The 57,671-nt window shown below is 39.9% G+C and carries 49 protein-coding genes and 2 pseudogenes (1 of these 51 running past the window's edge); 34 read left to right on the top strand and 17 right to left on the bottom strand.

Features of this window, described 5'->3' with window-relative positions; genetic code table 11:
• Positions 1-698 carry the 3' portion of an NCS2 family permease gene (locus QMA00_RS09375; protein ID WP_008113045.1) on the top strand. Its footprint begins 595 nt before the window's first position, so the window shows 698 of its 1,293 coding nt (coding positions 596-1,293); the start codon falls outside the window, past its left edge; its stop codon occupies positions 696-698.
• Positions 699-812: 114 nt separating this feature from the next.
• On the opposite strand, the gene QMA00_RS09370 is transcribed toward QMA00_RS09375, so the two are convergent.
• Positions 813-1,568: a hypothetical protein gene (locus tag QMA00_RS09370; RefSeq protein WP_290156927.1), complete on the bottom strand. Its 756-nt coding sequence runs from the start codon at positions 1,566-1,568 to the stop codon at positions 813-815.
• Positions 1,569-1,863: 295 nt separating this feature from the next.
• Here QMA00_RS09370 and cysB point away from each other — a divergent pair, with 295 nt between their 5' ends.
• Entirely contained in the window at positions 1,864-2,841 is a 978-nt protein-coding gene (cysB, locus tag QMA00_RS09365) for an HTH-type transcriptional regulator CysB (RefSeq protein ID WP_008112782.1), read from the top strand.
• Positions 2,842-3,106: 265 nt separating this feature from the next.
• Here the strand turns inward: cysB and QMA00_RS09360 are convergent, their stop codons facing one another.
• From QMA00_RS09360 to pabB, 3 genes are all read right to left on the bottom strand, one after another.
• The gene (locus QMA00_RS09360) at positions 3,107-4,483 is read right to left on the bottom strand and encodes an L-serine ammonia-lyase (RefSeq protein WP_008112780.1); all 1,377 of its coding nucleotides are present in this window, start codon (positions 4,481-4,483) and stop codon (positions 3,107-3,109) included.
• A gap of 101 nt (positions 4,484-4,584) precedes the next feature.
• Positions 4,585-5,160 carry a CoA pyrophosphatase gene (locus QMA00_RS09355; protein ID WP_262976472.1) on the bottom strand — a complete coding sequence of 192 codons (576 nt, stop codon included), beginning with the start codon at positions 5,158-5,160 and terminating at the stop codon, positions 4,585-4,587.
• Positions 5,153-6,511, bottom strand: coding sequence for an aminodeoxychorismate synthase component I (pabB, locus tag QMA00_RS09350; RefSeq protein WP_262976471.1), 1,359 nt, complete (start codon positions 6,509-6,511; stop codon positions 5,153-5,155). Before pabB ends, QMA00_RS09355 begins: the two co-directional genes overlap by 8 nt.
• A gap of 166 nt (positions 6,512-6,677) precedes the next feature.
• On the opposite strand from pabB, the gene QMA00_RS09345 reads away from it, so the two are divergent.
• The 6 genes from QMA00_RS09345 to QMA00_RS09320 all read left to right on the top strand — a co-directional run bounded on the left by QMA00_RS09345 (position 6,678) and on the right by QMA00_RS09320 (position 17,677).
• Positions 6,678-8,204, top strand: coding sequence for a fumarate hydratase (locus QMA00_RS09345; RefSeq protein ID WP_008112774.1), 1,527 nt, complete (start codon positions 6,678-6,680; stop codon positions 8,202-8,204).
• A 433-nt stretch (positions 8,205-8,637) separates the two neighbouring features.
• The gene (locus tag QMA00_RS09340; protein WP_008112772.1) at positions 8,638-9,678 is read left to right on the top strand and encodes a Glu/Leu/Phe/Val dehydrogenase; all 1,041 of its coding nucleotides are present in this window, start codon (positions 8,638-8,640) and stop codon (positions 9,676-9,678) included.
• Positions 9,679-9,829: 151 nt separating this feature from the next.
• Positions 9,830-10,492 carry a CatA-like O-acetyltransferase gene (locus QMA00_RS09335; RefSeq protein ID WP_248532085.1) on the top strand — a complete coding sequence of 221 codons (663 nt, stop codon included), beginning with the start codon at positions 9,830-9,832 and terminating at the stop codon, positions 10,490-10,492.
• A gap of 110 nt (positions 10,493-10,602) precedes the next feature.
• The gene (locus QMA00_RS09330; protein WP_069439636.1) at positions 10,603-13,485 is read left to right on the top strand and encodes a ligand-binding sensor domain-containing diguanylate cyclase; all 2,883 of its coding nucleotides are present in this window, start codon (positions 10,603-10,605) and stop codon (positions 13,483-13,485) included.
• Positions 13,486-13,579: 94 nt separating this feature from the next.
• On the top strand, positions 13,580-14,404 hold the full coding sequence (locus QMA00_RS09325) for a M90 family metallopeptidase (RefSeq protein WP_008114265.1): 825 nt from the start codon (positions 13,580-13,582) through the stop codon (positions 14,402-14,404).
• 99 nt (positions 14,405-14,503) lie between these two features.
• Positions 14,504-17,677 (top strand): amidohydrolase family protein, encoded by a 3,174-nt coding sequence (locus QMA00_RS09320; RefSeq protein ID WP_262976470.1) that lies wholly within the window; start codon positions 14,504-14,506, stop codon positions 17,675-17,677.
• A gap of 63 nt (positions 17,678-17,740) precedes the next feature.
• Here the strand turns inward: QMA00_RS09320 and QMA00_RS09315 are convergent, their stop codons facing one another.
• Positions 17,741-18,316 (bottom strand): TetR/AcrR family transcriptional regulator, encoded by a 576-nt coding sequence (locus tag QMA00_RS09315; RefSeq protein WP_076922526.1) that lies wholly within the window; start codon positions 18,314-18,316, stop codon positions 17,741-17,743.
• Positions 18,317-18,417: 101 nt separating this feature from the next.
• On the opposite strand from QMA00_RS09315, the gene QMA00_RS09310 reads away from it, so the two are divergent.
• Positions 18,418-18,894 (top strand): HPP family protein, encoded by a 477-nt coding sequence (locus QMA00_RS09310; RefSeq protein WP_076922527.1) that lies wholly within the window; start codon positions 18,418-18,420, stop codon positions 18,892-18,894.
• 32 nt (positions 18,895-18,926) lie between these two features.
• On the opposite strand, the gene QMA00_RS09305 is transcribed toward QMA00_RS09310, so the two are convergent.
• Entirely contained in the window at positions 18,927-19,289 is a 363-nt protein-coding gene (locus QMA00_RS09305) for a hypothetical protein (protein WP_008114254.1), read from the bottom strand.
• A 150-nt stretch (positions 19,290-19,439) separates the two neighbouring features.
• Here QMA00_RS09305 and QMA00_RS09300 point away from each other — a divergent pair, with 150 nt between their 5' ends.
• Positions 19,440-20,192, top strand: coding sequence for a Nif3-like dinuclear metal center hexameric protein (locus QMA00_RS09300; RefSeq protein WP_008114252.1), 753 nt, complete (start codon positions 19,440-19,442; stop codon positions 20,190-20,192).
• A gap of 344 nt (positions 20,193-20,536) precedes the next feature.
• Complete coding sequence (locus QMA00_RS09295) at positions 20,537-21,106, top strand: VTT domain-containing protein (RefSeq protein ID WP_076922529.1); 570 nt, start codon at positions 20,537-20,539, stop codon at positions 21,104-21,106.
• A 128-nt stretch (positions 21,107-21,234) separates the two neighbouring features.
• Here the strand turns inward: QMA00_RS09295 and QMA00_RS09290 are convergent, their stop codons facing one another.
• The 3 genes from QMA00_RS09290 to QMA00_RS09280 all read right to left on the bottom strand — a co-directional run bounded on the left by QMA00_RS09290 (position 21,235) and on the right by QMA00_RS09280 (position 26,270).
• Positions 21,235-21,999, bottom strand: coding sequence for a YdcF family protein (locus QMA00_RS09290; RefSeq protein ID WP_076922534.1), 765 nt, complete (start codon positions 21,997-21,999; stop codon positions 21,235-21,237).
• Positions 22,000-22,053: 54 nt separating this feature from the next.
• The gene (locus QMA00_RS09285; RefSeq protein WP_008114241.1) at positions 22,054-22,941 is read right to left on the bottom strand and encodes a LysR family transcriptional regulator; all 888 of its coding nucleotides are present in this window, start codon (positions 22,939-22,941) and stop codon (positions 22,054-22,056) included.
• Positions 22,942-23,900: 959 nt separating this feature from the next.
• Positions 23,901-26,270, bottom strand: a complete 2,370-nt coding sequence (locus QMA00_RS09280; RefSeq protein WP_076922530.1) for an EAL domain-containing protein — start codon at positions 26,268-26,270, stop codon at positions 23,901-23,903.
• A gap of 203 nt (positions 26,271-26,473) precedes the next feature.
• Here QMA00_RS09280 and pyrC point away from each other — a divergent pair, with 203 nt between their 5' ends.
• The 9 genes from pyrC to QMA00_RS09235 all read left to right on the top strand — a co-directional run bounded on the left by pyrC (position 26,474) and on the right by QMA00_RS09235 (position 35,066).
• Entirely contained in the window at positions 26,474-27,514 is a 1,041-nt protein-coding gene (gene pyrC, locus QMA00_RS09275) for a dihydroorotase (protein ID WP_013465206.1), read from the top strand.
• A 419-nt stretch (positions 27,515-27,933) separates the two neighbouring features.
• A complete protein-coding gene (locus QMA00_RS09270) occupies positions 27,934-28,137 on the top strand; it encodes a cold-shock protein (protein WP_004588138.1) in 204 nt (67 codons plus the stop codon).
• Positions 28,138-28,991: 854 nt separating this feature from the next.
• Positions 28,992-29,762, top strand: a complete 771-nt coding sequence (locus QMA00_RS09265) for a DUF3450 domain-containing protein (RefSeq protein ID WP_013465204.1) — start codon at positions 28,992-28,994, stop codon at positions 29,760-29,762.
• A gap of 6 nt (positions 29,763-29,768) precedes the next feature.
• Positions 29,769-31,133 carry a MotA/TolQ/ExbB proton channel family protein gene (locus QMA00_RS09260; RefSeq protein ID WP_013465203.1) on the top strand — a complete coding sequence of 455 codons (1,365 nt, stop codon included), beginning with the start codon at positions 29,769-29,771 and terminating at the stop codon, positions 31,131-31,133.
• Positions 31,133-31,657, top strand: coding sequence for a MotA/TolQ/ExbB proton channel family protein (locus QMA00_RS09255; RefSeq protein WP_008109346.1), 525 nt, complete (start codon positions 31,133-31,135; stop codon positions 31,655-31,657). The genes QMA00_RS09260 and QMA00_RS09255 overlap by 1 nt, the downstream gene beginning before the upstream one ends.
• A gap of 14 nt (positions 31,658-31,671) precedes the next feature.
• Complete coding sequence (locus QMA00_RS09250) at positions 31,672-32,076, top strand: biopolymer transporter ExbD (RefSeq protein ID WP_006792384.1); 405 nt, start codon at positions 31,672-31,674, stop codon at positions 32,074-32,076.
• Entirely contained in the window at positions 32,076-32,690 is a 615-nt protein-coding gene (locus QMA00_RS09245; RefSeq protein WP_036982309.1) for an energy transducer TonB, read from the top strand. Before QMA00_RS09250 ends, QMA00_RS09245 begins: the two co-directional genes overlap by 1 nt.
• 11 nt (positions 32,691-32,701) lie before the next feature.
• The gene (locus QMA00_RS09240) at positions 32,702-33,961 is read left to right on the top strand and encodes a tetratricopeptide repeat protein (protein WP_069439632.1); all 1,260 of its coding nucleotides are present in this window, start codon (positions 32,702-32,704) and stop codon (positions 33,959-33,961) included.
• Positions 33,962-34,022: 61 nt separating this feature from the next.
• Positions 34,023-35,066 (top strand): hypothetical protein, encoded by a 1,044-nt coding sequence (locus tag QMA00_RS09235; RefSeq protein WP_076922531.1) that lies wholly within the window; start codon positions 34,023-34,025, stop codon positions 35,064-35,066.
• Positions 35,067-35,282: 216 nt separating this feature from the next.
• Here QMA00_RS09235 and QMA00_RS09230 read toward each other — a convergent pair whose 3' ends face one another.
• Both QMA00_RS09230 and QMA00_RS09225 read right to left on the bottom strand, forming a co-directional pair.
• Positions 35,283-35,609 carry a TraR/DksA C4-type zinc finger protein gene (locus QMA00_RS09230; protein ID WP_036982316.1) on the bottom strand — a complete coding sequence of 109 codons (327 nt, stop codon included), beginning with the start codon at positions 35,607-35,609 and terminating at the stop codon, positions 35,283-35,285.
• Between the two features lie 59 nt (positions 35,610-35,668).
• Positions 35,669-36,649: a tRNA-dihydrouridine synthase gene (locus tag QMA00_RS09225; protein ID WP_290156909.1), complete on the bottom strand. Its 981-nt coding sequence runs from the start codon at positions 36,647-36,649 to the stop codon at positions 35,669-35,671.
• A gap of 189 nt (positions 36,650-36,838) precedes the next feature.
• Here QMA00_RS09225 and QMA00_RS09220 point away from each other — a divergent pair, with 189 nt between their 5' ends.
• The 11 genes and pseudogenes from QMA00_RS09220 (at position 36,839) to adk (ending at position 47,152) form a co-directional block, all read left to right on the top strand.
• A complete protein-coding gene (locus QMA00_RS09220; protein WP_290156908.1) occupies positions 36,839-37,321 on the top strand; it encodes a hypothetical protein in 483 nt (160 codons plus the stop codon).
• A 64-nt stretch (positions 37,322-37,385) separates the two neighbouring features.
• Positions 37,386-38,243, top strand: coding sequence for a DUF692 domain-containing protein (locus tag QMA00_RS09215; protein ID WP_290156906.1), 858 nt, complete (start codon positions 37,386-37,388; stop codon positions 38,241-38,243).
• 54 nt (positions 38,244-38,297) lie between these two features.
• The gene (locus tag QMA00_RS09210; RefSeq protein WP_290156903.1) at positions 38,298-39,050 is read left to right on the top strand and encodes a putative DNA-binding domain-containing protein; all 753 of its coding nucleotides are present in this window, start codon (positions 38,298-38,300) and stop codon (positions 39,048-39,050) included.
• 72 nt (positions 39,051-39,122) lie between these two features.
• Positions 39,123-39,245: a hypothetical protein gene (locus QMA00_RS09205; protein ID WP_255314607.1), complete on the top strand. Its 123-nt coding sequence runs from the start codon at positions 39,123-39,125 to the stop codon at positions 39,243-39,245.
• 161 nt (positions 39,246-39,406) lie between these two features.
• Positions 39,407-39,952, top strand: a complete 546-nt coding sequence (gene apt, locus QMA00_RS09200; RefSeq protein ID WP_076922460.1) for an adenine phosphoribosyltransferase — start codon at positions 39,407-39,409, stop codon at positions 39,950-39,952.
• 3 nt (positions 39,953-39,955) lie between these two features.
• Positions 39,956-42,289, top strand: coding sequence for a DNA polymerase III subunit gamma/tau (gene dnaX, locus QMA00_RS09195; RefSeq protein WP_076922461.1), 2,334 nt, complete (start codon positions 39,956-39,958; stop codon positions 42,287-42,289).
• Between the two features lie 60 nt (positions 42,290-42,349).
• Positions 42,350-42,676, top strand: a complete 327-nt coding sequence (locus QMA00_RS09190) for a YbaB/EbfC family nucleoid-associated protein (RefSeq protein ID WP_013465191.1) — start codon at positions 42,350-42,352, stop codon at positions 42,674-42,676.
• 6 nt (positions 42,677-42,682) lie between these two features.
• The gene (recR, locus tag QMA00_RS09185; protein ID WP_013465190.1) at positions 42,683-43,291 is read left to right on the top strand and encodes a recombination mediator RecR; all 609 of its coding nucleotides are present in this window, start codon (positions 42,683-42,685) and stop codon (positions 43,289-43,291) included.
• A gap of 201 nt (positions 43,292-43,492) precedes the next feature.
• Positions 43,493-44,110, top strand: a pseudogene (locus tag QMA00_RS09180) (RluA family pseudouridine synthase).
• 122 nt (positions 44,111-44,232) lie between these two features.
• The gene (gene htpG / locus QMA00_RS09175) at positions 44,233-46,146 is read left to right on the top strand and encodes a molecular chaperone HtpG (protein WP_036982337.1); all 1,914 of its coding nucleotides are present in this window, start codon (positions 44,233-44,235) and stop codon (positions 46,144-46,146) included.
• Positions 46,147-46,507: 361 nt separating this feature from the next.
• Positions 46,508-47,152 carry an adenylate kinase gene (gene adk, locus QMA00_RS09170; RefSeq protein WP_036982340.1) on the top strand — a complete coding sequence of 215 codons (645 nt, stop codon included), beginning with the start codon at positions 46,508-46,510 and terminating at the stop codon, positions 47,150-47,152.
• A gap of 73 nt (positions 47,153-47,225) precedes the next feature.
• Here adk and tpx read toward each other — a convergent pair whose 3' ends face one another.
• Positions 47,226-47,807, bottom strand: coding sequence for a thiol peroxidase (gene tpx, locus QMA00_RS09165; RefSeq protein WP_036982343.1), 582 nt, complete (start codon positions 47,805-47,807; stop codon positions 47,226-47,228).
• A 221-nt stretch (positions 47,808-48,028) separates the two neighbouring features.
• Here tpx and QMA00_RS09160 point away from each other — a divergent pair, with 221 nt between their 5' ends.
• Both QMA00_RS09160 and QMA00_RS09155 read left to right on the top strand, forming a co-directional pair.
• Positions 48,029-49,033, top strand: coding sequence for a response regulator (locus QMA00_RS09160; protein WP_290156897.1), 1,005 nt, complete (start codon positions 48,029-48,031; stop codon positions 49,031-49,033).
• 6 nt (positions 49,034-49,039) lie between these two features.
• On the top strand, positions 49,040-50,011 hold the full coding sequence (locus tag QMA00_RS09155) for a diguanylate cyclase (protein WP_290156895.1): 972 nt from the start codon (positions 49,040-49,042) through the stop codon (positions 50,009-50,011).
• Between the two features lie 10 nt (positions 50,012-50,021).
• Here QMA00_RS09155 and QMA00_RS09150 read toward each other — a convergent pair whose 3' ends face one another.
• The 5 genes and pseudogenes from QMA00_RS09150 to QMA00_RS09130 form a co-directional block, all read right to left on the bottom strand.
• Positions 50,022-50,903 (bottom strand): universal stress protein, encoded by an 882-nt coding sequence (locus QMA00_RS09150; protein WP_290156893.1) that lies wholly within the window; start codon positions 50,901-50,903, stop codon positions 50,022-50,024.
• 5 nt (positions 50,904-50,908) lie between these two features.
• Entirely contained in the window at positions 50,909-52,423 is a 1,515-nt protein-coding gene (locus tag QMA00_RS09145; RefSeq protein WP_290156891.1) for a SpoVR family protein, read from the bottom strand.
• Between the two features lie 18 nt (positions 52,424-52,441).
• Complete coding sequence (locus QMA00_RS09140) at positions 52,442-53,725, bottom strand: YeaH/YhbH family protein (RefSeq protein WP_033103618.1); 1,284 nt, start codon at positions 53,723-53,725, stop codon at positions 52,442-52,444.
• A gap of 31 nt (positions 53,726-53,756) precedes the next feature.
• Positions 53,757-55,679 (bottom strand): annotated as a pseudogene (locus QMA00_RS09135) (PrkA family serine protein kinase).
• 208 nt (positions 55,680-55,887) lie between these two features.
• A complete protein-coding gene (locus tag QMA00_RS09130; RefSeq protein WP_010388603.1) occupies positions 55,888-56,469 on the bottom strand; it encodes a Fe-Mn family superoxide dismutase in 582 nt (193 codons plus the stop codon).
• A 264-nt stretch (positions 56,470-56,733) separates the two neighbouring features.
• On the opposite strand from QMA00_RS09130, the gene QMA00_RS09125 reads away from it, so the two are divergent.
• Positions 56,734-57,072, top strand: a complete 339-nt coding sequence (locus QMA00_RS09125) for a Grx4 family monothiol glutaredoxin (RefSeq protein WP_008113155.1) — start codon at positions 56,734-56,736, stop codon at positions 57,070-57,072.
• The last annotated feature ends 599 nt before the right edge of the window (positions 57,073-57,671 follow it).

Raw genomic sequence — 57,671 nt, 5'->3', positions numbered from 1 at the left:
TACTAGTCACCGCGATTGCTGTGTCTATGGGGTTAGTGGAGTATCATGGTGTTATTGCAATGCCACCTTCTATCATGCCGACCTTTATGCAGCTGGACTTTAGTGCCGCGTTTGAACTGTCGATGTTGAGTGTTATTTTTGCGTTTTTATTCGTTGATTTGTTTGATACCTCAGGCACGTTAGTTGCGGTAACTCAGAAAGCTGGTTTAGCAGATAAAAACGGTAATATGCCGCGTTTAGGTCGTGCATTAAGCGCTGACAGCACAGCTACCATTGCAGGTGCAATGCTCGGTACTTCAACAACCACGTCATACATTGAGTCTGTTGCAGGTGTATCTGTTGGTGGTCGAACTGGTTTGACCGCTGTGGTTGTGGGTTGCTGCTTTTTACTGATGATGTTTTTTGCGCCTTTAGCTCAAATGGTGCCTGCATACGCAACCGCGGGAGCTATTTTATATGTATCTGTATTGATGCTACAAAACTTAAAGTTTGTAAATTGGGACGACATGACTGATGCAATTCCGGTGAGTGTTGTATTATTAATGACACCGCTGACGTTCTCAATTGCACACGGTATTGCACTTGGTTTTATTTCTTATACGGCGGTAAAAGTGCTGTGTGGCAAAAAAGATCAGGTAAGCATTAGTGTTTGGATTTTAACTGCCTTGTTTATTGTTAAGTTCGCATTTTTATCTTAATGCAGGCAGCTTGTTAGAATATGTATATGTCCTAGTATGTAAACACAAAGTGGGGCAAAATCCTATTCAAAAAAAGCCCATGCAACTGCATGGGCTTTTTTATTTAGAAAGGAGTTACCATTTCTTTTTAGGTGCAAATAATACGTCTAAATCATCTTGCTCTTGTTCGTTCTTTTTCTTCAATGATGTAGCATTTGATGCCTTGAGTTCATTACTTATCGTTTCAAGGTAGCCTTCAACTTCAGCTCGTTTTGCCGTAATGTAATCGTCATTAAATGAAACACTGTTAAGTGTGGCAGCTGCTTTTTCAAAGTACTGCCTAGCAGAGCCTATCATTCCAGCTGTTTGCGCTGATAACCCTCGTTTTATTTGGCTTTCAATGTTGATTCTTAAGTGTAGCTTTTCAAGGCTTTTGTCTTCTGCAATAAATACCTGGCTGTCTACTTTGCCTTTATTATGCTCAGAACGAATAATAGTGCGTAACTTTTTAATGCCTTGTATCAGCGATATCAGTTGTTTGTCGTTACCTGGTAATACAAAGCCATCTGAACCGTCTTGAATTGGGTTTTGTAGTCGCTCTTTTGCTTCTTTTAAGCGGTTTTTTAGTCCACTACCTCCGCTTGAAATAGACACCATTTGACTGAGCGCATCATGAATTCGTCGTTGTAATATTCGCTGAGTTGCCTCTGAAAGTGGAATGTTGGCGCTATTCATTAATGCTTCTTCGGTTTCTTCAATGATTGCTTTTTGTTTTGTTAACTCTTTGCGTCGTTCAGCTTCTTGTTTTTCTTTGTGTTGCTGAACAGCACTAACCGATAGTGCAATGACTATAAGTGCAACAATTAATACAATTATAATGGAAACTATCATGTTATAATTCTCAAATTCTTAACCTTATTATCTAATCTTACATTAAATATATAAAAGGTGGGAAACTTTGCTCAGATTAACTGAAAAAAGCGTCACCATAAAGCGTTTAAATCTTAATATGTTATGTTTCGATTGCTGATAATCATTGCTACCTCAAGTTTATTTATTGTGTTAACCTGAAATTTCAACAAATTAATTGTTATATTATGTAACATTAATCAGCCTTTTATATAGCTACCTATAGTTAGGGTGCGCTTTTATCTGTCAATGTGAATTATAACGAAACTACATAGCCATGAAATTACAACAACTTAGATATATCGTAGAAGTTCAAAATCATAAATTAAATGTTTCAGCTACGGCTGAGAGTTTATTTACCTCCCAGCCTGGTATTTCTAAGCAAGTACGTATGTTAGAAGATGAGCTCGGTGTACAAATTTTTGGCCGCAGTGGTAAGCATTTAACTCATGTTACAGGCGCTGGCGAGGAAATCATTAACATATCACGCGAAATACTCTCAAAAGTTGAGGGTATTAAAGCGGTTGCGAATGAACATACTTTACCGGATCAAGGCAAACTTAATATTGCTACCACGCATACACAAGCACGGTATGCGTTACCGAGTGTAATTAAAGGCTTTACTCAAAAATACCCTGCGGTATCACTGCATATGCATCAAGGTACACCACAGCAAATTTCTGATGCAGCCGCTCGCGGTGATGCTGACTTTGCCATTGCCACAGAAGCGCTTCATTTATATTCAGATTTAGTAATGCTGCCTTGCTACCATTGGAATCGTAGTATTGTGGTTGCTAAAGATCATCCCCTTGCGAAAAAAGTGGATAATTTAACAGTGGCTGATATAGCCCAATACCCACTCATTACTTACGTATTTGGCTTTACAGGTCGTTCGGAGCTCGACAAAGCATTTAATGCTTACGGATTAGAGCCACATATTGTATTTACTGCCACCGATGCCGATGTCATTAAAACGTATGTGCGTTTAGGGCTAGGTGTGGGTGTGGTTGCATCTATGGCAATTGATCAGGTAAACGACAGCGACTTAGTGTGCATTGATGCTAGCCATTTATTTGAGGCGAGCACGACTAAAATTGGTTTTAGAAAGGGCAGCTTTTTACGCACCTACATGTATGACTTTATCGAACGTTTTGCACCGCATTTAACTAAAGAGCGAGTAGAGCGTGCGAGTTTACTGCGAAATCAAGAAGATGTTGATAAGTTATTTACTGATATTGAATTGCCGGTTAAGTAACCGCCATAAACAGCAATGAGAAGCCGCTTAGTTTTGCAACTAAGCGGCTTTTTTTGTGCTATGTAATTAACCTGAACTGTGGATAATAAATCCATCTTAAGCAGCTATTTTCAGCGTTAACTGCGTTGAATTTACTTGCAATAGGCTAGCTATTGACGCGTAATTTCGCCTTGTTTTCACTAAAAATCTCTAGCTTGAGAAAATAAACATAAATATCATTTTGATTCAATATGTTAGTAAATCTCTTAACCAGAGTTCAGGTTAATTAGCACTCGATAATATTAACGGCCAGTCCACCGCGAGCGGTTTCTTTGTATTTTGTTTTCATATCGTTACCCGTATCGAGCATGGTTTTTATTACTTTATCCAGCGATACTTTTTGCTCACCACTACCGCGTATAGCAAGGCGCGACGCATTAATTGCTTTAATAGCGCCCATTGCATTACGTTCAATACAGGGGACTTGCACTAAGCCGCCAACAGGGTCACAGGTTAACCCTAAGTTATGTTCCATACCAATTTCAGCGGCATTTTCTACGTGTACAACGTTACCACCAACAATTTCAGTAAGTGCGCCTGCGGCCATTGAACAAGCAACACCGACTTCGCCTTGGCAACCCACTTCAGCACCAGAAATAGAGGCATTCTTTTTATATAAAATGCCTATTGCAGCGGCAGTTAATAAGTAGCGGGTAGCAATATCACGGTCTACTTCTTTAATAAAAGTATGATAATACATTAATACTGCAGGTAAAATTCCGGCTGCGCCATTTGTGGGGGCAGTTACTACACGTCCTCCGGCTGCATTTTCTTCGTTTACAGCTAATGCGAATAAATCAACCCAGTCCATGGCGCGCAGTGGATCGTTACTGACTTCTACATTAAGCTTTAAATATAAGCTTGGCGCACGGCGTTTTACTTTTAATCCGCCAGGTAAAATACCTTCGGTGCGCATACCTCGCTCAATACAGGCTTTCATTACTTGCCAAATATTAAATAGCTCATCTTTAATGGCTTCTTCACTGCGTAACGTTTTTTCGTTTTTCATCATTAACGTTGATACGCTGTAACCCGACTCTTTACACATTTCGAGTAATTCTTTAGCCGAGCCAAACGGGAACGGGGCTGGGTTTTCTTCACGGATATCTAAAGCGGCTTGTTTTTCTTTTTCAAACTCTTCATCCGTAACAATAAATCCGCCACCAATAGAGTAGTAAACTTTGCTATATACTTTTTCGCCATTGTTATAGGCAATAATTTCCATTGCGTTGGAATGTTTAGGGAGTGTCTTTCTGCGATGAAAAACAATCGCGCCCTGCTTAGGGAATTTAGCTTTGTGAGTTTGGTTTAGGTAAATAACCTGTTCTTTTTCAATTTTAGCGAGTATGTCATCCACTAAATCGGCATCAATGGTTTCAGGATCATAACCGGCTAAGCCAAGTATTACTGCTTTTCCCGAACCGTGGCCAACACCTGTTTGGCCCAGTGAGCCGTAAAGCTCTACTTTTACATCGGTCACATTTGCTAATAGTTGTTGCTCGTTTAGGTCATTAACAAATAAGCGTGATGCACGCATTGGGCCAACGGTATGTGACGATGAAGGGCCAATACCAATGCTAAACATATCAAATGCACTGATCATAATGTGTGTCTCTACTTAGTTTTCTCAGCATTAAGCTGTTCTTTGAACGGTCGACTATAATAACGTGGAAACGCAGGTGTGTAACCCTTATTAGTAAAGATTTAAACTGGTATGGCGAGTTGTTTTGTAAAGTTTTTAATAATGCTGGCTGTGGCTCCCCACAAAAGCCCATGTGGGGTGATAAAGCCATTTAAGGTAATGATTTTTCCACCTCGTTCAAATGGCAAAGGTTGCCAGTTAGCCGCGTTATTCAGCGCTTTTATAGAGAGTAAAAAGCTAGCTTGCACTTCGTTGTGGTCGTTTTCCCACACTGTTTCTTTTTTAATTAAGCCTACAAAGGGGCGTATAGTAAATCCGGTCAGGGTTGAATATTCAGGTAACTGACCTAACACATGGATATTTTGCGGGGCAATGTTTAGCTCCTCGTGTAATTCACGCAGTGCCGTGGTCCGCAGGTTAACATCATTAATTTCAAATTTACCACCTGGTAAACAAATCTCCCCAGGGTGGTGATGTAAATAGGTTGGCCGCTTACACAATAAAACATGTGCTTCATTATCAATATCAATCAAAGGTAGCATCACTGCACTGGCGCGCTTTTTTTTATTATCTTTGAGCTGATCCACAGCTAAACTGCGGTTTAATTGAAAACGAGCCGAAATGGTTTCACTATTCAAAGCGACCCTCATTTAATATAGGGAGTATTTTATTTACTTTATCGTAAGTTTCTTGATATTCCAATTCGACTTTTGAATCAGCAACAATGCCACCGCCAGCCCAGCAGTGTATTTTTTGTTGATGTGTAACTAAAGTTCTAATAGTAATACTGGTATCCATATTACCGCAGGCGCTAATATAGCCAATAGAACCACAATAAATGCTGCGTCTGTGCGGCTCCAGCTCTTCTATTATTTCCATTGCGCGCACTTTTGGTGCGCCTGTAATTGAACCACCGGGAAATGCAGCTTCAAGTTGATCGACTGCTGTTTTTCCTTCATCAAGGATGGATGTAACTGTACTTACCAAATGGTGTACTGCCGGAAAGCTTTCAATAGCAAATAAAGAAGGTACAACAACAGAGCCCGATTTTGCGACTTTACCTAAATCATTTCGTAGCAGGTCTACTATCATTACATTTTCAGCGCGGTCTTTACTTGAATTTGCCAGTAAGGTTGCTTGTTTTGCATCCTCAAGGGCATCTTCTTTGCGAGGTAAAGTCCCTTTAATGGGTTTTGTTTCTACTTTATTGTCGTGTACTGCAATAAAACGCTCGGGTGAGATTGATAAAATAGCGCCCTGAGGATGATTAATAAAACTAGAAAAAGGCGCTTTATTAGCCTGAGTTAATTTAACATAGGCGCTCCAAGGCGAGCCTTGGTAATGTGCGCTAAAACGCTGCGCTAAGTTAATTTGATAGCAGTCACCACTTTTTAGGTATTCTTCAATCGCGGCAAACTTTTCGCTATAGCTAGTCTGACTCATATTTGACTGCCACGGTGATGTAAGCGAAAAGCTCTCGTGTTTAGGTGGTTGCGCTAAATATTGCTGATATAGCCAAAGGCGGTCTGCATTGGGCTGCGAAACATAAAACCACGTGCGCAGTTGTTTATCGTAAATCAGTGCATCAAGGTAAAGTCCAACCGCCATTTGCGGTAAATTTATGTCGTGTAAAGCGCTGCTTGGTAGTTGCTCTATAGTACGGCCTAAGTCATAGCCAAAATAACCCAGCCAGCCACCATTAAAAGGTAAGTTGTTGGCGGCTTTAGTGCTGTCTAACTTTGCCAGTTCATTATTCATTATTTCAAAGCAGCTTTTTATGTTTGGCTGGTTATTAAAAACGCTTTGATTATTTTCGACTTCAAGGGTGCTCTGGGGGGCAATCGCAATAATGTCAAAACGACTGTTTATGTGATCACTATCACCCGAATCTAATAAAATGGCGTAAGGCAAATGAGCAAAATGCGAAAATACCTCAATACAATTTTGTGATATGGCTAATTCAACACAATTTTTTTTATTGTTTAGCATTTACTACCCCTATAAGAACTGGCTCCAAACGGGCTGGGAGGGTATCATAAGTCAAATTTATTTGGCAGCGTTTAGTGAGCGCTGTAGTTGAAAACAGTTCGAATCACCGTCACGGGTTTGATATCGCTTACGTGCTGCGTGAGTAACAACAACTTAAGGAACCACTATGAGTACAATTCGTCAGCAAGACTTTATTGATAGCATTGAAGATGCCTTGCAATATATCTCGTTTTACCATCCTCTTGATTTTGTTCAAGCACTAGAAAAAGCGTATAACAAAGAACAAAGTAAAGCCGCTAAAGATGCGATTGCGCAAATTTTAATTAACTCGCGTATGTCGGCAGAAGGTAAGCGCCCACTGTGTCAAGATACCGGGATCATTACTTGTTTCGTAAAAGTAGGGATGGATGTTAATTGGGATAAAACCGACTTAACAGTACAACAAATGGTTGATGAGGGAACGCGTCGTGCGTACTTAAATCCAGATAACCCTTTACGTGCATCGATTGTTGCAGATCCTGCGGGAACACGTAAAAACACTAAAGATAATACGCCATCAGTGGTTCACATTGACTTAGTTGCAGGCGATAAAGTCGAAGTGATGGTCGCTGCTAAGGGCGGCGGCTCAGAAAACAAAAGTAAAATGGTGATGTTAAACCCATCTGACGATGTGGCTGAGTGGGTAGAAAAAACGCTACCAACAATGGGGGCGGGTTGGTGTCCACCTGGCATGCTAGGTATAGGTATTGGTGGCACGGCAGAAAAAGCAGCGGTAATGGCCAAAGAGTCATTAATGGATCCGGTTGATATTCATGAACTAATTGAGCGCGGCGCAGAAACAACAGAAGAAAAGCTGCGTTTAGAAATTTTTGAACGTGCGAATAAATTAGGTATTGGTGCGCAAGGCCTTGGCGGTTTAACCACGGTTGTTGATATTAAAATTAAAACAGCGCCTACTCACGCAGCTTCAAAGCCAGTGGTTATGATCCCAAATTGTGCTGCTACGCGCCACGTTCACTTTACCCTTGATGGTTCAGGCCCTGCGAATTTAAAAGCACCTAAATTAGAAGATTGGCCAGAAGTGACTTTCGAAGTGGGTGAGGGTACACGCCGTGTTAATTTAGATACTCTTACTAAAGAAGACACTAAAGAATGGAAAATGGGTGAAACCGTTTTACTCTCAGGTACTATTTTAACGGGTCGAGATGCTGCTCATAAACGTCTTCAGGATATGATCAACTCAGGGGAAGGTTTACCTGAAGGTGTTGATTTTGATAACAAGTTTATTTACTACGTTGGTCCTGTGGATGCAGTAGGCGATGAAGCAGTAGGTCCAGCGGGTCCTACAACGGCAACACGTATGGATAAATTTACCGATATGATGTTAGAAAAAACCGGCATCGTGGGTATGATTGGTAAAGCTGAACGAGGCCCAGCAACGGTTGAGTCTATTAAAAAGCACCAGTCAGTGTATTTGATGGCGGTAGGCGGTGCGGCTTACTTAGTATCTAAAGCAATCAAAAAAGCACGTGTTGTTGCCTTTGAAGATTTAGGTATGGAAGCTATCTACGAATTTGAAGTAGAAGATATGCCAGTAACAGTTGCCGTAGACAGTGAAGGAGCAAATGCACACACCCAAGGCCCTGCTATTTGGAAGGCAAAAATTGAAGAGCTAGACAGCAAAATGAAGTAAATTTTTACTTAAAAAGCAATCATATAAGCGAGCACTGTGTGCTCGCTTTTTTATTTACTTTTATATTTGCAAAGACTTATACACCTCAGACCAGTTTATGCTGCATAGGCAATTAGTGTATAAGTCACTGTATTTTAAGATGTAGTGTACTTTTTTAGGGTGTATGATTAAGTTTACAAATAACTGCAGTGTGACGTTCACGTAAGCGTAAACTTTAATTGCAATGGTGTTTTTAACTTTAATACTTAATCAGATGGTTATTTTTGGATTTTTTATGCTTACTTTTAACGATAAGTCGTTTTATATTTCACTTTGACGCGCTTTATCTGGTTTATTTACTCATGGTATGGCGAACCATTAACTGAAGTGATAAAGTCTCGGCAATTTGTAGCGTGCTTGCCCAAAAGGGCTCATTATTTTCGGAGTATTTAAAGTGGTTGTATTTAATCAAGTTGAATTTGATAACCATGAACAAGTGGTTTTTTGTTCAGACAAAGCGTCTGGTTTGAAAGCCATTATTGCGGTACATAACACAAACTTAGGCCCTGCGGTAGGCGGTTGTAGAATGTGGGATTATGTTAACGATGAAGATGCAGTATATGATGTGCTGCGTTTATCAAAAGGGATGACCTATAAAAATGCCGTAGCACGCTTGCCATTTGGTGGTGGTAAATCGGTTATTATTGGTAATGCCAAAGAAATCAAATCTGAGCAGTTATTTCGCGCATTTGGTCGCCAGTTAGAGCGACTAAATGGTAGCTACTACTCAGCAGAAGATGTAAACATTACCTGTGATGATGTGGCGTTAATGAACAAAGAAACAAATTACGTGCTAGGTCTTGAAGGAAAAAGTGGTAACCCTTCGCCGTTTACAGCCTATGGTACGTTTTTGGGCATGAAAGCAGCGCTTAACCATCAACGCGGTATTCAAGACTTTTCTGGTATTAAAGTTGCGGTGCAAGGTTTAGGTGCAGTAGCTTATGGATTATGTAAACATTTGTTTGAAGCTGGTGCTGAGTTATTTGTTACCGATATTAATCAAGCTGCAGTAGAACGCGTAGTAAATGATTTTGGCGCAACTGCAGTTGGTATTGATGAAATATACGACCTAGATGTGGATGTTTATGCACCCTGTGCATTAGGTGCCACTATTAATGACACAACAATCCCACGCTTAAAAGCAACGATAGTAGCAGGCTGTGCAAACAATCAACTTGCTGAATCACGCCATGGTGAAATTTTACGTGAAAAAGGTATTTTATATGCGCCTGATTATGTAATAAATGCAGGTGGTATTATTAACGTTTATTACGAAACTGCACCAGAGGGTTACAGTAAAGAGGCTTCTAATAAACACGTAGAAAGAATTTACGATACACTGAGTGAAATTTTTACCCGTAGTGAAAAAGAGCAAAAATCAACCCATTTAATTGCCGATGAACTGGCACAAGAAATTATTGAAAACGGACTTTAAGTTTCCACTCGATTTAAAATAGGAGCGAAATACGCTCCTTTTTTATACCTTATGTAAGACTTTAGTATAACTACACCCAAAGCGTCATTTTAGTTAATGCGAATATAGATAAAGCACGGTAAAATTTAGTTTTACACTTTATCTATATTTTATGTCCTCTACTGATTTTTCTATTACCCCTCTTGATTTTGAGCAATGGCCTCGAAAGCAACACTTTGAGTTATTTCAGCAGTTCACTCAGCCTTATTTTAATGTGTGCGTACAACTGAATGCGGAAAAGTTATATATCGCCTGTAAACAAGCTAATATTGCTTTTTTTCATGGTTATATTTATTGCTTATTAAAAGTTTGTCATAAGTATGAGCCGATGATGCTGCGCATTATTAACCAAAAACCTTGTTACTTAAGTGCTACGCGGGCAAGTGTAGTCGAGCTTGCCGATGACGAGTCGTTTCGCTTTAGTTATTTTAAATTATACGAGTCGTTAAATGAATTTGCCCGTGAGGCGAAAGCTATTAGCAATGCCACAAAATTAAACCCACTGTTTTCTGATGCGTTTGCAGCAACTGAAGGGCAAGCAGATTTAATTCATGTTTCTGTATTACCTTGGTTAAACTTTAGCAGCTTTTCACATGCATTTACCCACGGTCAAAGTAATGGTATTCCTAAATTTGTGTTTGGCCAATACAATACTGAGACAGGTAAAATGCCGCTCGCTATTGATGTTCATCATGCGTTGTTGGATGGGCTTCATGTCGCTAAATTTATAAAGCAATTGCAGTATACATTTAATAATTTAAGTAATAATAATTAATTAAAAAGTTGTAAGTTTTATGTTATTATTTACCAGCAGTGCTTTTAACTTAAATTGTCGCTCTAAACTTACCCAAATATAAAAATTAATAATTATAAAGGCAATATCTGATGAATCGCTTAGTGATTTTATGTATTTTATTGGTGATTTTTTCTGTTGACGCACAACAGCAGACTCGTTTGCCGTTACGTGATTATTTTTTTGAAACCTGGAATACACGTACGGGTCTTCCTCACAATAGCATTAATAGCCTTGCACAAACACAAGATGGGTATCTATGGGTGGGTACTTGGGAAGGACTTGCCCGCTTCAATGGCCAAGAGTTTAAGTTATTTACTCGCTCCGAAATTACTGACTTGCCTGACTCAGGCGTACGTGCGCTAACCCCTACATCTGATGGCGGTTTACTTATTGCAGGAGCGCGTGGCGGTATTAGCCTATATCAACATCGCCAATGGGACACGCAACCACCTGCCCAAGCGATGGTTAATCATATATTTAAAAGTAAAAATGATAACTTGTGGCTAGCGCTTGAGAATGATGGTGTGTTTTATCGTTCAGCTAGTAGCACTCAAGACATCCCAATAATACAAAATGTCAGTGCGTATCGAATCATTGAAGACCCCAAGGGGGTTATATGGGCGGCGACCAGTGATGGCCTGTATAAAATAGTCAACTACAAACCCACTTTGATGACGCCACAACAAGGGGTTCCAGATGCTCCCGTATATACCTTATTAATCACCCGTGATGGTCGACTCATTATAGGAAGTGAAAGAGGGGCACGAATCCTTAATGGTGGGCTATTTGAATCGCCTCACCCACAACTCGAGGCGGAACCTATTTCCAGTTTGTTAGAAGATGATCATGGGGATCTGTGGTTTGGCACCATTAATAAAGGTGTTTTTAGGCTTAGCGTCGATGGTTTAGAGCAATTAGATGCTAAAAATGCTTTACCCGCTAACCGTATTCTTTCTTTGTTACAAGACAGAGAAAATAGTATTTGGGTAGGCACCAATGCTGGTGTATTTAGGTTAAGAGAAGCGCCGTTTTCATCGTGGGGCAAAAAGCGAGGCTTATCTAGCGATTATGTGCGTACGGTATTGTCACATTCTGATGGCAGTTTATGGATAGGCGGAAGCACGGGTTTAGATCGGCTGCACAATAATCAGATCAGCCATATTAAAGGCACTAAACAAGGCTCGCCATATTCAATACTAAGCTTACTAGAGCAAAACCAAGGTGATGTCTGGGTAGGCACATACACCTCGGGTGTTTTAAAAGTGGTTAATAACGAACTCGTACCTTATTTAAACCGTGATAATGGCTTAGGTAGTAATGAAGTAAGATCTTTACTTTTTGATTCAAAAAATCGCTTATGGATAGGCTCGGCCATGGGGCTGACACGCGTTAATACCGACGGTAGCTTAAACCAATTTACTAATGAAAAAGAGCTGCCGAGTGGGTTTATTTTAGCCTTGAGTGAAGACAACTCAGCTAATATTTGGGTAGGAACCGGTAATGGGGTCGTGGTTTATGACACTCAAACTGACGTGTTTAATCCTGTTGAGTTTCCTGCTGAATTTGCCGCCCAATATGCGTTTGGCTTTTACATTGATGATAAATACACGTGGATGGCTACCGATCGTGGCTTAGTTCGTTATCAGCATTCAAACGCAAAGATGACTATTTTAGGGCGTGAATTAGGTTTACCCGTTGATAAGCTTTTTCAAATTGTGCCGTTTAAAGACTCACTTTGGCTATCAAGTAACCGTGGCATTATTGAAGTCAATTATAAGCAGGTAAATGAGCTGCTTGATTCAAAATCTAACAATAGAGGTACGCTCGCCTTTCAATTATACGATGAGGCTGATGGCATGCACAGTGCACAAGCAAATGGCGGTTCAACCCCCTCTGCAACCGCTCATTCAGATGGCACAATTTGGTTTGCTACCGCAAAAGGGGTGAGTACAGTAAAACTGGAACGCTTAAAAGAAGCCACTAAAATAGCGTTACCAACGATTGTTGAAAGCTTTTCTGTTGATGGTAAACCAACGTCGTTACCTATAGACGGTGAAACTATTATTTTACCACCAGGGGTGACGCGCTTGTCATTTCAATACGCGGGACTGAGCTTTATTATGCCGCAGCGATTAAACTTTCAAACAAAATTGGAAGGCTTTAATAACGAATGGGTCAACCGTCAAAACATAGCGACTGCTGAATACACTAACTTACCTGCGGGCAAGTATTCTTTTGCTGTACGTGCAGCCTATCCAAATACTGATTGGCAACAAAATCACAAAGTCGTTAACTTTGAAATTCAATCGCACTTTTGGCAAAAAACAAGCTTTAAGTTGTTTATGTTTTTTCTTTTTGTGGTGGTGATATATAGCGCTTATCGCTACCGCTTATATCGTTATAAACAAGTTGAAAAGGAATTAACGAGTCGAGTGGTGAAGCAAACGCAAGCACTGCAAGAGCAAGCCAGTGCCTTTGCGTATCAAGCCACACACGATCAGCTTACTGATTTACCGAATCGCCGCGCATTTGATGGCTGGCTGGCGGATAACTTTTCAGACTTTAAAGCATGTAAAAAATCACTTGCTATCGCTATTATGGATATTGATCACTTTAAACGGATTAACGATGGTTGGTCACACCTCATAGGTGATCAGGTTATATGTGAAATAGCTAACATTCTTAAAGCGCACTGCGAAGGTGAGCAAGAGGTAGCTCGCTGGGGTGGCGAAGAGTTTACTTTTGTGTTTCCCGATACGAGTGCAGTGCAGGCCCAAGAAATGTGCGAGAAGTTACGCAAATGTATTGAAAATAAAAACTTTTCAAATATCGCAGAAGGCCTCAGCGTAACCGTGAGTTTTGGTGTTTCTGACTCTGGTGATGTTGATGATTATGACCGATTATTATCACGGGCCGACCAAGCTTTGTATAAGGCAAAAAACAATGGTCGAAATCGAACTGAAGTGATGTGATTGAAAAACAGCCTCACTGCACCCATTACTATTTTAATAATACGGGCGCAGCATTTTAGCGTTAAAGCTAAATGGTTTGATTTAGGACGACCCAATGATAAATGGGCTATTAATTTTTGTTTTAATTGTATTTATTATAATGTTTTGGCGCTGGCCTGATATTCAAAATGCCGTGTGGCACCGTAAATACAGTGGTTTATTATTAAGCGAGCAACAACATACGTTGTTACTGCGTGCTATGCCCATATACAACAAAATGACCGATGCAGAGCGAGCAAAGTTAGCATCCCATATTGTGTGGTTTTTAAATGAAAAGCGTTTTGTTGGCTGCGATGGGTTGCAACTAACGGAGGCAATGAAACTCATTATTGCCGCCGATGCCTGCTTGCTGGTGCTTAACAAGCCTTGGCCTTTGTATAAAAACGTAAAAGAAATTTTACTTTACCCCAGCGCGTATTACGCGCCCCAATCAAGCCGCGATAACGCAGGCCTTGTCAGTTTTCATAATACAGTAAGGCAAGGTGAATCGTGGCCGGGGGGAACATTGGTGCTTAGCTGGCATGATGTGCTTGAGGGCAACCGCTTACCCAGTGATGGGCATAACTTAGTGTTTCATGAATTTGCACATCAACTTGATCAAGAAACCGGTAAAACCACCGGCACGCCACTACTTGCATCACAGGCAAAATACCAACAATGGGGCAGAGTATTTAGCCGAGCGTTTTCGCAGTTAAAAACCCATGTTGCTTATAGTATGCCGCATGTAATACATAGCTATGGAGCCACCAATGAGGCTGAGTTTTTTGCGGTGATCACCGAAACATTTTTAGAAAAGCCTGCCGATTTACGCCGTGAAGACCCTGAAATTTACCATTTGCTAGTGGATTTTTATCAATTTGATCCTATTGTTTGGCACTGATTTTATGCACTTCATCCTATTACGCTGGTAACTTGCTGGCGTTTTTGTTGCAATCATGTAATAGATCAACACACAGCAACAATAATAAGTGAGATAAGCATGAAAAAAATGCTGCAAACAGCACTCGCGCTATCAGTTTCATTGGCATTAGGCCACGCACACGCAGAGCAAACGGATGAAAAAAAATGGCAAGTTGATTCACCTAAAGGGCAATTTGTTGATGCATCTATTAGTGTAGAGCAAGGCACATGGATGAATGTCGATATAAGTCCTGACGGAGAAACCTTAGTATTTGATTTACTGGGCGATATTTACACCATGCCAATGAGTGGTGGTAAAGCGACTAAAATAACCTCAGACATTGCATGGCAAATGCAGCCGCGCTTTAGCCCAGATGGCAAGCACATTGCTTTTACATCAGATCAAGGCGGTGGTGACAATATTTGGATAATGGATGTTAACGGCGAAAACCAAACCGCCGTCACTGACGAAACATTTAGATTACTCAATAGCCCTGCGTGGAGCCCTGATGGTGATTATTTAGTTGCACGTAAGCATTTTACCGCCAGTCGCTCGCTAGGTGCGGGTGAAGTTTGGCTTTATCACAAAGCCGGCGGTAAAGGGGTGCAACTGACTAAACGTGAAAACGATCAAAAAGACTTAGGTGAACCCATGTTTTCACCGGATGGTCGGTATGTTTATTTTTCTCACGATGCAACCCCAGGTAAAACTTTTCATTATTCAAAAGACTCTGTTGCCGGTATTTATAAAATTAAGCGTTATGACCGTGAAACAGGCGACATAGAAACCATTATAAGTGGCATGGGCGGGGCAATAAGACCGACGCCGTCGCCAGATGGTAAAAAACTAGCGTACATAAAGCGTGATGACTTTCAAACCAGCCTGTACTTATATGATTTAACCAGTGGTGAGCATACTAAGCTATACGACAAGCTAGAGCGCGATATGCAAGAAACGTGGGCGATTCATGGCGTATATCCGACTATTGCGTGGACCCCAGATAACGAAGAGCTGGTATTTTGGGCTGGTGGCACCCTTCATAAATTTAATGTAGATAATAAATCAGTCAGCGATATTGCATTTAAAGTAGACACTACGAAAAAAATTCAAAAAGCAGTGCGTTTTACTCAAAATATCGACACTGATGAGTTTGATGTAAAAATGCTGCGTAATGTGCAAATTAGCCCTGACGGTGAAACCGCACTTTTTGAAGCATTGGGCTATATTTACATGCGCGACTTAGAATCAGGAAAAATAAAGCGCTTAACTAAGCAAACCGATCATTATGAGTTATTCCCGCAGTATTCTCGTGATGGCAAAAACATTGTCTACACCACGTGGGATGATAATGAACAAGGCACCGTGCGTGTCGTCTCTGCACGCAGTGGTCGGGGCGACACTATTACACAAGAGCCGGGAAAATACGTAGAGCCAACATTTAGTCCAGACGGCAAAACCGTGGTGTATCGTAAAGCCAGCGGCGGCAACATTTTAAACCCTAAGTGGTCACTGCATCCTGGGGTATACAGTGTTAGTGCTAAAGGCGGAAAAAGTGAGCTCATTTCTAAAAGTGGCTATCAACCTCAGTTTGGCAGTGCCAACGATCGTGTTTATATTATGAGCCCATGGCCTAAGCCGACATTAAGTGTGGTAGAGCTTGAAAGTAAAAAAGTACGTAAACTGTATGAATCAGAGCACGCCACTGAATTTAGAGTCTCTCCTGATGGTGAGTATTTAGCTTTTGCTGAGCGCTTTAAAGTACTTGTTACTCCATTTGTAGAGCGCGGCAAAACGATAAATATTGGGCCCAAAGACAGTCAATTTCCAATTGAGCAGCTATCTGTACGCGCCGGTGAAAACATTAGCTGGAGTGCAAACAGCAATAAACTGTATTGGACACTGGGGCCTGAGCTTTACCATGCCAGTTTAGAGGGGATGTTTGCGATTAATAAAGCGGATGATAAAGACGTTAAAGTAAAAAGCGGGACTAACATCGGCTTTAGTAAAAAAATGGCTGAACCGCAGGGCATGATTGCATTAACTGGCGCTAAAATTATTACCATGGAGGGTGAAAAGGTCATTGAAAATGGCGTTATTGTTACCGATGGCAAACATATCAAAGCCATTGGCACTGCTGCTGATGTGAGCATTCCTAAGGGAGCAAAGGTCATTGATGTAACAGGTAAAACAATTATGCCAGGCATTGTAGATGCCCATGCTCATGGCTCACAAGCCAGTGATGAAATTATCCCGCAGCAAAATTGGAAAAACTTAGCAGGTCTTGCGCTGGGTGTTACTACTATTCACGACCCATCAAACGATACCACTGAAATATTTACCGCGAGTGAAATGCAAAAAGCGGGGATGATCGTTGGTCCGCGTATTTTCTCTACCGGTACTATTTTATACGGTGCGAATATGCCTGGGTATACCTCGCATATTGACTCATTAGATGATGCTAAATTTCATTTAGAGCGTCTTAAAAAAGTGGGTGCGTTTAGTGTTAAATCCTATAACCAACCGCGCAGAGAGCAGCGTCAGCAAGTTATAGAAGCAGGGCGAATGCTTGAAATGATGGTAGTCCCTGAAGGGGGGTCATTATTACAACATAACTTGAGCATGGTAGTCGATGGTCATACAGGTATTGAACATTCAATTCCTGTTGAACATATTTATGACGATATTAAGCAGCTATGGTCACAAAGTGATGTAGGTTACACACCTACATTGGTGGTTGCCTATGGCGGTATTTGGGGTGAAAACTACTGGTATGATAAAACGGACGTATGGAATCATCCACGTTTAAGTAAATTTGTGCCTAAAAACCAATTATTACCGCGCTCAATGCGCCGAGTTAAAGCACCCGATCATCACTATAATCACTTTAACAATGCTCGCGTAGCGGCTGAGTTACAAGATTTAGGTGTACTTGTTAATTTGGGTGCGCATGGCCAACGTGAGGGGTTAGGTGCGCATTGGGAAATGTGGATGTTTGCCCAAGGCGGCATGACGTCACTGGAAGCAATTAGAGCATCTACACTCGATCCGGCAAAATATTTAGGCCTAGATAAAAATGTGGGTTCATTAGAGGTCGGTAAACTGGCAGATTTAATGGTTATTGATGGCGACCCACTGAAAAACATTCGTGATTCAGACAAAATTGATTACACCATGATCAACGGCCGTTTGTTCGACGCAGCTACCATGAACGAAGTAGGCAAAAAACAGCGTGAACCATTATTTTTTGAATAATGCAGCTATTTTTTAGTTAATAAGCGGCTATTTAGCCGCTTTTTTAATACTGTATTTACCTATTTAACCAACCGCTACTATCGCTTTTAAAATATTATCACTAGGTGGAGTCACTGTTACATCATGCATCACCCTTGCTCTACATATATAACCTTCCTTTAGAATAAGTAAGTGTTGCGTGGCTTCAATTGCTTTTTCTCTATTGTGAGCAAATTCAGGCGTTTCTAAAAGAGCTGATAGTATGATCTCAAAGTTCGCTTGCTTGTGCTGTTTGCAAAGTTTGGCAATAGGGTCGTTCTCTACAGGGTACTCAGCTGCAGTATTAATAAAAAAACAGCCATTAAAACACCCTAACTCTGAAACCTCATTATTAATCCACTTTTTCAGTCCGGCAAAAATTGCCTGTGCGACTAACATAGCACTTGGTTGTATACATATTTTTTTAAGCCAAGCGTTAAAGCAGATGTCACGTGCGACTAAACAAGCACAAATAAGCGCGTCTTTGCTTTCAAAGTGCTTATATAAGGTTTTTTTTGCAATGCCCGATACAGCTAAAATTTCATTAATACCAACAGCGTGTATACCCTTTTTATAAAAAAGACTCAGTGCCGTACTGATTATTTGTTGTTTTTTATCCATGATATTCCAAATTTGAGCAGTAAAAACACAGCTTGACATAGGTAGACCGACTTGTCTATATTGCAGGTGTAGACAGATCGGTCTACTTTTGAGGAGGTAATATGCATAGTGAGCAAATAAAGTCGGCATTAATCGCAGGTTTTTTTTCTACTTTTGTTTTGGGTTTTTTGGCGTGGCTAAATTATTTGGGTGATTACGGTATTTGGTTAATGGCGCTATTCGGCGCAGCAGCTGTACTTGTTTTTGGCGTATCGCAGAGCCCGTTAGCTATGCCAAAAAACGTAATAGGGGGGCATATGCTGACCGCAATGATTGGGGTTGTTTTTAGCTACTATAGTGCTGATAGTGCGATTATGATTGGGCTGGCTGTGGGTATTGCTATAACATTAATGATAATCACAAAAACTATTCACCCTGCTGCCGGCGCAAACCCTATCTTAATTATTGAGTCTGGCCAAAGTTGGGATTTTTTAATAATGCCAGTACTGGCAGGAACTGTATTTATAGTTTTGTCTGGCTTTGTTGCGAGGTGGTTTATTCAATACTTGATGGATAATAAATATAAAAAAACCGCTTAACGCGGTTTCTTTTATACAAAGCACTCAGCTGATCAAACAACACCGCGAGGTAGGCGGCAATCGTGATCTTTGCGAGCAAGCTCAACTATCCAAAGCTCTTCTGCTGTGTAGCCTTCTTCGTTTTGTGTGATCACGGTGAAAGGCGCTTTTTTCTGTGCTTTTACAGGAGCAGCTTTTTTAGTTTTTTTAGCAGGTGCTTTTACTGCAGCTTTTTTTGTAGACTTACCAGAGCTTAATTCTTTAGTCAGCTCTGCTACATCAGCTAGGCGCATGTTCTTGCCGCCATCAATGCTATACCAGCCAGGTTTAGTTGTTATTTCAGGTTTTTTACCGTTGGCAGCTTCATATGCAGCTTCAAAGGCAGATAACACTTCTGTTTTGTCTAGTTTGCTCATCAGAGACCCTATACGTTGTTTACACAGATAAAGAAGAGATATTTATACCTATTTTAGAACTGTTTTTCAATTTTTTGCGATTTTCCTTTCATTTTTAGCGCATAACCGCCAAAATTTGTACAAAATTCAGTGCAAAGTAAGGTAAGTAGTATGCAACGTAGAGAATTTAATCAATTATTAAACACCCTGTTAAAGCCAGAAACCATTAACGATTTTTGTCCAAACGGGCTTCAGGTAGAAGGTAAAGATGAGATACGCACCATAGTAACGGGTGTAACGGCAAGCCAAGCACTTATTGATGCCGCGATTGAAAATAATGCCGATGCCATTTTGGTACACCATGGCTATTTTTGGAAAGGCGAGTCACAACCTATCACTGGCATGAAAAAACGTCGTGTGGCTGCGCTTTTAGCTAAAGACATCAATTTATTTGCCTATCATTTGCCATTAGATATTCACCCTGAAATGGGTAATAACGCACAGCTGGCGCAATTGCTCGATATTGAAATTGAAGCAGGCCTTGAGCCAACTAACATCAGTGTAGCGATGAAAGGACGTTTAAAAACACCGTTAACGGGCAGTGAATTTGCTAAAAAAATAAGCCAAGTGCTTAAGCGCGAGCCACTAACGAGTTTAGTACGTACTGATAAAATTGAAACCATCGCTTTGTGTACAGGTGGCGGGCAAGGGTATATCGACTTAGCAGCCGAGCAAGGTATTGATGCTTACTTAACTGGTGAGGCATCAGAGCAAACCATTCACAGCTCACGCGAGCAAAATATCGACTTTTTTGCCGCAGGCCATCACGCCACCGAGCGCTACGGTATAAAAGCATTAGGCGAATATCTTGCTAAGCAACATGGCTTTGACGTGACATTTATTGACATAGACAATCCTGTGTAAACACCTAGCTTAAAAGTAATTTTATAAATAACCTACTTGTAACGTATTTAGGGTAGGTTATTTAAAATATAGCGTTCTAAATAGCTAATTTATCAAACTATGGTAAGTCAGTATGTTGATTTTTTATATACCCGCATACCCTTTTATCCTTTTTGTGAGTTAATTATTTTTGGCTTTATACATCCAAAAAATTGAATAAACGTAATAGGTATCAACTTACGCTCAAAGCCACGATTACATCCATTCTTATATTGCAAAAAACACAGATCTTTCGCTGTACTTACCTCGTTTAAATTACAATGTTACTTTGCTTGCTACTAAGGTAGTTACTTTAAAGGAATGAAATGGAAGGGGTATTAGCTTTAATTGAGCAGTACGGGTTGTTGGTTTATCTGTTATTTTTTGGTTATTGTGCGTTAAAAAGTGGTTGGCTACCTTTGTTCGCAGGCTATGCTGCACATACTGGCGCACTAGATGTTGGTTTTGTTGCTTTGGCTGCTTTTATGGGTGGCTACTTGGGCGATGAATTACGCTTTGCTATAGCAAGAGCGTATGGCGCGGCATCGCTTGAAAAACCAGGCCGCCTTGGTCGATTATTTAAAACACCCAGTGAGCTTGCTGAACGCCATGGCACAGCCTACATTTTTTTATATCGTTATCCTAAAGGATTACGCACGATTGGTGCCCTTCCCGTAGGGCTTAAAGCAATTAGTTGGCGCCGTTTTAGTGTGTTAAATGGATGCTCTGCACTGCTATGGGTTATTGTTTTAGTCGGTGGAGGCTACATTTTCGGTGCTACTTTTGATGCTTTAAGTGTTGAGAATTTAACAGCACTAAGTCTGCTACTTCTTTGCGTATTTTTAGTGACACTGTACCGGCTTTGGAATAAAACAGCTGAGGTTAAAACCCTCTAAAAATAACAAAACACCCAACGCTACTATAAACGAATATTCAGTTTGATTTTTTCATAACCCCCTGTGTAAACGCAAATAATTGCGGTTTTTTAGGGGGAGTTTATGCAGCGTAATAAGCGTTAACTTAATTAAAGTGCTTCAGGGTTAATTGTACGGCGTACATTTATCCACGCATTGCCAATAACTTCATGAGCATACTGGGTGACTACTAGTAGTGCTTTTGCATTGGGTATGAGTTGTTTATACCAAGGGAAAGTGGCAAAGTTGTGGTAATCGGTTGCGGCAGGGATAACGTTAATGCCTTGCGCATTAAATAAATTTTTTGCTCTGGGCATATGGCTTACTGAGGTGACTAAAGCGACCTTGTAATCAACGAGTTTTGAGGCTAAAAGTTTTGCCTCTTGGGCGGTATCCATTGCGTTTGGATTTTGCACAATACGATTTTTATTAATACCTAAGCTAATTGCGGTTTTATACATTAACGCGCTGTTGGTGACTTTTTCATACCCCCCACCTGAAACAATTAGCTGCGCATGGGGATAAATGTTAGCAAGTCTTATTCCTTCCACCAAACGAGTTAACGCACAATTACCTAACTGGCTGTTAGCACTCAATGCAGGGTTGGGGTTTATGTCACAGCCAAGCACCACAATTTTATCTATATTGGGGTGTTTAAGATAATTAAATGCAAATGAGGTTGGTTGGCTATTTTTAATCAGTAAGTTGGCCACCAAAGGGGTGCTGGCAAGTAGCAAAGTTACAAGGCTCATTAAAGATAAAGCGATTGCGACCTTTCGTTGTTTGAGCGCAAAAATAAGTAATATTAGGCTTACTAAACCCAACAAAGGTAACGGCATGAGCAAGCCGCCTAGTATTTTTTTTAGTTCAAACATAATGAGCAACATGGTTAAGTATATTTATTAGCATGTTACTCATAAGTTTAAGGTTTATCGACCGTTATTTAATTTACAGGTGTTTAAAAAGTGACGATAAACTGGATTATCTTTCATATCTTTTTTCATCGCTAAGTACATTGGACGCGTTAAACCAAGCGCGCCCAGTGGAATTGACTTAATTAACCCTTGGCTTTCATACGGGGTTACTAACCAATCGGGTAAGGCGGCCACACCCATACCTGCACTGACTAATTGAAATATAAGTAAACCTTGATCAACCGTTTTTAGCGTGCCGTCAAAACGCGCATTTTGGATGAAATGCTTAAATATATCCTGGCGCTCACGCGGAATAGGGTAAGAAATAATAGTTTCGCTTTTCAAATCAAGCGCAGTTACATAGGCTTTTTTCGCTAAGTCGTGATCTGGTGCCACAATCAGTTTCAGCTTAAAGTCAAACAAATGGGCGTATTCAAGTTTGTCAGGGTCGCGAATATCTGATGTAAGCACGAGATCTAATTCATCATTTAATAAGTCTGGGATAGCGTCGTAACTAAAGCCACGCTCGTAATCAATTTTTATATCAGGCCAAAAGTTATTAAATTCTTTAATGGTAGGCAATAACCAATGAAAACAGGCATGACATTCAACACTTAAACGCAGCTGCGAAATAGGCTGGTTTAGACTTTCTTTGAGTCGGCACTTGGTGGCTTCTAATTTAGGTAATATTTCGTGTGCTAATTCAAGTAATAACATACCTTGAGGTGTAAATCGGACTGGTTGAGTTTTACGCTCAAACAACTGGCAGTCTAATTTGTTTTCTAAATCTTTGATTTGATGTGATAAAGCTGACTGAGTTAAAAATAGTTCGCGAGCTGTATTGACGAGAGAGCCCGTTTCCTTAAGGGTAGCAATTGTTTTTAAGTGTTTAATGTCAATCATCTTTAATAAATCTCATAGATATGGTGAGTATAGCTCAGATTCATTACATACTACGCCTTTACAAAAACCGTTTCAACGTCTGGACGGCTATAAAATTGCACTTTAGTGTGTTTTTTACTGTGAATATTAAGTTTTTTAACTTTGCTGAGTAAAATAGTGTTTAATTTTTTATATGTTGTTGAATTTGTCTCATGTTTATTTGAGTTTTTTATTAATGATTATTGTCCTGGTAACAGATAACTTTATTGTTATGTAACTCTCTAAAATAAGTAGGTTATAGCGCGACATTAATATTTAACCTGAACTCTGGATAATAAATCTATCTCAAGCAGCTATTTACAGCGCTAACTACGTTGAATTTACTTGCAATAGGCGAGCTATTGACGCGTAATTTCGCCTTGTTTTCACTGGAAATCTCTGGCTAGAGAAAATAAATATAAATATCAATTTTGATTCAATACGTTAGTAAATCTCTTAACCAAAGTTCAGGTTATTTAGATGTTTCATAGCGAGGTTAAAATGTTAATTAAAATTTACGGCGAAGGGTTTGGCAGGCAAAAGCTCAGTAAACGCAACTCGGATTCAAAGGATACACGATTGAAAAAAGCAGCGAATGCAGGGATTTAATGATTAGCCGCTACTCATTGGCGCACATTAATACTAATTCGTATACGTCTTTAAATAATATAACGTATTAAAGCATTCTCTAATGGCGTTAAAGATTTTACTGAGAACAATGTGACATAAAACTAATTATAAGGTTTTCTACTGGTTAAATAGACCCTTACTTAAGTAAGTAGTTATAAGGCAGAGTGTAAAAAGCTGTAAAGTGACGTCGCATGAGTTAGTGTTGGCAAAATAAGTCATATAGCATTCAACAGAACAGCCAGCTAATGGGCTGGCAAAAGCGTGTAAGAAATTACTGTGATTTTTAAAAGCCAGCAACCCTGGCTTATTAATTAAAGAGGGCTATGTATTAGTAAAATAGCTTCTTTTGCTGTAACAGGTTTAGACTTTAAAAAGCCTTGGCCATAATCACATTGGGTTTTTTGCAAAATAGCGAGTTGTTCAGGGCTTTCTATCCCTTCTGCTATAACAATAAGATCTAATGAAATGGCTAAGGTTAAAATAGCATCAATCAATGGATTGGCCGTGGTTTTTAAATTATCGATAAAGCTTTTATCAATTTTAAGGACATGAATAGGCAGTTGATGCAAGTAACCAAGGGCAGAGTAACCGGTGCCAAAGTCATCTAAACAGAGCAATACTTTTAAAGGCGACAATCCTTGAATAATTTGTGTTGCTAACTCTAAGTTTTCAATCAATCCCGATTCGGTTATTTCTAGACATAATGAGCCTAAAGGTAGTTGATGTTTTTTGTAGATCGCGTGAAGCTGATCTACAAACTCTAAACTTGCGAAGTGGCGAGATGAAACATTAACCGTAACGCGTAAAAAACGATGCCCTTGTTGTTGCCATAAAGCGATATGCTGTGCTGCAAGGTCGAGCAAATGCAAATCTAAATTAATAATCTGCCCCGTTTTTTCTGCAATGGGGATAAAGTCACCTGGCGATACAAACCCTTTTCGTGGGTGATGCCAACGTACTAAAGCTTCAAACCCCATAACGTCACTGCTAGTAATGTTAAAAATAGGCTGAAAATACAGTTCAAACTCATTATGCTCAATACCGTGTTGTAAATCATTTTCAAGGTCGGCATGTGTTTTTAACTTGTTACGCATGACATTATTAAAAAACTTAACTTGGCCACGCCCTGATGATTTTGCTTCGTACATAGCCGCGTCTGATTGCTGTAATAAAACAAATGCTTCATCGTTTACATTATCGCTAAATGCAATGCCAATACTGGTAGAGGGTTGCAGTAAATGACCATCAATATCAATGGGATCTGACAGGGCGGTTTTTATTCGAGCGAGGGCATCGTTTACTTGGTCATGATGACTGAGATTTTCCATAAAAATAGCAAACTCATCGCCACCTAAGCGAGAAAAGGTATCAGTATTGCGAATGGTTTGAGTAATCAATTTACAAATAGCAATTAAAAAATAGTCACCTACTTCATGGCCTAACGAATCATTAATACTTTTGAAGCGATCGAAATCAAGGTAGAGCAGAGCATGAAAAGTACCTTTTTTTGCACGATTCAAGCGTAAAATTGCATGCTTCATTCTTTCTATTAGTAACGAACGATTGGCAAGCCCTGTTAGTTCATCATGCAGTGCTTTGTGCTCGAGTTCTTGGCGGGCTAAATGCCTGTCTATAACCATACTTATTTGTCGGCTCACATACGTCAACAGCGAGCTATCATGTTCGTTGTAGTAATGTTGCTTGTCATAGCTTTGTACGACAATAACGCCACTCATGCGCTCATTAACTTTATATGGCACACCAAGCCAAGAGTCTGCTAGTTCACCGACCAATTTAAAGTGGCCTTGCTCTATATAGTGTCGGTATTGCTCTTTATTAAGCAGTAAAGGGCGCTCGTTAATTAATAAATAGTAAGAGGCTGTTTCTTTTAACTGATCTTTTGAAATAATTTTATGTGTGTTTGTTTGTACACCGCCTTCAACGGTATAGACAAAATCTAGAACATCTTCTTTTTTATCATACAAAGCAATAAAAAAGTTACTTGCATTAAGAAGGCTATCAATAATCACATGCAGCGATTTAAAAAAGGTATCTAAATTTTGTGCTTTATAGGTTAAGTTAGCTATTTGCAGTAGGCTACTTTCTAATTTTTGCGCATTATTAAGTTGCCGAACGGTATCTTGCAAGCTGTTGACGGTATTCACTTGATTTATTTTTGCGCTTAGTAAGTGGGCAACGGTAGTTAAAATTTCTAAATGTGAACTGGTAAAGTAATTTTTTATTGGGTGTTCACAGTCAATTACGCCGAGTACTTTATCTTTATATATTAAAGGCACACACAGCTCTGATTGTGCAGGGCGCTCATCAGCAATGTAGCGGCTGTCTTTAGTTACATCGCCTATTATTAACGCTTGCCCAGTTGATGCAGCATAGCCCGTTATCCCCTCATTAAAGCGGATTAACTTTCGTTCTGACTGGTAACTAGTGTGTTCGTTTTCAATACCCATAGACGCCACTTGATTTAGCGTAGATTGGCTGTCATCGGCTAAATAAATCACGCAGTCGACAAATCCAAGTCGATTAACAACTTGTGTGGTGACATAACTAAAAAGCGCTTCTAACGTATTCAGTTGCAATAAACTTGAGGAGAACTGATTGATTATACTCAATTGTTCCGTTTTAGTTTCGAGCGCTTTAGTAGTATCGATAGTGTTCGACATAGGCAACGAAGGTAGGCCTTATAATTATTAAAGGTACATACGTTAACCTAATATTAACCTTTCTACAAAATAAAACGATAAATGAGAAGCGTGAAGTGTAAAGTTTACTTTATATATAGTATCTAAGGATTATTTTTAATAAGGTCTTTACTCGAAAACCCCATATGCCTATGATCAGTTAACTTAAGCATTAGGATTTTACGATGACGAGCAAAATGACAACTTTAACGATTACTAGACCCGATGATTGGCATGTACATTTACGCGACGGGGATCAGCTAAAAGATACAGTACGTGATATCAGTCGTTATATGGGCCGCGCGATCATTATGCCAAACCTAGTACCGCCAGCCACGTGTACTGAAACCGCATTATCGTACCGAGAGCGCATTATGGCAGCGAAACCTCAAGGGCAGTTTGAGCCACTAATGGTACTTTATCTTACTGATAAAACGACACCAGAAGAGATAAAAAAGGCAAAAGCAACGGGTAAAATATTTGCAGCTAAATTGTACCCAGCGGGTGCAACCACAAATTCAGATTCTGGTGTAACATCGGTTAAAAATATTTATCCGGTGTTAAAAGCTATGCAAGAAGTTGGCATGCTGTTACTCGTCCATGGTGAAGTAACCGACTCGTCTATTGATATATTTGATCGTGAAAAAGTGTTTTTAGAGACTATTCTAGGCGATGTTGTCGCTGACTTCCCTGAGCTTAAAATTGTTCTTGAACACATAACAACGAAAGATGCGGTAGAATTTGTAGAAAGTGCCTCTGATAACGTAGCCGCTACAATTACTGCGCATCATTTACTATACAACCGTAACCATATGTTAGCAGGGGGCATTCGCCCACATTATTATTGCTTACCTATATTAAAGCGAAACATTCATCAGCAAGCACTTATGGCGGCGGCAACGAGTGGCAATAAAAAATTCTTTTTAGGCACTGATTCAGCGCCACATTATAAAGATAAAAAAGAAGCTGCATGCGGTTGTGCAGGTGCTTACACTGCACATGCTGCTATTGAACTTTATGCTGAAGCTTTTGAAGAGGCTGGTGCGCTTGATAAGTTGGAGGGCTTTGCAAGCCATTTTGGTCCAGATTTTTATGGCTTAGCACGTAACACCGACACTATTACCTTAGAAAAATCGCCTTGGACAGTGCCGGCAAGCTACTCGTTAGGTGACTCTGAAGTAGTACCAATCAAAGCTGAGAGCGTTATTGACTGGCAAGTTAAATAGTAATATTTAAACACTAAACTTTAAACCACCTTAAATTCAAGGTGGTTTTTTATTTTAAGTGGCTAAAAAACATACTGATAAAAACTATTTTAAAGCAATTGTAATCTGTTTATAAAAAATACAATGTTTTGCTTGTTATTTTCTATAAAAATTAAAAGGTTACACCGTAGTTAGTAAAACAATGAAACTTCAAAAATAAATCCTAATTAATAGAGCTAAAAAAATTTTAATGTGTTAATCTTAATTGGCTTTGAGTTTTTGCGTATTGAATTACGGTATTGTGCTGCGTTTAAGGTTACCGGTTTGGTTATTACTTCTTCCTGTACTATCACCTCCAGTTTTTTGGGCATTGACTCAGGGAGGATATTGCCATAATTATATGGCTGAATTTTAATTATTGACTTACAGGAAAATTTAGTATGTCGGTTACTGGTAAAGTAAAATTTTTCAACGAAGCTAAAGGCTTTGGTTTCATTGAACAAGAAAATGGTCCTGACGTGTTTGTACATTTCAGCGCAATCACTGGTTCTGGTTTTCGCACTCTTAGCGAAGGTCAAGCAGTGACTTTCAGCATCAAGCAAGGTCAAAAAGGCCCTGAAGCTGAGAACGTAGAAGTAGCATAATTTATTATGTGAACCTAAGTTCATCTTGGTGAAGCAGTTTTCTGTTTCACCATAATTCTTAAATAATTATCAACTCTATTTTTAATCTCTCTGTATTGCCTTTGATTTCTGATATCCGTTATTCATATTTTTAACTCCGATATACCAAATTAAACTTAAACCTTTATGGCTAGTCCGTTGTTGGCCAATGATCGCCTAGCGATTTAAATTTAGTCTACTGCTTGATGTAAGTTTAATTATATTGAGTTCATTAAAGTGCGTAAGATTGATATTTCTCCATGGAAAAATATAAAAAATCGGCAGGATATTAATGATCAGTAGAAACAAAAAACACAGGTGTTAATAAAAATGATTCTTTGTAATCTATTTCCCCTCCTTTGTATTGCTTTTTAGATAATCGGCACGTCCTTATTGCTATGCGACGAATGCGCGAATAATAACGATTAGCTGTATTTTTAGCTTAAAAAGTCTCAAAAACCACTAAAAAAGAATATTCGGGACAGAAAATAAGCTTATTTTTAATTTTTTTTCAGCCACGATTAAGTTAATTTTAAATGTTATATTTTTGTTTACTTTAACTAGGTGGTTTATCAGTATTCTTACTATATCTGGCTTTGCTGAAATTGCATTTGTCACGTTAGTTACGATAATGTTAATTTTTTTGTGTGAGCCCTTTAAATATCTTACAAACAAGCTGATTTATTTATAGGTTATGCGAAACATGAAGTTGACATGACTTAATGCATTTAGCATTATTGGTAAGTTGATATCTATTAAAAGATATCAGGGTTGTCTTCCCCTTGCGGGTTGATAATTAAATTATAAAAGTAACATTACTTAATTGGTTGGGAACTATGTCTGTTAAAATCAGAAAGAGTCTTGTAGCAACTGCGTTGGTTGGCGCTTTTGCATTTGCAAGCAGCAATGTGATTGCAGATCCTTTGAATGACGTGCAAAAAGCAGGTCAAACAATTCAAAAGGCTGCGGTTAAGTCTCAAACTAAAATTGACAATGTATATGGTCAAACTCAGGAGCTAATCGCTGAGTACCGTAGCATCGTTGATGAGACTGAACTTATGAAAGTGTACAACGATCACGTAGCACGTTTGGTCGCTGACCAAAATGCGTCTATCGCATCGTTCGATCGTCAAATCGCGACTATCGATAACACTAAACAAAACGTTGTGCCTTTGATGTATCGCATGATCGATACGCTTGAGCAATTCATCAAAGCGGACGTTCCATTTAACCTTGAAACTCGTCTTGGACGTGTTGAAAGATTACGTGAGATCATGGCATCTGCATCTGTAACAACGTCTGAGAAGTTCCGTCAGGTACTTGAAGCGTACACTGTTGAAACAGCATACAGTTCAGCTGTAACTGCTTCTCAAGGTACTTTAGATGTTGATGGTCGTAGCATTAACGTTGATATCGGTCGTTTAGGTCGTATCACTTATGTAGCGCAATCATTCGATCTAAAACACGCTTGGGTGTGGGATAACAACACTAAACAGTGGAAAGAATTAGGTGAAGAATACCTAAAACCTGTTAAAGAAGTGATCCGTATGGCACGTAAGCAAGCCACACTAGAACTTGTTAAACTACCAATTTTTGGCGCGGAGTAATCAATAATGAAGAAACTATTTAAAGGTTTTGCTGTTGCAGCAGTACTGTCTGTTTCTGCCGGTACCGCGCTTAATGCACATGCAAATACTGATGCTTTAGATAAAATTCTTGAGCAAGTAAAGCAAGAGCGTATTTCTGAAGGGAAAATCAATAAGCAACGTGAACAAGAGTTCTTATCAGATCGTGCTGATAAGCAAGCGTTACTTAACAAAGCGAAAAGCCAATTAGCTGCTGAAAAAGCACGTGGTGATCGTCTTAGCAAAGAATATGCACAAAACGAAAATACTTTAGCGGAAAAAGAGCAAGCTCTTCAAAACGCGCAAGGTACGTTAGGTGAAATGTTTGGTGTTGTTCGTCGTGCAGCAGCTGACGCGATTGGTTCAATTGAAGCATCTTTAGTAAGTGCTGAAAAACCAGGTCGTGCTGAAGTACTTCGTTCATTAGCTGCGGCTAAAGAACTTCCAACAGTTCGTGAGTTAGAAGAACTTTGGATTTCACTTCAAACAGAAATGACTGAATCAGCAAAAGTTTCAACGTTTGAAACTGAAGTTGCAGGTCTTGACGGTAACCCGTCAATGAAAAAAGTAACACGTATCGGTAACTTCAACTTAGTTACAGACGATGGCTACTTAATCTACTCACCAGAGACTAAGTCTATACAGCCTCTAGGTAAGCAACCTGACAGCTATATCTTAAAAGGTATTTCTGATCTAGAAGGTACTTCAGCTGATAATTACGCTGGCGTATACGTGGATCCTACACGTGGTGCAATCTTACGTATCAACACGCAGAAGAAGTCTCTTATGGAGTACTACGAGCAAGGTGCTGAAGTTGGTTACATCATCACCGTATTGCTTGCTGTAGGTCTTTTAATCTTCTTAGTACGTTTCGTTGATTTAGCGCTTACTACTTCTAAGATCAAAGCTCAGCTTAAGAACTTGTCTACACCGAATACAAACAACCCATTGGGTCGTATTCTTAAAGTGTACTCTGACAACAAAAATCAAGATGTTGAAAACCTTGAGCTTAAACTTGATGAAGCGATTCTACGTGAAACGCCACGCATCGAAGCGGGTATTAACATCATCAAGATCCTTGCTGCTATCGCACCATTACTAGGTCTACTAGGTACGGTAATCGGTATGATCCTAACGTTCCAAACAATCACATTGTTCGGTACGGGCGATCCGAAGATCATGGCTGGTAACATCTCTCTAGCACTTGTAACTACAGCGCTAGGTCTAATTGCAGCACTACCACTTATCCTACTTCATTCAATTGTTGCAGGTCGTAGTAAGTCGGTACTACATATCCTTGATGAGCAAAGCGCGGGTATCATCGCGACTCACGCGGAGAAGGAGAAAGCCTAATGCTAGTCCTGATGGAGATCTGGGAATCTATCAGGGATTTTGTTGGCACAGGCGGCCAGGTTTTATACGTGGTCGCGATAGCACTCTTTCTTATGTGGGTTTTAATGATTGAGCGCTATTGGTTCTTACTTGCTGAGTTTCCTCGTTTAACGAAGGAAATTGTAGCTAAGTGGGATGCCCGCCAAGACACTACGTCTTGGTACGCACACAGAATCCGTGAAGCATGGATTTCTGAAGCGTCTGAAAAATTAGATCAGCGTATGTTGTTGATTAAAACATTAGTAGCTATATGTCCTTTAATAGGCTTACTTGGTACTGTTACGGGTATGATCGCGGTTTTTGAAACCATGGCAACCCAAGGTACAGGTAATGCACGTTTAATGGCATCAGGCATATCAATGGCAACAATCCCAACAATGGCTGGAATGGTTGCGGCACTATCTGGGGTATTCTTTAGCTCACGCCTTGAGGCAAGAGCGAGAATGGTGAAAGCCAAGCTTGTAGATAGTATGCCTCATCACTAGAGAGAGAATTAAATATGGCACGTAAACAACGTTTTCGTGAAGAAGAAGAAGCAGCGGTAGATATGACGCCAATGCTTGACATCGTATTTATCATGCTTATTTTCTTTATCGTAACTACATCGTTCGTTAAAGAGGCTGGTATCGAGGTCAATAAACCAAAAGCTGCCCAAGCTACGAAGCAAAAAAATGCTAACATTTTTATTGCAATTCGCAGTGACGGTGCAATCTGGATTGATAAACAGCAAGTTGATGTTGAACGTGTTTCAGCAAAAATCGAAAGTTTATTAGCAGAACAACCTACTGATGTTGTAATTTTGCAAGCTGATAAAGAAGCAAAACACGGCACAGTGGTTAAAGTGATGGACCAGATTAAAGCGACGGGTGATAACCTGAGAATTTCAATAGCTGGAGATCAGTAATGATTCGTTTTCTGTTTTCACTGATTGCAGGTGGGGCAGTTACTTTCGGCTTGTTCTACTTCATGGCATACCTCATCTCTGGTGGGGCTGACCGTAATACGGAACAAAAAGAGCAGATCATAGTCGAAATTATGACGAATCCGCCTGAATCTAAGGTGCAGGAGAGGAAGCGTGTACCGCCTCCGCCTCCGCCACCGCCAAAGCAGCCGCCTAAACCGCAGCCGCCACAGCCGGAAAATAGCAACCCAAGTACGAGCTTGTCGTTTAATATGCCAAGTATCGATGTGGGAAGCACGGCCGGTGGACTAAGTGGTCCAGGTGCATTTGGACGAGATGGTGATGCGACACCTATCGTTCGTATTGAACCAAAATATCCAACACAAGCAGCACGTGATGGTAAAGAAGGTTGGGTTCAACTTTCGTTCACAATTGATGAGTTAGGTGGCGTGATTGACGTTGAAGTTATTGACGCAGAACCAAAACGTATCTTTGACCGTGAAGCTAAACGTGCATTGCGTAAGTGGAAATACCGTCCTAAGATCATTGACGGGAAACCACAAAAGCAAGTTGGTTTACAAGTTCAACTAGACTTTAAACTTAACCAAGGCAACTAAGGAGGCGAGTAATGAGAAATTTTTCTAAAGTAACTGCACTTGCAATTCTTATGTCTGTGTCAGGTGCATCATTAACTGCACCTGTTTTAGCGGCGCCAGATTACGCAAAGATTGAAGAGCGTAAGAAAGCAAAAACTAAAATCATGGGCGAACGTACTGGTAAAAAAGTAATTAAAGCGTTCGATTTGTATAACGAAGATGATGTTGATGGTGCAATAGCGTTATTGAAAGAGTTAGATCCGTCTAATGACTTTGATAAAGCAACTGTTAATCGTTACTTAGGCAGCATGTACGCTCAAAAAGAGCAATACAAAGTTGCAATTAAGTATATGAAAGCAGCGATTGCACCGGATGTATTGAACTTTGCTGATCAGGCTCAAGGTTTAAAAACCTTGGGCGATATGTATGCGGGTACTGAACAATACAGTGCTGCCAAGCAAGCATATTCTGATTGGATGGACTTCACAGGTGAAGAGGACCCGAAAGTTTACACTCGTATTGCGCAAGCAAGCTATGAGCTTAAACAATTTGATCAGGTCCTTGAACCGGCAAACAAAGCAATTGAGTTAGCTGAAGAGCCAAATAAAGCTCCTTATCAACTTAAATTAGCTGCCTATTTTGAGAAAAAGCAATATCAAGATATGGTTAAAGTTGCAGAAGAAATTGTTCGTGTATGGCCTGAAGACAAAAAATCTTGGGTAGGCTTAGGTAAGTATTATTTACAAACCGAAGACTACCAAAAAGGTCTAGCAACTATGGAAGTTGCATACAAGAATGGTTACTTCGAAAACGAAGTTGAATACAAAGTACTAGCTAACTTTTATTCTTTAAACGAAATTCCTTACAAAGCAGCAGTAACGCTTGAAAAGGCTGTTAAAGAAGAGAAAGTAAAACGCACTAAGCAAAATATTAGCGCGATTGCTAGTAACTACCATCGTTCGAAAGATATAGAGAAAGCTGCTAAGTATTACGAAGAAGCTGCTAAATTTGATGACGACGCTGAGCTCTACCGCAAAGCAGGTTCATTACTTTTACAATCTGAAAAATTCAGCGCTGCTGTTGTTCGTTTGAACAAAGCATTAGAGCTTGGCTCTGATAAAAAAGGCACTATTTATTCAGATTTAGCTGAAGCGTTTTACTACCAAGGTAAGTATAAGCAAGCTTATGCTGCTATTACTAAAGCCATGGACGACCCAAGCACACGTAGGTTTGCTAAAGGTTGGGCTACATATATTAAAGATAAAGCCGCTCGCAACGGTGTTAAAATTTAGTATTTAATGTACTCTAGTATTTTTAAAAAGCCCCAATGGGGCTTTTTTTATTGGAATTGACATGAAAAAAACGCCTATTATTTCACTGCTATTTTGTTTGCTTTTAGCATCATGCTCAAAGCCAGCTGACTTATTTTCATCTTATGAAGAAGCGCAAAGCGCGTTAATATCACTTAATACGGCTTTAAGTGCGCAGCCTAATTCACAGGTTACACAGCTCAGTAATGAGCAGCTCCCTTTTACAGATGCTTATTTAGAGCGTCGCCACGCTATTTATCAGCAGCTAATGCAAATGCAGTTATCAGCAGAGCAAACCAATCAGGTTAATTATTTAGTTATTGCTGAGCGATTCCCAGAGCGCTATTTTGCATGGCCTGCACAAACAAATGTTTTGGCTATTATGCTCACTATGGCGAAAAATGATGCCCAATATAAAAATATTGAGCAATGGTTAAGGTTTGTAAAATCTCAGCTAGAAGCTGCCGAGCAAAGTAATTTAAAGCTAAATAAAGTTGAACATAGTTATTTAAGAAAGTACGTGCAACAAGCCATAAATCGCACTAACACACCGGTTGAACTTAATGCAGCGTTGAGTGAGTTAAACAATTATTTGGCGCACTATAAGCCAAGAGGCAGCATTGGTTTATCAGGCCTTGCTAATGGCAGTCAGTGGTATCAAAGTAAATTAAATTATTTTGCAAATGCTGTGCTCTCACCGCTTGAGTGGCTAAGTCGTATTGATAGCAAATTCAAATCAATGCAGAGTCAAAAACAGCAAACAACGGTAGAAGCCTCAAATGCCTCACAGCTTACCACATTACTTTTAACTGATTCGAAAATAGCGGGTTTAGACTGGTTAACGGGTTATACGCTATTACCTCTGAGGGCTAACGCTTTACAATTAGAACCAGCCGATGAACTGCTCTATATGGCTATGATGGAGACTGATCTAGGGGTGCATTATCACGCTTGGACATTGTCACAAGCACGCTTAAATTTACTTAAACGATTAAACATAAGTGAAGAGGAAGCGACTTTATTAGTTGAAGATATTCTTTTTTATCCAGGACAAGCGTTTAGTTTTGCTCCACAACTACTTAATTAAACTTTAGTGCGCTATTAACTAACCTGAACTCTGTATAATAAATCTATCTCAAGCAGCTATTTTCAGCGCTAACTGCGTTGAATTTACTTGCAATAGGCTAGCTATTGACGCGTAATTTCGCCTTGTTTTCACTGGAAATCTCTGGCTAGAGAAAAATAAACATAAATATCATTTTTTGATTCAATACGTTAGTAAATCTCTTAACCAGAGTTCAGGTTAACTAGCGCACTGATCACATCGCTGCGCTGCAGGGTCTTGCTCTAAGCGCTGCGCTGATATTTTTTCCTCACAGTCACAACAGTAACCATACTGGCCAATGTCAATTTGGCTTATTGCCGCTTCAAGCTTATTCATACGCTCAATCAAGGGGTTGTACTCGGTGCCTAATTGCTGAGCTGCCATATCAAGCCACTCTTCATTTGAGGTACGAGTTAGTATACAAAGCAAATTTTGATGTGTAGGGTGAGTCGATTGTGACAGCAAGCCTAATATAGTCGCTTTAACACTTTCAATTTCATCGTTTAGTCGTTGCTGATGATGCATTAGCAGTATAACCCTTAAATTAGTCCTCAGTGATACTGCTATTATCTAGTTAGATTATCTTAGATGTTATGATTTGTATCAAATTGTGGCGCTTTCGCATATTTTTTTAATACCTCTGCCACTTCATCTTTGGCTTTTAAACGACGTATTTCGTCAAATAATAGTCCTGCTTGTGGGTACTGACGTTTTAAATAACCAAGCCATTGTTTTGTGCGTGAGGCAAAGTACTTGGTATCTTTACTGGCGGTTTGGTGCATGGATGAGTAAATAATATGGTGTAAAATATTTTCCCATGTTAACTCACTATAATCTTCATTATTAATATGAGCTTTAATTTTACGAGCTAAATCAGGATGTGAAAGGGCGCCACGGCCAATCATTAAGTCAGTGCAACCGCTGCGCTTTTGGCATAAAAGGGCATCTTCTACCTGCCAAATTTCTCCATTGGCAACCACAGCAATTTGTTTATCTTTGACTAAAGGAGGGATTTTTTCCCAATAGGCGGGTGGATTGTAACCATCGCGTTTAGTTCGTGCATGTATGGCAATACTGCTAGCGCCGGCGCTAACAACGGCATCGACGATTTCTTGGCTATTACTATCATCATCAAAACCTAAACGTATTTTAGCACTGACGTCATGTTTACTATCAACAGCATCCCTTACGGTTTTTATAATCGAGTACATATGTTCTGGATCTTTGAGTAATACAGCACCGCCTTTATTTTTATTGACGGTTTTTGCTGGGCAACCAAAGTTTAAATCAACGCCATGAGAGCCTAAGCCAATTGCTTTGACCGCATTTTCAGCTAAAACGTCGGCTACTTGGCCTAATAACTGAATACGTACTGGAGTACCACTACGAGTGAGCCCCGCATTTTTGAGTTCAGGGCAATAACGATGGAATACTTTATCTGGTAAACAAGTATCTACAACACGGATAAATTCTGTCACACAGAGATCGAAGCCGCCTATGTCGGTGAGTAGTTGGCGCATTTTAAAGTCAACAACACCTTCCATGGGTGCTAAAATAAGTTTCATAGTGTGATTAATTTATTACTGAAAAAGAGCGTCAGTTTACCTGTAAATGATAAATTGATAAAACGCTTATTAGGGTTCATAGTTAGTTAAATAACTTATTTGCAAAAAAAACAGATAATTTGAAAGTTTTTAGTTTTATGCAGGTCTACTTGTATAATGATGTTCAACAAGTTTAAAAGGTAATTAAAAATGAATACAATAAAGAAAAACTCAATTGCATTAACATTAGGCGCAGTGGTTGTTGGCAGTGCAAGTATGGCGAGTACTGATGTACAAGCTAACCCATTTGAGTTTCAACAAATGGTAGCTGGTTATCAGTTAGACGCTGGTGAAGGCAAATGCGGCGAAGGCAAATGTGGCGGTGACGCTAAAGCTAAAAAAGAAGGCAAGTGCGGCGAAGGCAAATGTGGCGGCGACGCTAAGGCTAAAAAAGAAGGTAAGTGCGGCGAAGGCAAATGTGGCGGCGACGCAAAGGCTAAAAAAGAAGGCAAATGCGGCGAAGGCAAATGTGGCGGCGATGCTAAGAAAGAAAGTAAAGCTGGCGAAGGTAAATGCGGTGCACAAGGCAAAGCTCAAAAAGAAGGTAAGTGCGGTGAGGGTAAATGTGGTGGCGATGCTAAGGCCAAAAAAGAAGGCAAGTGCGGCGAAGGTAAATGTGGTGGTAGCCACTAAACTTTTCTTTTTCAGATAAGTGAGAGGGCCATTAGGCCCTTTTTATTTAATATGAGGTTTTATTATGGCTCAAAATCAAACGCCTAACTTTGGCATGGTCGGTTTAGGCTTGCGAAGAGAAATGCTAGATGAGCTAGACGGTGCTGTACCAAAACAAATTGAGTTTATGGAAGTGGCCCCAGAAAACTGGTTAAAGTTAGGTGGACGCTTTGAAAAGCAGTTCAAACAGTTAACCAATACTAATTATTTTGTTTGCCATGGTTTGTCACTTTCCATTGGCTCGCCTGAGCCACTAGACCTTGAATTTGTAAAGTCGTTAAAACCGTTTTTTGATACTCATAATATTAAAGTATACAGCGAGCATTTAAGTTATTGTTCAGGAAAAGGACACATGTATGACTTAATGCCGATCCCTTTCACTGAGGAGGCGGTTAACCATGTTGTTTCTCGGGTTAAACAGGTACAAGATATTTTAGAACGCCCGCTAGCGCTGGAAAATGTGTCTTATTATGGTGCCCCTGGTCAGCAGCTATCAGAGCTTGAATTTACCAATGCTATTTTAGAAGACGCAGACTGCCAGTTGCTATTAGACGTTAATAATATTTATGTGAACTCGATTAATCATGGTTATGATGCACAAGCGTTTTTAAGTGGGCTACCAACTAATAAAATTGCCTATTGTCATGTTGCAGGCCACTACAATGAGGCTGATGACCTTATTATAGATACTCATGGCGCAGATGTTATTGATCCCGTATGGCAGTTGCTTGATAGCGCTTATGAAACACATGGTGTATTTCCGACGCTGTTAGAGCGTGACTTTAATATTCCACCTATTAACGTGTTAACCAAAGAGCTGGATATAATTCATCAATTACAAGCAAAGCACCTGCAGCTGTTATCCACTGAGCAAAGTGCTTAAACAGTCCTATGCAGCTAGTAATAACAACAGCATGGTTTTAAAAGAGTATTAACTATGAGTTTTATCGATATTCAAAATGAGTTTATGGCTCATATTCGCCAGCCCAACACAGACCCTTGCCCAGCAGATGTTGAAGACAGACGTATGGCTATTTATCGGGAGCTTTTTTTTAATAATATTAATGGGTTTGTTTCATCAGCATTTCCAGTTTTAAAAACACTCTATAGTGAGCAACAGTGGCTATTACTAGTTCGTCAATTTTTTAGTGAACATGATTGCCAGTCTCCTTACTTTTTAGATATTGCTGAAGAGTTTATAACGTATTTAATGACAAGTTATGTGCCCAAAGAGTGCGACCCTGTGTTTATGCTAGCGCTGGCGCATTATGAATGGATTGAGCTTGATGTATCGGTAACTCAGGCTGACTTGGATGAGAGCGAACTGGTAACGAATCAATTAACCCAAAGCCCTTTATATTTATCTAAAACGGCACGTAACTTAAGCTATGAATTCCCCGTACAACATATTAGCGAAGCGTTTCAACCGCAACAGCCCTCTGAGCAGCCACATTATTTTGTGGTGTACAGAGATAAAGACGATGAAGTACAATTTTTAGCAACTAATGCGATGACCGCCATGCTTTTGTCTATCATTGACAATAACGCAGGAAGCACATTTGCGCATGTTTGCCAGCAAGTCAGTGAAAATGCACCTCAATTTAGCCTTGAGCAAATAACTCAAGGGGCACTGAGTACCTTAACAGCTATGGCACAGCGTCAAATTATAGTGACAAAAAATCAAGATTAAGCTCTTTATAGATTATTTCACATCGTCTATTATAACGCCTTTATTTGTTGTGCTTAATAAAAGGTTGTACCGATGTCAGATGATAAAGAGTTTAAAGACCCGTTTAATGCGGCTTACTTTTTTGCATTTTTAGCCGTGTTTGCTGGAATAGGGTGTTTAAATGCTATTTTAGGTTGGATCACCAGCTTGACGTAATTTTTGCTTTATTTCATAAGGCTGTTGTTTTCATCAGCCTTATATTTTTTTATCTTGTTTACCCTTCCTGAATTTTTATAACTACCGCAAACTCGCAATTTACGCTCACTTAAGGTTATAATCACCTGCTTTGTAATATGAACCATTGAGCAGTTAAAATTATGACTCAAGTAACACCAGCAATTATCAAAAACAGCATTACTACAATTGCTGATTACCCTAAAGCGGGCATTATGTTTCGCGATGTAACAACCCTAATGGCAAACCCTGAAGCGTTTAAAGCAACTATAGATGCATTTATTAACGCCTATAAAGATCAAGGTTTTACTAAAATTATTGGCACAGAATCGCGTGGCTTTATTTTTGGTGCACCGCTATCTTATGCCTTGGGAATTCCTTTTATCCCTGTTCGCAAACCTGGTAAATTACCGCGCGAAGTTATTCGCCAAGATTACCAACTCGAATATGGTGAAGATACATTAGAGCTTCATACTGATGCGATTGTAGCCGGTGACAAAGTATTGCTAGTTGACGACTTGTTGGCGACCGGTGGTACAATTGAAGCAACAGCCAAGTTGGTTGCAAAATTAGGCGGCAACGCCACAGATGCAGCATTCCTCGTATCGTTACCTGAACTAGGTGGGGAGCAGCGTGTTGAAAAAATGGGTATTAAAATCCTAAAATTGGTTGAATTCGAAGGCGAATAATCGATGAGTTATCAGGTTCTAGCGAGAAAATGGCGTCCTCAAACCTTTCATGAATTGGTTGGGCAGTCTCATGTTAAGCAAGCGCTTGTAAATGCGCTGAGTCAAAATAGACTGCATCACGCTTATTTATTCACTGGAACCCGCGGTGTAGGTAAAACCACCATTGCACGTATTTTTGCTAAAAGCTTAAATTGCGATGAAGGTATATCTGCAAATCCGTGTGGACAATGTAGCAGCTGTTTGGATATAGAAGCAGGGCGCTACATTGACCTACTCGAAATAGATGCGGCTTCTCGTACAAAAGTAGAAGATACTCGCGAAATACTCGATAACGTTCAATATGCGCCAACCCGCGGACGCTATAAAGTGTACCTAATCGATGAAGTTCACATGCTTTCTAAGCACAGCTTTAACGCGCTTTTAAAAACGCTTGAAGAGCCACCAGAGCATGTGAAATTTTTATTGGCGACCACCGATCCTCAAAAATTACCAGTCACTATATTATCTCGCTGCTTACAGTTTAATTTAAATGCCTTGTCGCAAGCTGAAATTAAGCAACAGCTTGAGCATGTTCTTACGCAAGAGCAGCTCAATTTTGATAATGATGCCCTAAGTATTATTGCTAAAGCAGCCGATGGCAGTATGCGAGATGCGCTGAGCCTGACCGATCAGGCTATTGCCCAAACAAATGGCGATATTAATAATCAAGCTGTTCAAGCCATGCTTGGTTTAATGGATACCCATTATAGTCAGAGTTTACTCGCTGCATTACTCGCGCAGGATGGCGCAGCCTTAATGGCTGAAGTTGCCCAAGTCGCGAGCAGAAATCCTAATTACATTGCACTACTTGATGACTTAATTGCACTTACTCATATTATTCAATTAAGCCAATTAGTGCCTGAAGCGGCAGCACTTGATAGCAATAATGCTGACTACATTAAGCATGTTGCAGCGCACACTCATGCTCAGCAAATTCAAGTGTATTATCAGTTATTACTGAATGGCAAAAAAGATTTACAGTGGGCGCCTGAACCACGCTTAGGGTTTGAGATGATTATGCTACGATTGTTAGCATTTCAACCTGAGCACTCACAAACGACGCATTCAGCACCTAGCTCGCAACCCGCGCCAGAGCAAAATGCCACAGGGCGTACCAATGCATTGCGTGATATTTTAAATAAAAATAAACCAGCGCAGAGCAATAGCACTGAAAGTCAGCCATCAATACATAATCCACAGCCAATAGAGGTTGCTGGGCCTGAGGTTTCGCGCTCTGATAATAGCCGGACTCACATTGAGCAAGAGTCAACGCAAAGTCAGCCAAACGTGTCTGATACAACGCCAATGAGCGATGAACAAGCGCAGCGTCAAAGCGAAGATGATGCCTACATGCAGCACAGCGATGTAGAACAAACCATTGCAGCGCAATACGATGATGTAATGAGTAGCGCGGTTGACCAAGGATTTAATCCTGAGCTATCAAACGTACCTAGTAGCACTGAGCATTCAGCGCCAACAATGGGCGAGCAAGAAGCACGTGCACAGTCTGCAATAGCGCGTATTTTACGTGACAGAAATATTTCCGGTGCGGGTAAACTGTCAAGCGCAGCAACCGAAAAACCTGTTGTGCCAAAATCGACCCCTGTTAGGCCTGTCGATAAACCTATTAGCAATACACCTCAAGCTGTAGCGCAGGAGCCGCCTCCATGGGATAGTGAGACGGGTGATGAGTTACCAAAAAAGCCAGCGCTCCCCATGTCAGGGAGCAAGCCACAGGTAAGCACTAAACCTGCAAATAAAGTTGACTTTAAAGCAAAGCATCAAACAATTACCGAAAATCTTGCACCTGAGCTATTAGAGCAAATTAATCCGCAAAAACCGGCTCCTGTTGTTGAACAAGCACCAAGTATTCCGGTGCCGGATGATTTTCAAAGCCCCATCAGTGAAATTAGATTTGCCCATCAACAAGATGAATGGGCTTATTTAATTAAGCGAATGGGGCTTGGCGGGCGCATGCGCCAGTTTGCCTTGCATTCAATTTTTACCAAGCAAGACAATCATTTTCATATTGAAGTCGATGAATCGCAAAAGCATTTAGATACGCCTATGCTGCGCCAAAAGTTAAATGTGGCGTTATCGACTATTTATGGGCATAACGTTGAGCTAAATATCGACTTTGCCAGTGGGGTGATTGACTCGCCTTATCTGATTCAACAAAAAATTGATGCAGGTCGTCACCAGCAAGCGATTGATGTGATCACAAGCGATGAAAATATAGTACAATTTCAACAGCTATTTAGCGCTGAAATTGACGAAAACAGTATTCAGGCATTGTAATTAACTATCAGTGCCCTTATTTATACTTCAGTTAATGTATTAAAAGAAAGAGAGACGATTATGTTTAAAGGTGGAATGGGTAACATGATGAAGCAAGCGCAGCAAATGCAAGAGCGCATGCAAAAAGCCCAAGAAGAAATCGCAACAATGGAAGTCGTTGGTGAAGCTGGTGCCGGTTTAGTTAAAGTAACCATGCTTGGTAACCACAACGTGCGCCGTGTTGAGCTTGATGAAAGCTTAATGGAAGACGACAAAGACATGATTGAAGATTTATTAGCTGCAGCATGTAACGATGCGGTTCGCCGTGTTGCCGATGAAACGCAAGAACGCATGGGTAAAGTGACAGGCGGTATGCAATTACCACCTGGTATGAAAATGCCGTTCTAAGCAACTATGCAACTTTCTGATAGTTTAACATCGCTTATTGAAGCACTTCGTTGTCAGCCCGGAATCGGTCCGAAGTCTGCCCAGCGTATTGCATTTCATTTATTAGAGCGCGACCGTAAAGGCGGCACTCAGCTTGGCAATGCGCTAACAAAAGCGATGACGGCTGTAGGGCATTGTCAGTCGTGCCGCACGTTTACCGAGCAAGCACAATGTGATATTTGCTTAAGCACTAAGCGCCAAGACAGTGGTATTTTATGTGTTGTTGAATCGCCAACGGATGTACTCGCCATTGAGCAAACAGGTCAATACAAAGGGCTTTACTTTGTATTAATGGGGCATTTATCACCGATTGATGGCATAGGGCCTAAAGAAATTGGCCTTGATGTACTCGAGCAAAAGCTTGCGCAAGGCGGTATTAATGAAGTCATTTTAGCCACAAATCCTTCGGTTGAAGGCGAAACAACGGCGCATTATATTGCTCAGCTTTGCCACAAAAACAATGTGGGTGCATCGCGTATTGCTCATGGTATTCCTGTTGGTGGTGAGCTTGATTTAGTCGATGGAATGACGCTTATGCATGCATTTAGCGGTAGGCGCTTAGTCAGCCATGAATAGTTTATTTTAAGCTTAACTATTTGAACTTACTTTAAAAGCCTACATACATGCTGTAGGCTTTTTTGTTGGCTTTAATTGCAATATAAACAAAAGTTTAAGGATGGTATGGCTGCAATAACCCAAAGTGCTAATGTGATTGTTGATGACTTTATCGCACCTGTTTGCCATGAACACACAGAAATCATTTATTAAGATGATGATATTTTGTTGATCAATAAACCTAGCGGTTTGTTAAGTTTATAGGGTAAAAACCCTCTTAACTGGGATTCGGTTCACTATAGGCTTGTTAATGGTCAACAAGGCGTTACCGCAGCGTTTCCTAAAGCCATATTACCCCACCGTTTAGATTTGGGTACCTCCGGAGTGATGGTGGTAGCACTTAACGCGCAAGCAGCTAAAGCACTGAATCTGCAATTTCAATACCGAAGTGTTAAAAAACAATACCGCGCAATGCTCTCAGGGTTGGTTGCTGTGTCTCAAGGAGTGATTACTGCGCCTATAGTAAAAGATAAAATGCTATTTCCGAAAGTGAAAATTTGCCACCACAGCGGCAAACCCGCGCAAACTGAATTTAAAGTGGTTAAACGTTTTCACAAAGAGTAAAAAACCTTAGTCGAATTTACTCCTATAACTGGACGCACTCATCAACTTAGAATACATAGCCTAACGTTTGGCCACCCTATACTAGGGTGTGATTTATATACAAATGATTGCAGTGAGCAGAGAACTCAACGGTTATTATTACATGCCAGCGACTTATTTTTTGTGCATCCACGCACTGATAAGCTAATGCACGGGCATGCCGCAACGCCTTTTTAGTTGATTAAGCCTTTTAAAGTGTCTTTTAATGGGGTTTTTTTATATTTTTTTACTTGAAGTTCTCACACCTCCCCCCATATTAAGTGCATAACGCAGACACTTTGCAAATTGGAGATACATAAATGACTGCAGCACAAAAAGAAACATTAGGCTTTCAAACAGAAGTAAAACAATTATTAAACTTAATGATTCATTCGCTTTATTCTAATAAAGAAATATTTTTACGTGAGCTTGTATCAAATGCATCTGATGCAGCCGATAAATTACGCTTTTTAGCGTTATCAAACGGCGACTTATATCAAGGTGATGCTGATTTACGTGTACGTATTAGTGCTGATAAAGAAGCTAATACGGTAACCATTTCTGATAATGGTATTGGTATGACACGTGATGAAGTGATCAGCTCTTTAGGTACAATTGCAAAGTCGGGTACCGCAGAATTTTTCAAAAACTTAACGGGCGACCAAAGCAAAGATTCACAACTTATTGGTCAATTTGGTGTGGGCTTTTACTCAGCGTTTATTGTGGCTGATGAAGTGACAGTGCGTACCCGTAAAGCAGGGGAGACAACAGCTGTAGAGTGGCAATCAAAAGGTGAAGGTGAATACACGCTGCAAGAAATTGAAAAACAAGGCCGTGGTACAGACATTATTCTACACCTACGTGAAGAAGAAAAAGAGTACGCAGACGAATGGCGCCTTCGTAGTATCGTGACTAAATACTCTGATCATATTTCTACACCAGTACAAATGTACAAAGCAGAAGTACCAGAGTCTGAAGGCGAAAACGGTGAGAAAATTCCAGCAGTTCCTGGTGAGTGGGAAAGCATTAACCGTGCTACGGCATTGTGGACGCGTGATAAGTCTGAAATCTCTGAAGATGAATACAAAGAATTTTACAAACATGTAAGCCATGACTGGGAAGATCCACTTAGTTGGGGGCATAACAAAGTTGAAGGTAAAACTGAATACACCAGTTTGTTATACATTCCGAAAAAAGCGCCGTTTGATTTATGGAACCGTGAGCGCCAAAGTGGCTTAAAATTATACGTGCAACGTGTATTTATTATGGATGATGCTGAGCAGTTTATGCCAAGCTACCTGCGTTTCGTTAAAGGTTTATTAGATTCAAATGATTTACCACTGAACGTATCGCGTGAAATACTTCAAGATAACAAAGTGACCCAAGCTATCCGTAAGGGGTGTACGTCGCGTATTATTAAAATGCTTGAGCGTATGGCGAAAAACAAAGCCGATGATTACCAAACGTTTTGGAATGAATTTGGTCAAGTAATGAAAGAAGGCCCAGCAGAAGATGCGGCTAACAAAGAGAGCATTGCTAAGCTGTTACGTTTTGCTTCAACGCATACCGATTCAGACACTCAAGATGTATCGCTTGAACAATACATTGAGCGTATGAAAGACAGCCAAGATAAAATTTACTATGTTGTTGCTGACTCATTTATTGCAGCTAAAAACTCACCGCATTTAGAAATTTTCCGCAAAAAAGGCATTGAAGTTTTACTACTAAGTGACCGTGTTGATGAGTGGATGATGAGCCACTTAACTGAATTTGCAGACAAGCAATTTCAATCAATTACTCGCGGCGATTTAGATTTAGGTGACTTAGACGACGAAGAAACGAAAAAAGCACAAGAAGAGTCTGAAAAAGAAGTTGCAGGCCTTATTGAGCGTATTAAAACCGCATTAGGTGATGATGTTAAAGAAGTACGCTTTACACATCGTTTAACCGATTCGCCAGCCTGTGTGGTGAGCGACGACAACGACATGAGCTCGCAAATGCAAAAGCTGATGGAGTCAGTAGGTCAAGCAGTGCCAGAAGCTAAACCTGTGTTTGAGCTAAACCCTGAACACCAGATTGTTAAGCATTTAAATGATGAGCAAGACGAAGATAAATTTGCGCAGTGGTCACATGTATTGCTAGATCAAGCATTACTAGCTGAGCGCGGTACGCTTAAAGATCCAACTGGATTTGTCACTCGCTTAAATAAACTTATGCTTGATTTGAGCAAATAAGTATTAAAAATCAATGATTGAGTAAAAAGGGAACGTTTGTTCCCTTTTTTATGCGCTGGAGCATAGAGTTTATTGATTTGTAAAGGTTAAATTTTCTGCATAGGCGCTGCCCGAAAGGGTCTATCTGCCTACATGGGGGGTGGCAAATGGCGTGAGCAGGACGCAGAAGCTTTGCTCGATTTTTACACAGTCTACTAGGTGGCAAACCTTGTGCCGCTATTAAAGTGCCCCTGGTTTGCACAAATATTAATCCGCAAAGGCCAACAGACTCTAGACAATTAGTATAAGTTACTTGAGTATCTGCGGCGCTTGTGGAAGAATTCAGACTTTAAAATAAACTCTCATATTAGGGGACAATGATATGCGCATTATTCTTTTGGGCGCGCCGGGTGCAGGTAAAGGTACTCAAGCTCAGTTTTTAATGGATAGATACGGTATTCCACAAATTTCTACCGGTGATATGCTACGAGCTGCAATTAAAGAGGGCACACCACTTGGCCTTGAAGCAAAAAAAGTAATGGACGCAGGTCAGTTAATTTCTGATGACATCATCATTGGCCTTGTTAAAGAGCGCATTGCAAAACCTGATTGTGAGAAAGGCTTTTTACTTGATGGCTTCCCACGTACCATTCCACAAGCTGATGCAATGAAAGACAATGGCGTTGTCGTTGATCATGTTATTGAGTTTGATGTTGCTGATGAAGTAATTGTTGAGCGTATGGGTGGCCGTCGTGTTCATCCTGGTTCTGGTCGTGTTTATCATGTTGTTTACAATCCACCAAAAGAGGAAGGTAAAGACAACGAAACAGGCGAAGAGCTTATTATCCGTGAGGATGACACAGAAGAGACAGTTCGTAAACGCTTAGGCATTTACCATGAGCAAACAATGCCACTGGTTGACTACTATCAAGCAGAAGCGCAAGCAGGTAATACGCAGTACCATAAATTAGACGGTACTCAAGCGGTTGAAGCTGTAAGCAAGCAACTAGCTGAGCTTTTAGGTTAATTTTTATCTAAAATTAAAAGCATAATTAAAAAAACCGCTTTATAGCGGTTTTTTATTATCTGAAATTTGACCTTTAAAGCGTTTTAAGCTTTTCAATAACGCTATCGTATTCAGGCTCGGTTGATAAGCTACTAACTAATTGTTTATATATAACTTTATGGCTTTTATCGAGAATAAAAACAGCGCGAGTAAGTAACCCCATATCTTTAATTATTAACCCATACTTTTGGCCAAAATCACGCCATACAGAATCAGAAAGTGTCGTAACTTTATCGATATTTTCTGCTTTGCAAAAACGTTTTTGTGCAAAAGGTAGGTCGGCACTAATCGTCAACATGGCTACGCTAGGAAACTGTTGCGCTACTTTTTCATTAAAATGTTTTGTTTGCAGGCTACAAATACCAGTATCTAAGCTTGGTACTACGCTGATCAATATAGCCTGTCCTTGGTAATTTTCTAATGTAATGGCAGTAAAGCTGTCGTCGACCACTTTAAAATTTGGCGCATCAGCACCGACTTTAAGGCCTTGGCCTAGTAACGTAACAGGTTTACCTTGCGCTGTTACTTTTCCTGCATCTAAGGTGTTTTCAGGTAACTCTGATGCAAAACTAGTGCAACAAAACAGGCTTAATGCAAAGGCTAATGAACGACGCATGGATTTTTTCCTTTTAAGAATTAACGTAATAGTGGTGAGTGTATTATACAGTGATGGAGTTACCAAGCAGAATAATTGACGCGTTTATTTTTCCCTAAAATTGTAAATAAGCAATACTTTGATTAATATGTATATATAATAAATAGGTAATGATTAATAATATCCGTGCCTTTATTTTTTGCGGTGTCAGCGTACAACAAGTTTTAAAATAGAGAGATAATATGTCAACATCGGTTTTAATTTGTGATGATTCAAAATTAGCTAGACGTCAATTAGCTCGCTCTTTACCCGATGATTGGGATATTAAAGTTGAATTTGCATGTGACGGTGTAGACTGCATAAAACAAATAACTAAAGCCCAGCCTGAAATTCTTTTCCTTGATTTAAATATGCCAGAAATGGATGGTTATGGCGTGCTTGCTGCAATGAAAGAGCAAGGACTCGACGTTCTCACTGTTGTGGTATCAGGCGATATTCAACCGAGTGCGCATCAACGTGTGCTTGAGCTTGGCGCCATAGATTTTATTCAAAAACCGTGTTCCCCCGAAAAGCTTGCTGCCATTATTGAACATCATGGTATTAGAGATAGAGCACTGCGTGAACGTATGTTTCACTCGTTAGGTGAACAAGTTGACCCTGATGTTCGTGATATATATCAAGAGCTGACTAATGTTGCCATGGGTCAGGCGGGAGATTTACTGGCAAGACTGCTTAATGTATTTGTTAAGTTACCCATTCCTAATGTTAATGTTTTAGAAGTCAGTGAGCTCAACATGGCGTTAAGCTATGTTGATACCAATGACACTACATCGGGTATTTGCCAAGGCTTTATAGGCGGCGGGGTATCTGGCGAGGCATTATTACTTTTAAATGACTCTAGTTTTAAAGAAATAGCCTCATTGATGAATTACGAAGGTGAACTAAACGACAAGGTTGAGTTAGAGTTGCTAATGGATGTAAGTAACATTTTAATTGGCGCTATTTTAACCGGCTTGTCAAAACAGCTCGACATGACCTTTAGCCAAGGGCATCCAATAGTTTTGGGGCAGCATCGGGACGTTTCTGAACTTGTTCAGTCGAATAAGTCGCGCTGGCAACGGACTCTAGCCATAGAAATAAGTTACGGTATTGAAAATCATGATATTAGTTGTGATTTAATGTTGCTCTTTACTGAAGATTCACTGAAAACTTTGAAATACAAAGTTGCTCATCTACTAGAAGATTAAATATTTATGCCAGCTGATTTAGATTTGAATGAAATCCATTGGTTAATGGATATGTTTAATACGGTTGATGTCGGTCTTGTTATACTCGATCGAGAATACAAAGTGCATGTATGGAATGGTTTTATGGAAAATCATTCTGGTTTGTTACCGAGCGCTGTGAAAGACAAAGACTTATTTGATTTATTTCCGGCCATTGATGAAAAATGGTTTAGAAGTAAATCTGAGTCAGTGTTTGTATTAAAGAATCGTTCATTTACTATTTGGGAGCAACAGCCTTATATTTTTCGTTTTAAAAACTACCGACCAATTACCGGTAAAGCGGACTATATGTATCAAAATGCCACGTTTATCCCACTTACCAATGTGCGAGGCGAAGTCGAGCATATTTGTATTATTATTTACGATGTGACAGATATTGCGGTTAACAAAAAAGAACTAGAAGAGTTAAATAAAAAACTAGAACAAGTAAGCCAAACAGATAGTTTAACCCAGCTTGCCAATAGAGGGCACTGGGAGCATTTATTGCACCAAGAATTTTTACGAACGAAGCGAAACGAAGGTTGTTGCTCGTTATTAATTTTTGATATTGACCACTTTAAAAAGATAAATGATAATTTTGGACACAGTGCTGGAGATGAAGCACTTCGTCATATAGCGAGTTTACTGAAAACTGCATTGCGTGAAACAGACATTGCTGGGCGATACGGCGGTGAAGAGTTTGTTGTTACTTTATTAGATACCGATAAACAAGGAGCTATTGTATTTGCTGAACGCTTACGCCAGCTAATTGAAACCTCTCCGGCGAAATACAATGAGCACACGGTGCATATGGCCATTAGTGTGGGTATTGCGTGTTTTGATGATCAATTTAAAGATCACGAACGCTGGATTGAAGCTGCCGATAAAGCGCTTTATCATTCAAAAGAAACAGGTCGAAATAAAGTGTCGGTATACGCTGATATAAAAAATGATGCTTAGACATCATTTTTTAATTGGGGGGTAAAATAAGCAAGTCAGTTTTAAGTAAGCGCATTATTTTTTCTGCAGTATTACCAATGAGTTTTGCTTTAATTCCTACATTCCCAACAGATCCTATAATCACTAAATCAGCATTAAGCTTGGCCGCTAAGCTTGGGATCACCTGCTCAGGTAAACCCGCTTTAATATAAAGTTTGTCGCGTAAGTTATTATCAATAATGAGTTGTTGCTGTGATTGAGGTAATTTCTCAAAGGCTTTGACTAGTTGCTCTTCTGAAAATACTAAGCCTAAATCTCTTAATATTGGAGAAATATACACTGTGTAGCCGGCATAAAATTCACAGTCTGTTCGCTGTGCGTATGCTAGGCCATATTTAATAATTGACTGATTAAGCTTATGTTTTGCGGTTTTTTCGCTGGCTAAATCAAGTGCGGCGAGTATGTTGGTATGCTTGCGCCACTTGTTATCTGCCGCTAAATACAAAGCGATGGGTGTAAAGCGGATAAGTTGCCAATCAAGTTCACTAAATTGGCTGTCGCTGTCGATATGGCGTGTTTTTATCACCATTTCGTAGTCATCAGTATTAATATCTTCGTTAAGCCACTGCTCGGGGGCTTCATGCCATGCGGTTTGAAAGGTATAACTGCAACCCTCCAGTTCAGCGCTAATCAGTGGCTCCAACTGTGCCCTTAATGATGCAAGGCATTTATCTTGCAGCGCAAGTAGTTGTTCTGGCGACAGAGAAAATAAAATATTGCCGGTTTCTTCAAAGCTAAATGCAACAATATCAATATGTTTATTCCCTTGCAGCGCTTTTTGTTTAGCATGCTGCAATGACGTTTTTGCAAATTCAACCGAATCAATCAGTACAAGAAGCTTTTTTTTGTCCATTATTTTTACTCTGTTGTATGGCGTGAATCATCAATTGGACATTGACCAATGGTTGAAATCTCACCAGAATTTGACTCCTGTTCCAGTTTTACCTTAAAGCCCCATAGTCTGTAAAGGTGTTTTAATACCTCCCCATGGGAGTTAGCCAGTGGAACGGCATTATGGGGTACATATCGTAGGATTAAAGAGCGGTCGCCGCGTAAGTCAACATCGTAAACTTGTATGTTAGGCTCATGATTACTAAGGTTATATTGTGCAGAAAGTGCTTCTCTAACCGCTTTGTAGCCATTATCGTCGTGAATAGCGCCTATTTCTAAATGTGGGTTACTAGCATGGTCGACTATGGTGAATAATTTAAAATCCCGAATCAGCTTAGGGGATAAAAATTGGCTAATAAAACTCTCATCTTTGAAATTTTGCATTGCAAAGTGCAGTGTCTCGAGCCAGTCACTGCCCGCATGCTCAGGAAACCAGCGTTTATCTTCTTCTGTTGGGTTTTCACAAATACGACGTATATCAACCATCATATTAAAGCCCAGTGCATAGGGGTTGATACCTGAGTAATAATCGCTATTGTATGGAGGTTGGTACACAACATTAGTATGGCTTTGTAAAAACTCCAACATAAATGAGTCGGTTAGTTTTCCCTCATCATATAAATGGTTCAAAATAGTGTAGTGCCAAAAAGTGGCCCAACCTTCATTCATTACTTGGGTTTGTTTTTGCGGGTAAAAGTATTGTGATATTTTTCGCACTATCCTGACGATTTCTCGTTGCCATGACTCGAGTAAAGGAGCATTTTTTTCAATAAAGTACAGAATATTTTCTTGTGGCTCTTGCGGGAAGTGGCGTTCGTGTTTTTTTGACTCTTGCTGTTGAGAAGGAATGGTACGCCATAATTCGTTAACTTGTGATTGCAAATACTCAGCCCGTTCTTGCTGACGCTTTTGCTCTTCAAATAACGAAATTCGTTGTGGACGTTTGTACCTATCAACACCGTAACTCATTAATGCATGACATGAGTCGAGTATGCTTTCTACTTCGGAAATACCGTACTTTTCTTCACAGCGGCTAATATAGTTTTTAGCAAACAATAAATAATCAATAATTGAGCCTGCATCAGTCCATGTTTTAAATAAATAATTCCCTTTAAAAAATGAGTTATGCCCATAGCAAGCATGTGCTATAACCAGTGCCTGCATTGGAAGGGTGTTTTCTTCCATTAGGTAAGCAATACAGGGGTTCGAATTAATCACAATTTCATACGCAAGTCCCATTTGACCGCGTTTATAATTTTGCTCCGTTTGAATAAATTTTTTACCATACGACCAGTGAGTGTAGCCAATGGGCATGCCTACACTTGAGTAGGCATCCATCATTTGTTCTGCGGTGATCACTTCAATTTGGTTAGGGTAGGTGTCTAGCTTATAGTGCTCAGCCACACGCGCTATTTCGTCTTGGTATTGTTGCAATAGTTCAAAGGTCCAATCGGGCCCATCACTTATTCGATTATCTTTCATAATGCTACCTCGCTTTGGCTATGCAGCCCCTTGCTGTTGACGACCTTTTTTAAATAGCTCCCTAAATATAGGGTAAATATCTTCAACACCTTGAATATGTTGGATGGCAAAATTACTGTTCGTTTGGCTAATGCTTTGATACTCGCGCCATAAACTTTGATGAGCACGTGTGGTAATTTCTATATAGGCAAAATAGCGAACAGCTTTAAGTATTTTATTACGTAAAATGTGCCCACATTGGGGCGTATCATCGGCCCAATTATCGCCATCAGAAGCTTGTGCCGCGTATATATTCCACTCATCAGCGTTATAGCGCTCAGCTATTATTTCATTCATCAGTTTTAGTGCACTTGAAACAACGGTACCGCCTGTTTCTTGTGAATAAAAAAATTCTTGCTCATCAACTTCTTTGGCCTGGGTATGATGGCGAATATATACAACGTCGATGTCTTTGTAGCTGCGAGTTAAAAACTGATAAAGCAAAATGTAAAAGCGTTTTGCCATGTCTTTTGTTGCTTGATCCATTGAACCTGACACATCCATAATACAAAACATCACCGCTTTACTGGTTGGGTGTGGTTGTTTGTCGTAGTTACGAAAACGTAAGTCGTAATTATCGATAAAGGGCACGGTTTTTATTTGCTGTTTGAGTGTGTCGATTTCTTTTTGTAATAAGGCCACAGCGGCTTTATCACAGTGTGGTTGTTCAAGCAGCAGTGCTAGTTGCCCCTCAAGCTCGCTAAGGCGGCGTTTTTTACCTGCGGCCATCGCAATACGACGAGCTAGAGAACCTTGTAATGAGCGCACTACATCAATATTACTGGGCATACCATCGATGCAAAACCCAGCGCGATGGGTTTTCATTTGTACGAGCTTATCAAGCTGGTTTTCTTGCAAATTAGGGAGTTCTAAATCCTCAAATAACAAATCAAGGTATTCATCTTTAGAGATAGAAAAAACAAATTCATCTTGGCCTTCGCCAGAGTCACTTGCTTCACCTTCGCCTGCGCCACCGCCTTTGCCTCCTTTAGGGCGTTCTATTTTGTCGCCAGTAGAGAACTGATCGTTCCCAGGGTGTATTTGCTCTCTATTACCGCCTCTACCTTGATGAAAAGTAGGTTCGCTAATATCACGCTGCGGAATAGAAATACTCTCTCCAGAGCTAGAGTCGGTGACACTGCGTTTATTGATCGCATCAGACACCGCTTCTTTGATCTGCTTTTTATAACGCCTAATAAAACGCTGGCGGTTAACTGTGCTTTTGTTTTTGCCATTTAAACGCCTGTCGATAAAATGCGCCATAATGACCTCCTAACAACTGCAATTATGAAGGTTATTGCGATTTTCTAACCCGTAAATACCACTCAGATAGCAAGCGCACTTGTTTTTGCGTGTAGCCTTTTTCAACCATACGGTTAACAAAGTCCTCATGCTTTTGCTGATCCTCAGCCGATGTTTTAGCATTGAATGAAATGACAGGGAGTAAGTCTTCCGTGTTTGAGAACATTTTTTTCTCAATAACCGTGCGTAGTTTTTCATAACTTGTCCACAGCGGATTTTTGCCATTGTTATGAGCACGAGCACGCAGTACAAAGTTAACAATTTCATTCCTAAAATCTTTAGGGTTTGAAATACCTGCAGGTTTTTCTATTTTTTCAAGCTCAGCGTTGAGTGCATCACGGTCAAATAATTGCCCTGTATCAGGATCTCGGTACTCTTGGTCTTGAATCCAAAAATCAGCATAAATAACGTAGCGGTCAAAAATATTTTGGCCATATTCTGAATATGACTCTAAGTACGCGGTTTGTAACTCTTTACCTATAAACTCAACATATTGTGGAATTAAATAGCCTTTTAAAAAGCTTAAATAACGTTCTTCAACTTCAGCGCTGAATTGTTCTCGCTCAATTTGTTGCTCAAGCACATAAAACAAATGCACAGGGTTGGCGGCCACTTCGGTGGTGTCAAAGTTGAATACTCGCGATAAAATCTTAAACGCAAAACGGGTTGAAAGACCGGTCATGCCCTCATCAACACCAGCGTAATCACGATACTCTTGATACGACTTCGCTTTTGGATCGGTGTCTTTAAGGGTTTCACCATCGTAAACTCGCATCTTAGAGTAAATGCTTGAGTTTTCCGGTTCTTTTAAGCGCGAAAGAGTGGTAAATTGGGCTAAAATTTTTAGTGTACCTGGCGCACAAGGGGCGTTGTAAAGCTCACTGTGTTCAATAAGCTTATCGTAAATTTTAATTTCTTCGGTCACTCGTAAGCAATAAGGGACCTTAACAATATAAACACGGTCTAAAAAGGCTTCGTTGTTTTTATTGTTTTTAAAGGTTTGCCATTCTGATTCATTAGAGTGGGCGAGTATCATGCCGTTAAATGGCAGGGCGCTTATACCTTCTGTGCCGTTATAGTTACCTTCTTGGGTAGCTGTTAAAAGCGGATGTAACACTTTTATGGGGGCTTTAAACATTTCCACAAATTCCATTAAGCCTTGGTTGGCTAAACATAATGCGCCTGAATAGGCATAAGCATCAGGATCATTTTGTGCAAAGTGTTCAAGTTGGCGAATATCGACCTTACCGACAAGAGCAGAAATATCTTGATTGTTTTCATCTCAGGGCTCTGTTTTAGCAATCGCAACTTGATTTAAAATTGATGGGAAGCGTTTAACCACTCTAAATTGACTAATATCACCATTAAATTCTTGTAAACGTTTTGCGGCCCATGGCGACATTACCGTTTTGAGGTAACGAGACTTAATTCCATATTCTTTTTCGAGTAGGTTTGCATCTTCAACGGGATCAAATAATGACAGCGGATGGTCATTAACTGGTGAGCCTTTAATGGAGTAGATAGGTACTTGTTGCATTAAATACTTTAATTTTTCGGCAATTGATGACTTACCACCACCCACAGGGCCGAGTAAATAAAGTACTTGTTTACACTCCTCTAAGCCTTGTGCTGCATGTTTTAGATAAGACACAATTTGCTCAATGGCGTCTTCCATACCATAAAAGTCAGCAAATGCTGGGTAACGTGCAACAACACGGTTCGAAAATAAGCGACTTAAACGAGTATCGGTAGCGGTATCTAACATTTTAGGCTCGCCAATGGCCATCAGTAACCTTTCAGGTGCACTGGCATAAGCAGACTTATCGGTTTTACAAATTTCGAGGAATTCAGCAACACTGTACTCTTCTTCTTGTGTTGATTCATAACGTGCTTGGTAGTGATCAAAAATAGTCATAATGACCTCCGAAACCTACTTTAAAGATGTATTCACTATCTAAAGTCTAGTCACGAATTTCATTTTTTGTGCAATAAAATTAAAAATTTATATGAAAAATGATCAAGATGCGCTTTTATAAAACAACCTTCGTATAAACGCAATTAATGCAAATTGTAGGCATAAAAAAAGACGCCTAAGCGTCTTTTTAAAACTAGTATTAAACTAATTATGCGAAGTTAGCGTTCGCGAATTCCCAGTTAACGAGTGACCAGAAACCTTTAAGGTAATCTGGACGCACGTTACGGTAATCAATGTAGTATGCGTGTTCCCATAAATCCACTGTTAGTATTGGAGTAACACCTGCATCTGTTAGTGGTGTAGCAGCGTTAGATGTATTAACGATGTCTAGTGAACCATCAGCCAGTTTAACTAACCACGTCCAGCTTGAACCAAAGTTATTTACTGCTTTGTCGTTTAACGCGTCTTTAAATGCGTCAAATGAGCCCCATTTAGCGTTAATTGCATCAGCAATTGCACCTGTTGGAGCGCCACCGCCATTTGGAGATAGGCTGTTCCAGTAGAAAGTGTGGTTCCAGATTTGAGCAGCGTTGTTAAATACACCGCCTTCTGAAGAACATACGATCTCTTCTAGTGATTTACCTTCAAACTCAGTGCCTGGGATTAAACCGTTAAGTTTAGTCACATAAGTGTTGTGGTGTTTACCATGGTGAAACTCTAGCGTTTCTTGTGAAATATGTGGCTCAAGTGCATCAATTGCATACGGTAGTGACGGTAGTTCAAATGCCATTTTTTATCTCCATCTTCTTTTGGTTGATAGTCTATTTAGTAATACGTAATGCCTGCGCAAACAGGGCACTTATCTATACCAAACAGGAATATAGTGTTACTATAATTGTTGAGTATTTTACTCAAGTTTTAGCAAACAGCAATGCTCTTGCTAAAGCTATTTAAGATTGAGGCTTTAATTGCCTATGTTAATCTATATATCTGAGGCCACAGTGAAACTTTTTCAAGGCCTAATGTGTTCGCTATCGTCATTTTGAGGTTGTAAATGGAAACCATCGATAAAATTAAACAGCAAATTGCTGAAAACCCAATCATCTTATACATGAAAGGATCACCAAAACTGCCTAATTGTGGTTTTTCTTCACAAGCATCACAAGCATTAATGTCGTGCGGTGAACCGTTTGCATATGTGGATATTTTACTTAATCCAGACATTCGTGCAGAGCTTCCTGCTTACGCTAACTGGCCTACCTTCCCGCAACTTTGGGTTGAAGGCGAGTTAATTGGTGGCTGTGACATTATCATTGAAATGTTTCAACGTGGTGAATTACAACCACTGATCACTGAAACAGCTGCAAAGCATAAACCTGCAGACGCTGAATAAGCGTTTAGGTAAAAAAAGCTGCAATTTGCAGCTTTTTTTATGTCTAGCGTAAGCTTAAATAGCACTGAACCTGCCGATTTCACAATGGTATAGGCTGATTTTCCTATGATGGGGATTTAATTCTCAGCCGATCCAATAACCTGTCGATATAATACCCACCTCAAACAATTTGCTGCCATTAAAAGCTGTAAAAGTAATGAACAGTATTAAGCTTTTCTTATCGTTTTTGCTTATTAACTTAATTATTTTGTGCACAGGCATCTTTTTTCATCACCGTTCCTTGGCGTTAATACTTATTCAAAGTAAGCCATATGCGCAGGCCATAGTTGATAAAATTAAAAATAATTCACTCGTAAACAGTGCTAGCTTACTCAAAAGTGAGCTATTTTTACGCAGTCGAGTAAGATGTCAACTTTTAGTATGTTGATTTTAAAGTGCTTTATATTTAATGACTTTGTTCATAGCAGTCACTGTTTTTGCTTAGGTGGCCAAACAAAGTTTACCTATAGGTAAGGTAGATAAAACGTCAGTAGATGCATAATATGAAAGCAAATACTGGTAACTATTAAATAATATATGCATTAATTTAAACCACTGTA

This window comes from Pseudoalteromonas sp. APC 3694, assembly GCF_030407565.1.
In the GTDB taxonomy this organism is placed as follows: Bacteria; Pseudomonadota; Gammaproteobacteria; order Enterobacterales; family Alteromonadaceae; genus Pseudoalteromonas; species Pseudoalteromonas tetraodonis.
The sequence above is the reverse complement of the archived record's forward strand: the minus strand, read 5'-3'. Positions and strand labels throughout refer to the sequence as shown.

Coding starts and splice junctions, on each gene's coding strand:
- QMA00_RS09370 (WP_290156927.1), bottom strand. CDS start 1,568: ATGATAGTTTCCATTATAATTGTATTAATTGTTGCACTTATAGTCATT.
- cysB (WP_008112782.1), top strand. CDS start 1,864: ATGAAATTACAACAACTTAGATATATCGTAGAAGTTCAAAATCATAAA.
- QMA00_RS09360 (WP_008112780.1), bottom strand. CDS start 4,483: ATGATCAGTGCATTTGATATGTTTAGCATTGGTATTGGCCCTTCATCG.
- pabB (WP_262976471.1), bottom strand. CDS start 6,511: ATGCTAAACAATAAAAAAAATTGTGTTGAATTAGCCATATCACAAAAT.
- QMA00_RS09345 (WP_008112774.1), top strand. CDS start 6,678: ATGAGTACAATTCGTCAGCAAGACTTTATTGATAGCATTGAAGATGCC.
- QMA00_RS09335 (WP_248532085.1), top strand. CDS start 9,830: ATGTCCTCTACTGATTTTTCTATTACCCCTCTTGATTTTGAGCAATGG.
- QMA00_RS09330 (WP_069439636.1), top strand. CDS start 10,603: ATGAATCGCTTAGTGATTTTATGTATTTTATTGGTGATTTTTTCTGTT.
- QMA00_RS09325 (WP_008114265.1), top strand. CDS start 13,580: ATGATAAATGGGCTATTAATTTTTGTTTTAATTGTATTTATTATAATG.
- QMA00_RS09320 (WP_262976470.1), top strand. CDS start 14,504: ATGAAAAAAATGCTGCAAACAGCACTCGCGCTATCAGTTTCATTGGCA.
- QMA00_RS09315 (WP_076922526.1), bottom strand. CDS start 18,316: ATGGATAAAAAACAACAAATAATCAGTACGGCACTGAGTCTTTTTTAT.
- QMA00_RS09310 (WP_076922527.1), top strand. CDS start 18,418: ATGCATAGTGAGCAAATAAAGTCGGCATTAATCGCAGGTTTTTTTTCT.
- QMA00_RS09305 (WP_008114254.1), bottom strand. CDS start 19,289: ATGAGCAAACTAGACAAAACAGAAGTGTTATCTGCCTTTGAAGCTGCA.
- QMA00_RS09300 (WP_008114252.1), top strand. CDS start 19,440: ATGCAACGTAGAGAATTTAATCAATTATTAAACACCCTGTTAAAGCCA.
- QMA00_RS09295 (WP_076922529.1), top strand. CDS start 20,537: ATGGAAGGGGTATTAGCTTTAATTGAGCAGTACGGGTTGTTGGTTTAT.
- QMA00_RS09290 (WP_076922534.1), bottom strand. CDS start 21,999: ATGTTTGAACTAAAAAAAATACTAGGCGGCTTGCTCATGCCGTTACCT.
- QMA00_RS09285 (WP_008114241.1), bottom strand. CDS start 22,941: ATGATTGACATTAAACACTTAAAAACAATTGCTACCCTTAAGGAAACG.
- QMA00_RS09280 (WP_076922530.1), bottom strand. CDS start 26,270: ATGTCGAACACTATCGATACTACTAAAGCGCTCGAAACTAAAACGGAA.
- pyrC (WP_013465206.1), top strand. CDS start 26,474: ATGACGAGCAAAATGACAACTTTAACGATTACTAGACCCGATGATTGG.
- QMA00_RS09270 (WP_004588138.1), top strand. CDS start 27,934: ATGTCGGTTACTGGTAAAGTAAAATTTTTCAACGAAGCTAAAGGCTTT.
- QMA00_RS09265 (WP_013465204.1), top strand. CDS start 28,992: ATGTCTGTTAAAATCAGAAAGAGTCTTGTAGCAACTGCGTTGGTTGGC.
- QMA00_RS09260 (WP_013465203.1), top strand. CDS start 29,769: ATGAAGAAACTATTTAAAGGTTTTGCTGTTGCAGCAGTACTGTCTGTT.
- QMA00_RS09255 (WP_008109346.1), top strand. CDS start 31,133: ATGCTAGTCCTGATGGAGATCTGGGAATCTATCAGGGATTTTGTTGGC.
- QMA00_RS09250 (WP_006792384.1), top strand. CDS start 31,672: ATGGCACGTAAACAACGTTTTCGTGAAGAAGAAGAAGCAGCGGTAGAT.
- QMA00_RS09245 (WP_036982309.1), top strand. CDS start 32,076: ATGATTCGTTTTCTGTTTTCACTGATTGCAGGTGGGGCAGTTACTTTC.
- QMA00_RS09240 (WP_069439632.1), top strand. CDS start 32,702: ATGAGAAATTTTTCTAAAGTAACTGCACTTGCAATTCTTATGTCTGTG.
- QMA00_RS09235 (WP_076922531.1), top strand. CDS start 34,023: ATGAAAAAAACGCCTATTATTTCACTGCTATTTTGTTTGCTTTTAGCA.
- QMA00_RS09230 (WP_036982316.1), bottom strand. CDS start 35,609: ATGCATCATCAGCAACGACTAAACGATGAAATTGAAAGTGTTAAAGCG.
- QMA00_RS09225 (WP_290156909.1), bottom strand. CDS start 36,649: ATGAAACTTATTTTAGCACCCATGGAAGGTGTTGTTGACTTTAAAATG.
- QMA00_RS09220 (WP_290156908.1), top strand. CDS start 36,839: ATGAATACAATAAAGAAAAACTCAATTGCATTAACATTAGGCGCAGTG.
- QMA00_RS09215 (WP_290156906.1), top strand. CDS start 37,386: ATGGCTCAAAATCAAACGCCTAACTTTGGCATGGTCGGTTTAGGCTTG.
- QMA00_RS09210 (WP_290156903.1), top strand. CDS start 38,298: ATGAGTTTTATCGATATTCAAAATGAGTTTATGGCTCATATTCGCCAG.
- QMA00_RS09205 (WP_255314607.1), top strand. CDS start 39,123: ATGTCAGATGATAAAGAGTTTAAAGACCCGTTTAATGCGGCTTACTTT.
- apt (WP_076922460.1), top strand. CDS start 39,407: ATGACTCAAGTAACACCAGCAATTATCAAAAACAGCATTACTACAATT.
- dnaX (WP_076922461.1), top strand. CDS start 39,956: ATGAGTTATCAGGTTCTAGCGAGAAAATGGCGTCCTCAAACCTTTCAT.
- QMA00_RS09190 (WP_013465191.1), top strand. CDS start 42,350: ATGTTTAAAGGTGGAATGGGTAACATGATGAAGCAAGCGCAGCAAATG.
- recR (WP_013465190.1), top strand. CDS start 42,683: ATGCAACTTTCTGATAGTTTAACATCGCTTATTGAAGCACTTCGTTGT.
- htpG (WP_036982337.1), top strand. CDS start 44,233: ATGACTGCAGCACAAAAAGAAACATTAGGCTTTCAAACAGAAGTAAAA.
- adk (WP_036982340.1), top strand. CDS start 46,508: ATGCGCATTATTCTTTTGGGCGCGCCGGGTGCAGGTAAAGGTACTCAA.
- tpx (WP_036982343.1), bottom strand. CDS start 47,807: ATGCGTCGTTCATTAGCCTTTGCATTAAGCCTGTTTTGTTGCACTAGT.
- QMA00_RS09160 (WP_290156897.1), top strand. CDS start 48,029: ATGTCAACATCGGTTTTAATTTGTGATGATTCAAAATTAGCTAGACGT.
- QMA00_RS09155 (WP_290156895.1), top strand. CDS start 49,040: ATGCCAGCTGATTTAGATTTGAATGAAATCCATTGGTTAATGGATATG.
- QMA00_RS09150 (WP_290156893.1), bottom strand. CDS start 50,903: ATGGACAAAAAAAAGCTTCTTGTACTGATTGATTCGGTTGAATTTGCA.
- QMA00_RS09145 (WP_290156891.1), bottom strand. CDS start 52,423: ATGAAAGATAATCGAATAAGTGATGGGCCCGATTGGACCTTTGAACTA.
- QMA00_RS09140 (WP_033103618.1), bottom strand. CDS start 53,725: ATGGCGCATTTTATCGACAGGCGTTTAAATGGCAAAAACAAAAGCACA.
- QMA00_RS09130 (WP_010388603.1), bottom strand. CDS start 56,469: ATGGCATTTGAACTACCGTCACTACCGTATGCAATTGATGCACTTGAG.
- QMA00_RS09125 (WP_008113155.1), top strand. CDS start 56,734: ATGGAAACCATCGATAAAATTAAACAGCAAATTGCTGAAAACCCAATC.